Annotated in this window: 72 protein-coding genes (2 of these 72 cut by a window edge); 11 read left to right on the forward strand and 61 right to left on the reverse strand. The window is 57.5% G+C overall.

Annotated features, from left to right (window positions below; genetic code table 11):
* The 41 genes from zntR to fkpA form a co-directional block, all read right to left on the reverse strand.
* Positions 1-63, reverse strand: partial view of a Zn(2+)-responsive transcriptional regulator gene (zntR, locus tag C3F38_RS00240; protein ID WP_033636251.1) — the 5' end (the start) only. It extends 369 nt beyond the left edge of the window; only the first 63 of its 432 coding nucleotides appear in the window; the start codon lies at positions 61-63; its stop codon lies beyond the left edge, outside the window.
* Positions 63-437, reverse strand: coding sequence for a DUF1992 domain-containing protein (locus C3F38_RS00245; RefSeq protein ID WP_047729714.1), 375 nt, complete (start codon positions 435-437; stop codon positions 63-65). The genes zntR and C3F38_RS00245 overlap by 1 nt, the downstream gene beginning before the upstream one ends.
* Positions 438-585: 148 nt before the next feature.
* Positions 586-975, reverse strand: coding sequence for a 50S ribosomal protein L17 (gene rplQ / locus C3F38_RS00250; protein ID WP_004929726.1), 390 nt, complete (start codon positions 973-975; stop codon positions 586-588).
* Between the two features lie 40 nt (positions 976-1,015).
* Positions 1,016-2,005 (reverse strand): DNA-directed RNA polymerase subunit alpha, encoded by a 990-nt coding sequence (gene rpoA, locus C3F38_RS00255; RefSeq protein WP_055317432.1) that lies wholly within the window; start codon positions 2,003-2,005, stop codon positions 1,016-1,018.
* Between the two features lie 25 nt (positions 2,006-2,030).
* Positions 2,031-2,651 carry a 30S ribosomal protein S4 gene (gene rpsD, locus C3F38_RS00260; RefSeq protein ID WP_025304496.1) on the reverse strand — a complete coding sequence of 207 codons (621 nt, stop codon included), beginning with the start codon at positions 2,649-2,651 and terminating at the stop codon, positions 2,031-2,033.
* A 30-nt stretch (positions 2,652-2,681) separates the two neighbouring features.
* Positions 2,682-3,071, reverse strand: a complete 390-nt coding sequence (gene rpsK, locus C3F38_RS00265; RefSeq protein WP_004929731.1) for a 30S ribosomal protein S11 — start codon at positions 3,069-3,071, stop codon at positions 2,682-2,684.
* Positions 3,072-3,087: 16 nt separating this feature from the next.
* A complete protein-coding gene (rpsM, locus tag C3F38_RS00270) occupies positions 3,088-3,444 on the reverse strand; it encodes a 30S ribosomal protein S13 (RefSeq protein ID WP_004929734.1) in 357 nt (118 codons plus the stop codon).
* Positions 3,445-3,592: 148 nt separating this feature from the next.
* Entirely contained in the window at positions 3,593-3,709 is a 117-nt protein-coding gene (rpmJ, locus tag C3F38_RS00275) for a 50S ribosomal protein L36 (RefSeq protein ID WP_002227352.1), read from the reverse strand.
* Between the two features lie 33 nt (positions 3,710-3,742).
* Entirely contained in the window at positions 3,743-5,074 is a 1,332-nt protein-coding gene (gene secY / locus C3F38_RS00280) for a preprotein translocase subunit SecY (RefSeq protein ID WP_103767541.1), read from the reverse strand.
* 7 nt (positions 5,075-5,081) lie between these two features.
* Positions 5,082-5,516: a 50S ribosomal protein L15 gene (gene rplO / locus C3F38_RS00285; RefSeq protein ID WP_004929742.1), complete on the reverse strand. Its 435-nt coding sequence runs from the start codon at positions 5,514-5,516 to the stop codon at positions 5,082-5,084.
* Positions 5,517-5,519: 3 nt separating this feature from the next.
* Positions 5,520-5,699 carry a 50S ribosomal protein L30 gene (rpmD, locus tag C3F38_RS00290; protein ID WP_048232028.1) on the reverse strand — a complete coding sequence of 60 codons (180 nt, stop codon included), beginning with the start codon at positions 5,697-5,699 and terminating at the stop codon, positions 5,520-5,522.
* Positions 5,700-5,705: 6 nt separating this feature from the next.
* Complete coding sequence (gene rpsE, locus C3F38_RS00295) at positions 5,706-6,206, reverse strand: 30S ribosomal protein S5 (protein ID WP_004929747.1); 501 nt, start codon at positions 6,204-6,206, stop codon at positions 5,706-5,708.
* A 14-nt stretch (positions 6,207-6,220) separates the two neighbouring features.
* Complete coding sequence (gene rplR, locus C3F38_RS00300; protein WP_047729713.1) at positions 6,221-6,574, reverse strand: 50S ribosomal protein L18; 354 nt, start codon at positions 6,572-6,574, stop codon at positions 6,221-6,223.
* A gap of 9 nt (positions 6,575-6,583) precedes the next feature.
* Positions 6,584-7,117, reverse strand: a complete 534-nt coding sequence (gene rplF, locus C3F38_RS00305; protein ID WP_004929751.1) for a 50S ribosomal protein L6 — start codon at positions 7,115-7,117, stop codon at positions 6,584-6,586.
* Between the two features lie 14 nt (positions 7,118-7,131).
* Positions 7,132-7,524: a 30S ribosomal protein S8 gene (gene rpsH / locus C3F38_RS00310; protein WP_004929753.1), complete on the reverse strand. Its 393-nt coding sequence runs from the start codon at positions 7,522-7,524 to the stop codon at positions 7,132-7,134.
* 30 nt (positions 7,525-7,554) lie between these two features.
* The gene (gene rpsN / locus C3F38_RS00315) at positions 7,555-7,860 is read right to left on the reverse strand and encodes a 30S ribosomal protein S14 (protein ID WP_048232029.1); all 306 of its coding nucleotides are present in this window, start codon (positions 7,858-7,860) and stop codon (positions 7,555-7,557) included.
* A gap of 13 nt (positions 7,861-7,873) precedes the next feature.
* On the reverse strand, positions 7,874-8,413 hold the full coding sequence (gene rplE / locus C3F38_RS00320; RefSeq protein ID WP_004929756.1) for a 50S ribosomal protein L5: 540 nt from the start codon (positions 8,411-8,413) through the stop codon (positions 7,874-7,876).
* 14 nt (positions 8,414-8,427) lie between these two features.
* Entirely contained in the window at positions 8,428-8,742 is a 315-nt protein-coding gene (gene rplX, locus C3F38_RS00325) for a 50S ribosomal protein L24 (protein WP_004929758.1), read from the reverse strand.
* 9 nt (positions 8,743-8,751) lie between these two features.
* On the reverse strand, positions 8,752-9,123 hold the full coding sequence (rplN, locus tag C3F38_RS00330; protein ID WP_000613954.1) for a 50S ribosomal protein L14: 372 nt from the start codon (positions 9,121-9,123) through the stop codon (positions 8,752-8,754).
* A gap of 172 nt (positions 9,124-9,295) precedes the next feature.
* Positions 9,296-9,550 (reverse strand): 30S ribosomal protein S17, encoded by a 255-nt coding sequence (rpsQ, locus tag C3F38_RS00335; RefSeq protein ID WP_004929760.1) that lies wholly within the window; start codon positions 9,548-9,550, stop codon positions 9,296-9,298.
* Positions 9,551-9,742, reverse strand: coding sequence for a 50S ribosomal protein L29 (gene rpmC, locus C3F38_RS00340; protein ID WP_004929762.1), 192 nt, complete (start codon positions 9,740-9,742; stop codon positions 9,551-9,553). It lies immediately after the preceding gene.
* Positions 9,742-10,152, reverse strand: coding sequence for a 50S ribosomal protein L16 (gene rplP, locus C3F38_RS00345; RefSeq protein WP_004929764.1), 411 nt, complete (start codon positions 10,150-10,152; stop codon positions 9,742-9,744). Before rplP ends, rpmC begins: the two co-directional genes overlap by 1 nt.
* Positions 10,153-10,164: 12 nt before the next feature.
* Positions 10,165-10,863 (reverse strand): 30S ribosomal protein S3, encoded by a 699-nt coding sequence (gene rpsC / locus C3F38_RS00350; protein ID WP_004929766.1) that lies wholly within the window; start codon positions 10,861-10,863, stop codon positions 10,165-10,167.
* A gap of 17 nt (positions 10,864-10,880) precedes the next feature.
* Positions 10,881-11,213: a 50S ribosomal protein L22 gene (rplV, locus tag C3F38_RS00355; protein WP_002223844.1), complete on the reverse strand. Its 333-nt coding sequence runs from the start codon at positions 11,211-11,213 to the stop codon at positions 10,881-10,883.
* A 14-nt stretch (positions 11,214-11,227) separates the two neighbouring features.
* Positions 11,228-11,506, reverse strand: coding sequence for a 30S ribosomal protein S19 (gene rpsS, locus C3F38_RS00360; protein WP_004929772.1), 279 nt, complete (start codon positions 11,504-11,506; stop codon positions 11,228-11,230).
* Positions 11,507-11,520: 14 nt separating this feature from the next.
* Positions 11,521-12,345, reverse strand: coding sequence for a 50S ribosomal protein L2 (gene rplB, locus C3F38_RS00365; RefSeq protein WP_004929775.1), 825 nt, complete (start codon positions 12,343-12,345; stop codon positions 11,521-11,523).
* An 18-nt stretch (positions 12,346-12,363) separates the two neighbouring features.
* Complete coding sequence (rplW, locus tag C3F38_RS00370) at positions 12,364-12,666, reverse strand: 50S ribosomal protein L23 (RefSeq protein ID WP_004929776.1); 303 nt, start codon at positions 12,664-12,666, stop codon at positions 12,364-12,366.
* A complete protein-coding gene (rplD, locus tag C3F38_RS00375; protein WP_004929779.1) occupies positions 12,663-13,268 on the reverse strand; it encodes a 50S ribosomal protein L4 in 606 nt (201 codons plus the stop codon). Before rplD ends, rplW begins: the two co-directional genes overlap by 4 nt.
* A gap of 10 nt (positions 13,269-13,278) precedes the next feature.
* On the reverse strand, positions 13,279-13,908 hold the full coding sequence (gene rplC / locus C3F38_RS00380; RefSeq protein ID WP_015379265.1) for a 50S ribosomal protein L3: 630 nt from the start codon (positions 13,906-13,908) through the stop codon (positions 13,279-13,281).
* Positions 13,909-13,940: 32 nt separating this feature from the next.
* Positions 13,941-14,252, reverse strand: coding sequence for a 30S ribosomal protein S10 (gene rpsJ, locus C3F38_RS00385; RefSeq protein ID WP_001181005.1), 312 nt, complete (start codon positions 14,250-14,252; stop codon positions 13,941-13,943).
* Between the two features lie 378 nt (positions 14,253-14,630).
* Positions 14,631-15,110 carry a bacterioferritin gene (gene bfr / locus C3F38_RS00390; RefSeq protein WP_033636255.1) on the reverse strand — a complete coding sequence of 160 codons (480 nt, stop codon included), beginning with the start codon at positions 15,108-15,110 and terminating at the stop codon, positions 14,631-14,633.
* Positions 15,111-15,183: 73 nt separating this feature from the next.
* Positions 15,184-15,378 carry a bacterioferritin-associated ferredoxin gene (gene bfd, locus C3F38_RS00395; RefSeq protein WP_015379266.1) on the reverse strand — a complete coding sequence of 65 codons (195 nt, stop codon included), beginning with the start codon at positions 15,376-15,378 and terminating at the stop codon, positions 15,184-15,186.
* A gap of 131 nt (positions 15,379-15,509) precedes the next feature.
* Positions 15,510-16,694: an elongation factor Tu gene (gene tuf, locus C3F38_RS00400; RefSeq protein WP_055314187.1), complete on the reverse strand. Its 1,185-nt coding sequence runs from the start codon at positions 16,692-16,694 to the stop codon at positions 15,510-15,512.
* 70 nt (positions 16,695-16,764) lie between these two features.
* Positions 16,765-18,879 (reverse strand): elongation factor G, encoded by a 2,115-nt coding sequence (gene fusA, locus C3F38_RS00405; RefSeq protein WP_038878051.1) that lies wholly within the window; start codon positions 18,877-18,879, stop codon positions 16,765-16,767.
* Positions 18,880-18,972: 93 nt separating this feature from the next.
* Entirely contained in the window at positions 18,973-19,443 is a 471-nt protein-coding gene (gene rpsG / locus C3F38_RS00410; RefSeq protein ID WP_004956203.1) for a 30S ribosomal protein S7, read from the reverse strand.
* 96 nt (positions 19,444-19,539) lie between these two features.
* Complete coding sequence (gene rpsL, locus C3F38_RS00415; protein WP_004930426.1) at positions 19,540-19,914, reverse strand: 30S ribosomal protein S12; 375 nt, start codon at positions 19,912-19,914, stop codon at positions 19,540-19,542.
* A gap of 143 nt (positions 19,915-20,057) precedes the next feature.
* The gene (tusB, locus tag C3F38_RS00420) at positions 20,058-20,345 is read right to left on the reverse strand and encodes a sulfurtransferase complex subunit TusB (RefSeq protein ID WP_019456119.1); all 288 of its coding nucleotides are present in this window, start codon (positions 20,343-20,345) and stop codon (positions 20,058-20,060) included.
* 9 nt (positions 20,346-20,354) lie between these two features.
* Positions 20,355-20,714 (reverse strand): sulfurtransferase complex subunit TusC, encoded by a 360-nt coding sequence (gene tusC / locus C3F38_RS00425; RefSeq protein ID WP_033636258.1) that lies wholly within the window; start codon positions 20,712-20,714, stop codon positions 20,355-20,357.
* Positions 20,715-20,721: 7 nt separating this feature from the next.
* Positions 20,722-21,111 (reverse strand): sulfurtransferase complex subunit TusD, encoded by a 390-nt coding sequence (gene tusD, locus C3F38_RS00430; protein WP_033636259.1) that lies wholly within the window; start codon positions 21,109-21,111, stop codon positions 20,722-20,724.
* Positions 21,111-21,833: a transcriptional regulator gene (locus tag C3F38_RS00435; protein WP_048232032.1), complete on the reverse strand. Its 723-nt coding sequence runs from the start codon at positions 21,831-21,833 to the stop codon at positions 21,111-21,113. The genes tusD and C3F38_RS00435 overlap by 1 nt, the downstream gene beginning before the upstream one ends.
* 373 nt (positions 21,834-22,206) lie before the next feature.
* Positions 22,207-23,046 (reverse strand): FKBP-type peptidyl-prolyl cis-trans isomerase, encoded by an 840-nt coding sequence (gene fkpA / locus C3F38_RS00440; protein ID WP_038878056.1) that lies wholly within the window; start codon positions 23,044-23,046, stop codon positions 22,207-22,209.
* A 356-nt stretch (positions 23,047-23,402) separates the two neighbouring features.
* Here fkpA and C3F38_RS00445 point away from each other — a divergent pair, with 356 nt between their 5' ends.
* Complete coding sequence (locus tag C3F38_RS00445; RefSeq protein ID WP_033649297.1) at positions 23,403-23,630, forward strand: SlyX family protein; 228 nt, start codon at positions 23,403-23,405, stop codon at positions 23,628-23,630.
* A 15-nt stretch (positions 23,631-23,645) separates the two neighbouring features.
* Here C3F38_RS00445 and C3F38_RS00450 read toward each other — a convergent pair whose 3' ends face one another.
* From C3F38_RS00450 to kefG, 7 genes are all read right to left on the reverse strand, one after another.
* The gene (locus tag C3F38_RS00450; RefSeq protein WP_047729711.1) at positions 23,646-24,818 is read right to left on the reverse strand and encodes a MalY/PatB family protein; all 1,173 of its coding nucleotides are present in this window, start codon (positions 24,816-24,818) and stop codon (positions 23,646-23,648) included.
* A gap of 1 nt (position 24,819) precedes the next feature.
* Positions 24,820-26,259, reverse strand: a complete 1,440-nt coding sequence (gene nhaC, locus C3F38_RS00455; protein WP_047729710.1) for a Na+/H+ antiporter NhaC — start codon at positions 26,257-26,259, stop codon at positions 24,820-24,822.
* Positions 26,260-26,381: 122 nt separating this feature from the next.
* A complete protein-coding gene (locus C3F38_RS00460) occupies positions 26,382-27,410 on the reverse strand; it encodes a LacI family DNA-binding transcriptional regulator (RefSeq protein WP_038878062.1) in 1,029 nt (342 codons plus the stop codon).
* A 92-nt stretch (positions 27,411-27,502) separates the two neighbouring features.
* Positions 27,503-28,090, reverse strand: coding sequence for a peptidylprolyl isomerase (gene slyD / locus C3F38_RS00465; RefSeq protein ID WP_038878063.1), 588 nt, complete (start codon positions 28,088-28,090; stop codon positions 27,503-27,505).
* Between the two features lie 112 nt (positions 28,091-28,202).
* Positions 28,203-28,406, reverse strand: a complete 204-nt coding sequence (locus tag C3F38_RS00470; protein WP_038878065.1) for a YheV family putative zinc ribbon protein — start codon at positions 28,404-28,406, stop codon at positions 28,203-28,205.
* Positions 28,407-28,420: 14 nt separating this feature from the next.
* Complete coding sequence (gene kefB / locus C3F38_RS00475; RefSeq protein WP_104456904.1) at positions 28,421-30,229, reverse strand: glutathione-regulated potassium-efflux system protein KefB; 1,809 nt, start codon at positions 30,227-30,229, stop codon at positions 28,421-28,423.
* Between the two features lie 2 nt (positions 30,230-30,231).
* Positions 30,232-30,783 carry a glutathione-regulated potassium-efflux system ancillary protein KefG gene (gene kefG / locus C3F38_RS00480; RefSeq protein ID WP_033645385.1) on the reverse strand — a complete coding sequence of 184 codons (552 nt, stop codon included), beginning with the start codon at positions 30,781-30,783 and terminating at the stop codon, positions 30,232-30,234.
* 129 nt (positions 30,784-30,912) lie between these two features.
* Between kefG and C3F38_RS00485 the strand changes: the two genes are divergently transcribed.
* Positions 30,913-32,826, forward strand: a complete 1,914-nt coding sequence (locus tag C3F38_RS00485) for an ABC transporter ATP-binding protein (protein ID WP_055316970.1) — start codon at positions 30,913-30,915, stop codon at positions 32,824-32,826.
* A 3-nt stretch (positions 32,827-32,829) separates the two neighbouring features.
* Here the strand turns inward: C3F38_RS00485 and tauD are convergent, their stop codons facing one another.
* The 6 genes from tauD to C3F38_RS00515 form a co-directional block, all read right to left on the reverse strand.
* Positions 32,830-33,678 carry a taurine dioxygenase gene (gene tauD / locus C3F38_RS00490; RefSeq protein WP_033636267.1) on the reverse strand — a complete coding sequence of 283 codons (849 nt, stop codon included), beginning with the start codon at positions 33,676-33,678 and terminating at the stop codon, positions 32,830-32,832.
* Entirely contained in the window at positions 33,675-34,511 is an 837-nt protein-coding gene (tauC, locus tag C3F38_RS00495) for a taurine ABC transporter permease TauC (protein WP_033631937.1), read from the reverse strand. Before tauC ends, tauD begins: the two co-directional genes overlap by 4 nt.
* Positions 34,508-35,275, reverse strand: a complete 768-nt coding sequence (gene tauB, locus C3F38_RS00500; protein WP_038878069.1) for a taurine ABC transporter ATP-binding subunit — start codon at positions 35,273-35,275, stop codon at positions 34,508-34,510. The genes tauC and tauB overlap by 4 nt, the downstream gene beginning before the upstream one ends.
* A gap of 9 nt (positions 35,276-35,284) precedes the next feature.
* Positions 35,285-36,280 carry a taurine ABC transporter substrate-binding protein gene (gene tauA, locus C3F38_RS00505; RefSeq protein WP_047729708.1) on the reverse strand — a complete coding sequence of 332 codons (996 nt, stop codon included), beginning with the start codon at positions 36,278-36,280 and terminating at the stop codon, positions 35,285-35,287.
* 114 nt (positions 36,281-36,394) lie between these two features.
* Complete coding sequence (locus C3F38_RS00510; RefSeq protein ID WP_055316969.1) at positions 36,395-37,177, reverse strand: PhzF family phenazine biosynthesis protein; 783 nt, start codon at positions 37,175-37,177, stop codon at positions 36,395-36,397.
* A 10-nt stretch (positions 37,178-37,187) separates the two neighbouring features.
* Positions 37,188-37,790: a LysE family translocator gene (locus C3F38_RS00515; RefSeq protein WP_055316968.1), complete on the reverse strand. Its 603-nt coding sequence runs from the start codon at positions 37,788-37,790 to the stop codon at positions 37,188-37,190.
* Between the two features lie 119 nt (positions 37,791-37,909).
* Here C3F38_RS00515 and C3F38_RS00520 point away from each other — a divergent pair, with 119 nt between their 5' ends.
* The 3 genes from C3F38_RS00520 to C3F38_RS00530 all read left to right on the forward strand — a co-directional run bounded on the left by C3F38_RS00520 (position 37,910) and on the right by C3F38_RS00530 (position 40,140).
* On the forward strand, positions 37,910-38,890 hold the full coding sequence (locus C3F38_RS00520) for a hydrolase (RefSeq protein WP_055316967.1): 981 nt from the start codon (positions 37,910-37,912) through the stop codon (positions 38,888-38,890).
* Positions 38,887-39,120 (forward strand): YheU family protein, encoded by a 234-nt coding sequence (locus C3F38_RS00525; protein ID WP_047729704.1) that lies wholly within the window; start codon positions 38,887-38,889, stop codon positions 39,118-39,120. The genes C3F38_RS00520 and C3F38_RS00525 overlap by 4 nt, the downstream gene beginning before the upstream one ends.
* 150 nt (positions 39,121-39,270) lie before the next feature.
* Positions 39,271-40,140 (forward strand): phosphoribulokinase, encoded by an 870-nt coding sequence (locus C3F38_RS00530; RefSeq protein WP_047729703.1) that lies wholly within the window; start codon positions 39,271-39,273, stop codon positions 40,138-40,140.
* Positions 40,141-40,178: 38 nt separating this feature from the next.
* On the opposite strand, the gene C3F38_RS00535 is transcribed toward C3F38_RS00530, so the two are convergent.
* The gene (locus C3F38_RS00535; protein WP_004930372.1) at positions 40,179-40,586 is read right to left on the reverse strand and encodes an OsmC family protein; all 408 of its coding nucleotides are present in this window, start codon (positions 40,584-40,586) and stop codon (positions 40,179-40,181) included.
* 382 nt (positions 40,587-40,968) lie between these two features.
* Here C3F38_RS00535 and crp point away from each other — a divergent pair, with 382 nt between their 5' ends.
* Both crp and C3F38_RS00545 read left to right on the forward strand, forming a co-directional pair.
* Positions 40,969-41,601 carry a cAMP-activated global transcriptional regulator CRP gene (gene crp / locus C3F38_RS00540; protein ID WP_004090925.1) on the forward strand — a complete coding sequence of 211 codons (633 nt, stop codon included), beginning with the start codon at positions 40,969-40,971 and terminating at the stop codon, positions 41,599-41,601.
* Positions 41,602-41,651: 50 nt separating this feature from the next.
* Positions 41,652-43,730 (forward strand): YccS/YhfK family putative transporter, encoded by a 2,079-nt coding sequence (locus tag C3F38_RS00545; protein WP_055313005.1) that lies wholly within the window; start codon positions 41,652-41,654, stop codon positions 43,728-43,730.
* A 40-nt stretch (positions 43,731-43,770) separates the two neighbouring features.
* Here C3F38_RS00545 and C3F38_RS00550 read toward each other — a convergent pair whose 3' ends face one another.
* The 3 genes from C3F38_RS00550 to C3F38_RS00560 form a co-directional block, all read right to left on the reverse strand.
* Entirely contained in the window at positions 43,771-44,988 is a 1,218-nt protein-coding gene (locus tag C3F38_RS00550) for an aspartate aminotransferase family protein (protein ID WP_047729701.1), read from the reverse strand.
* A 131-nt stretch (positions 44,989-45,119) separates the two neighbouring features.
* On the reverse strand, positions 45,120-45,695 hold the full coding sequence (locus C3F38_RS00555; RefSeq protein ID WP_038878095.1) for an aminodeoxychorismate synthase component II: 576 nt from the start codon (positions 45,693-45,695) through the stop codon (positions 45,120-45,122).
* Positions 45,696-45,767: 72 nt separating this feature from the next.
* A complete protein-coding gene (locus C3F38_RS00560) occupies positions 45,768-47,294 on the reverse strand; it encodes a helicase HerA-like domain-containing protein (protein WP_048232048.1) in 1,527 nt (508 codons plus the stop codon).
* A gap of 210 nt (positions 47,295-47,504) precedes the next feature.
* On the opposite strand from C3F38_RS00560, the gene C3F38_RS00565 reads away from it, so the two are divergent.
* Positions 47,505-47,774 carry a hypothetical protein gene (locus C3F38_RS00565; RefSeq protein WP_055316966.1) on the forward strand — a complete coding sequence of 90 codons (270 nt, stop codon included), beginning with the start codon at positions 47,505-47,507 and terminating at the stop codon, positions 47,772-47,774.
* 8 nt (positions 47,775-47,782) lie between these two features.
* The gene (locus C3F38_RS00570) at positions 47,783-48,070 is read left to right on the forward strand and encodes a type II toxin-antitoxin system RelE/ParE family toxin (protein WP_217354312.1); all 288 of its coding nucleotides are present in this window, start codon (positions 47,783-47,785) and stop codon (positions 48,068-48,070) included.
* Here the strand turns inward: C3F38_RS00570 and btsR are convergent, their stop codons facing one another.
* From btsR to ppiA, 3 genes are all read right to left on the reverse strand, one after another.
* The gene (gene btsR, locus C3F38_RS00575; protein WP_047729698.1) at positions 48,071-48,796 is read right to left on the reverse strand and encodes a two-component system response regulator BtsR; all 726 of its coding nucleotides are present in this window, start codon (positions 48,794-48,796) and stop codon (positions 48,071-48,073) included.
* Complete coding sequence (locus C3F38_RS00580; protein ID WP_033636285.1) at positions 48,796-50,481, reverse strand: sensor histidine kinase; 1,686 nt, start codon at positions 50,479-50,481, stop codon at positions 48,796-48,798. Before C3F38_RS00580 ends, btsR begins: the two co-directional genes overlap by 1 nt.
* A gap of 156 nt (positions 50,482-50,637) precedes the next feature.
* A complete protein-coding gene (gene ppiA / locus C3F38_RS00585) occupies positions 50,638-51,207 on the reverse strand; it encodes a peptidylprolyl isomerase A (protein WP_047729697.1) in 570 nt (189 codons plus the stop codon).
* A gap of 353 nt (positions 51,208-51,560) precedes the next feature.
* Between ppiA and C3F38_RS00595 the strand changes: the two genes are divergently transcribed.
* Both C3F38_RS00595 and C3F38_RS00600 read left to right on the forward strand, forming a co-directional pair.
* The gene (locus C3F38_RS00595) at positions 51,561-51,899 is read left to right on the forward strand and encodes a PTS lactose/cellobiose transporter subunit IIA (protein WP_055316965.1); all 339 of its coding nucleotides are present in this window, start codon (positions 51,561-51,563) and stop codon (positions 51,897-51,899) included.
* Positions 51,896-53,135, forward strand: the 5' portion of a protein-coding gene (locus tag C3F38_RS00600) for a 6-phospho-beta-glucosidase (protein ID WP_055316964.1). The gene runs 68 nt beyond the window's last position; the window shows 1,240 of its 1,308 coding nt (coding positions 1-1,240); its start codon is at positions 51,896-51,898; its stop codon lies beyond the right edge, outside the window. Before C3F38_RS00595 ends, C3F38_RS00600 begins: the two co-directional genes overlap by 4 nt.

The following is a 53,135-nucleotide window of genomic DNA, read 5'->3' on the forward strand; positions in this document are numbered from 1 at the left end:
ATAGTAACGCACGGTATCCGGCGTTACTTCGGCAAGCTTGGCCAACTGACCTATCTTGAACATTACTTCTCCTCCCGGGTGAATTTGCCGTCCAATGCACGCTGATATTCGCCATGCAAGAAATCCGTACTCATCCCAGCCTGACGCAATCGATGCTCCAGCAGCGCCATGCGTTTGCTGAGTTCGACATAGTCCGGATGCTCACTGCTAATCCCTTGCAGCAAGCGAGCAACGGTCAACGCCTCTTTGCGATCTTCCAGCTCCGGTGGCAGGTAACCGGCATTTTTCAGCAGACGGTAACCGGCGCGGAGTTCAGCCGGCACCGCGCTGTCATCTTCCAGCGTCAACGGTTGGCCCTGGCCGGGCAGATTGTCGAACTCGCCTTTATCCTGGGCATCAAGGATATGACGTTCCGCCCATTGATCGAGCAACCCCATGATAGACAGCCTCGGTAAGCCTAATGATGAAGCCTTAGCATAGCGGATAGGGGCGGGGATCTTAAGCGCAGCGGGGAAATTACGCTCATTTGGCTGGATTTGGACGTAAAAAAACCGGGCAAGCCCGGTTTTTTTACGCGTCTACAGATTACTCTGCAGTTGCTACTTCTGCTTGAGACTCAGCACGATCAACCAGCTCGATGTATGCCATCGGCGCGTTGTCGCCTGCGCGGAAGCCACACTTCAGAATGCGAGTGTAACCACCGGCACGGCTCGCGAAACGCGGGCCCAGCTCGTTAAACAGTTTTGCCACGATCTCGTTATCACGAGTACGGGCGAATGCCAGACGACGATTAGCTACGCTGTCGGTCTTGGCAAGAGTAATCAGCGGCTCAACAACGCGACGCAGCTCTTTTGCTTTTGGCAGGGTCGTCTTGATGATCTCATGACGAACCAAAGAGCCGGCCATGTTACGGAACATAGCCTGGCGATGGCTGCTGTTACGGTTCAGTTGACGACCACTCTTACGATGGCGCATGACCTTATCCTTCTCAGTAAAACCTTAACCTGTGATCCGGTTACTCGTCAGCAATGCTTGCCGGCGGCCAGTTTTCCAGGCGCATGCCCAGAGACAGACCACGTGAGGCCAGCACGTCTTTAATCTCGGTAAGAGATTTTTTACCCAGGTTTGGCGTTTTCAGCAACTCAACCTCGGTACGCTGTACCAGATCACCGATGTAGTGGATAGCTTCTGCCTTGAGGCAGTTAGCAGAGCGGACAGTCAATTCCAGATCGTCAACAGGGCGCAGCAAGATCGGATCGAACTCTGGTTTCTCTTCTTTAACTTCCGGCTGACGTACATCACGCAGGTCAACGAAAGCTTCAAGTTGTTCAGCCAGAATGGTGGCCGCACGGCGGATCGCCTCTTCAGGATCGATCGTGCCATTGGTCTCCATCTCGATGACCAGCTTATCCAAGTCAGTACGCTGTTCTACACGCGCAGCTTCAACATTGTAGGCGATACGCTCTACAGGGCTGTAGCAGGCGTCAACCAACAGACGACCGATTGGGCGCTCATCTTCTTCCGAATGAATTCGGGCAGAAGCCGGCACATAACCGCGACCGCGCTGAACTTTGATACGCATGCTGATAGCCGCGTTCTCATCAGTCAGGTGGCAAATCACGTGCTGAGGCTTGACGATTTCGACATCACCATCATGGGTGATGTCGGCAGCGGTCACAGGGCCAATGCCAGATTTATTCAGGGTAAGAATAAATTCGTCTTTGCCTTGAACTCTCACCGCCAGCCCTTTCAGGTTGAGCAGGATCTCCAGGATATCTTCCTGTACGCCTTCTTTGGTGCTGTACTCATGCAGTACACCATCAATCTCAACCTCGGTCACCGCGCAACCCGGCATAGATGAAAGCAGAATACGGCGCAGTGCGTTGCCAAGAGTATGGCCAAAGCCACGCTCTAAAGGCTCAAGGGTCACCTTGGCGTGCGTCGAACTGACTTGCTCGATATCTACCAGGCGCGGTTTTAGAAACTCTGTCACAGAACCCTGCATTGTGTCCTCTCTTTGGTACTAAGCTTTACTTGGAGTAAAGCTCGACGATCAGGTGTTCGTTAATGTCCGCAGACAGATCGGTACGTTCAGGCATACGCTTGAACACGCCTTCCATCTTAGCAGCATCAACTTCCAGCCAAGTCGGCTTTTCACGCTGCTCAGCCAGCTCCAGAGAAGCTTTAACACGAGACTGCTTTTTAGCTTTCTCGCGGATGCTGACTACGTCATTCGGAGATACCTGATAAGAAGCGATGTTAACAACGTGACCGTTTACCATAACTGCTTTGTGGCTAACCAGCTGACGTGACTCTGCACGAGTAGCGCCGAAGCCCATACGGTAAACAACGTTGTCCAGACGACCTTCCAGCAGCTGCAACAGGTTTTCACCGGTGTTGCCCTTCAGGCGGGTTGCTTCTTTGTAATAGTTACGGAATTGACGCTCCAGAATGCCGTACATACGGCGAACTTTCTGCTTCTCACGCAACTGAACACCGTAATCAGACAGACGCGGTTTACGCGCACCGTGCTGACCAGGTGCTTGTTCAATTTTACACTTGGAATCGATCGCGCGAACGCCAGACTTAAGGAACAGGTCTGTGCCCTCACGACGGCTCAGCTTGAGCTTAGGACCCAAATATCTTGCCATTTTCTTTCTCCAACAATCCTAAAAGCTGCGTTACACGCGGCGCTTTTTCGGCGGACGACAACCGTTATGAGGGATCGGAGTCACATCAGTAATATTAGTGATGCGGAAACCAGCCGCGTTCAGAGCGCGGATAGTAGACTCACGACCAGGACCAGGTCCTTTAACCATAACTTCCAGGTTCTTGATACCGTATTCTTTTACTGCGTCAGCACAACGTTCTGCTGCAACCTGTGCTGCGAACGGAGTGGACTTACGAGAACCACGGAAACCGGAACCACCGGCTGTTGCCCAACCCAAAGCATTACCCTGACGATCAGTGATGGTAACGATGGTGTTGTTGAAAGAAGCATGGATATGAGCCACGCCGTCAGAGACTTGCTTTCTTACACGCTTACGTGTACGAACAGGTGCCTTTGCCATTATTCAATAACCCCGATTATTTCTTGATCGGCTTGCGCGGACCCTTACGGGTACGAGCGTTGGTCTTGGTGCGCTGACCGCGTACCGGCAGACCACGACGATGACGCAAACCACGATAGCAACCAAGGTCCATAAGACGCTTGATGCTCAGGGTAATTTCACGACGCAAATCACCCTCAACGGTGTATTTGGCAACTGCATCACGAAGCTTTTCGATTTGCTCTTCAGACAGCTCACTGATCTTAACATTTTCAGCAATACCCGTGGATGCACAGATAGCCTGTGAACGGGTTTTACCGATACCGAAGATCGACGTTAAGGCGATAACGGTATGTTTATGATCAGGAATGTTAATGCCTGCTATACGGGCCACTATGCACTCCTACTATTTTATACAGCAACACCATTCTGAAAAGCCCGTTTTCAGGATACTCAAATAGCGTTGCAGTGCGACATACAAAAGATTGGCTGGCTAATCTAGCCAGCTCAACCCAACTTTGCAAGAAAAATATGCGAGATAATCAGCCTTGACGCTGTTTATGCTTCGGCTCGGCGCTGCAAATCACACGAACGACACCGTTACGCTTAACGATTTTGCAGTTACGACATAATTTCTTGACGGAAGCACGAACTTTCATTTTTACTCTCCGTAACTTCTCAAACGAATCTGACTAGCGGCTATAGCCTTTCAGATTTGCTTTCTTCAATGCAGACTCGTACTGACTTGACATCATCAGAGTTTGCACTTGAGCCATAAAGTCCATGATGACGACAACCACGATCAGTAGCGAGGTACCACCAAAGTAGAATGGTACTTTCATTGCATCACGCATGAACTCCGGGATCAGGCAGATGAAAGTAATGTACATCGCGCCCACCAGGGTTAAACGCGTCATTACTTTATCGATATACTTCGCCGTTTGCTCTCCCGGACGAATTCCTGGTACGAAGGCACCGGACTTCTTCAGGTTATCTGCTGTCTCACGCGGGTTGAAGACCAACGCCGTGTAGAAGAAACAGAAGAAGATGATTGCAGACGCATAGAGTAACACATAAAGCGGTTGCCCTGGCTGCAAATACAGCGAAATCGTAGTCAGCCAGTTCCAACCGGTACCGCCCCCAAACCATGATGCAATCGTGGCCGGGAACAGAATAATGCTGGAAGCGAAAATCGCCGGGATAACACCCGCCATGTTCACTTTCAACGGTAAGTGTGTACTCTGTGCTGCATAAACACGACGACCTTGTTGACGCTTCGCATAGTTAACGACGATACGACGTTGACCACGTTCGATGAAAACAACGAAGAAGGTTACTGCAAACACCAATACTGCAACCAACAGCAGCAGGAGGAAGTGCAGGTCGCCTTGCCGCGCTTGCTCGATAGTATGGGCCACTGCCGGCGGGAGCCCCGCTACAATACCCGCGAAGATAATGATCGAGATACCGTTGCCGATACCGCGCTCAGTAATCTGCTCACCCAGCCACATCAGGAACATTGTCCCGGTTACCAGGCTCACAACCGCAGTAAAGTAGAATGCAAAGCCTGGGTTTAACACCAGGCCCTGCATACCAGGCATATTCGGCAGACCGGTAGCAATACCGATCGACTGGAATATGGCCAATACCAGCGTACCGTAACGGGTGTACTGGCTAATCTTGCGACGGCCAGCCTCCCCTTCTTTCTTGATTTCCGCCAACGCTGGATGAACCACCGTCAGCAGCTGGATAATGATCGACGCCGAGATATACGGCATGATCCCCAGAGCAAAGATAGAAGCACGGCTGAGGGCACCACCAGAGAACATGTTAAACATTTCAATGATAGTGCCTCTCTGCTGCTCAAGCAATTTGGCAAGCACAGTGGCATCGATACCAGGAATCGGAATGAAAGAGCCGATACGGAAGACAATCAGCGCGCCGATTACAAACAAAAGTCTGCGCTTCAGCTCGCCGAGCCCGCCTTTAGCACTTTGAAAATCTAATCCTGGTTGCTTAGCCATCTGCTACTTATTCCTCAATTTTACCGCCAGCAGCCTCGATAGCAGCACGAGCGCCTTTGGTGACACGCAGACCACGCAGGGTTACCGGACGAGCGACTTCGCCAGAAAGTACAACTTTCGCGAATTCGATCTGGACACCAACTACGTTAGCGGCTTTCAGCGCGTTCAGGTCGATAACATCGCCTTCAACCAGAGCCAGTTCAGACAGACGAACTTCTGCCGTGATCATCGCTTTGCGTGAAGTGAAGCCGAATTTCGGCAGACGACGGTACAGAGGCATCTGACCACCTTCGAAACCACGACGTACGCCACCGCCAGAACGAGACTTCTGACCTTTGTGACCACGGCCGCCGGTTTTACCCAGGCCAGAACCAATACCACGACCTACACGCTTAGGCGCATGCTTGGCACCTTCAGCCGGAGACAGAGTATTTAAACGCATCTGTTACTCCTCAACTTTAACCATGTAGGAAACCAGGTTGACCATACCGCGAACAGCAGGAGTATCCTCGCGCTCTACGGTGTGACCAATACGACGCAGACCCAGACCGAGCAGAGTAGCTTTATGCTTCGGCAAACGGCCAATTGAGCTGCGAGTTTGTGTAACTTTAATAGTCTTAGCCATGGTCAATTACCCCAGAATGTCGGCAACGGATTTACCACGCTTAGCAGCGACCATTTCAGGAGACTTCATATTCGCCAGAGCGTCGATAGTTGCACGAACCACGTTGATCGGGTTAGTGGAACCATAAGCTTTAGCCAATACGTTGTGCACCCCAGCAACTTCGAGAACGGCGCGCATTGCACCGCCCGCGATGATACCGGTACCTTCATGAGCAGGCTGCATGAACACGCGAGAACCCGTGTGAGCGCCCTTAACAGGGTGCTGCAGGGTGCCGCTGTTCAGCGCGACGTTCATCATGTTGCGACGGGCTTTTTCCATCGCTTTCTGGATCGCTGCTGGAACTTCGCGTGCTTTGCCGTAGCCAAAACCAACGCGACCGTTACCATCACCAACTACAGTCAGTGCGGTAAAGCTGAAAATACGGCCACCTTTTACGGTTTTAGATACGCGGTTTACCGCGATCAGCTTTTCCTGCAGTTCGCCAGCTTGTTTTTCGATGTGAGCCATCTTAAACCTCTTCCTTAGAACTGAAGGCCAGCTTCACGGGCAGCATCTGCCAGTGCCTGGACTCGACCATGATATTGGAAACCGGAACGGTCAAAGGATACTTTCGCAATCCCTTTTTCCAACGCGCGCTCAGCCAGAGCTTTACCTACGGCTGCTGCTGCGTCTTTGTTACCGGAATACTTCAGTTGCTCCACGATAGCTTTTTCTAAAGTAGAAGCGGCTACCAGTACTTCAGAACCGTTTGGAGCAATCACCTGTGCGTAAATGTGACGCGGGGTACGATGTACCACCAGGCGGGTTGCACCCAGCTCTTGGAGCTTGCGGCGTGCGCGGGTCGCACGACGGATACGAGCAGATTTCTTATCCATAGTGTTACCTTACTTCTTCTTAGCCTCTTTGGTACGCACGACTTCGTCGGCGTAACGAACACCTTTGCCTTTGTAAGGCTCAGGACGACGGTAAGCGCGCAGATCTGCTGCTACCTGGCCAATGACCTGCTTATCAGCGCCTTTCAGCACGATTTCAGTTTGGCTTGGGCATTCAGCAGTGATACCTGCCGGCAGCTGGTGATCGATAGGGTGAGAGAAGCCCAGGGCCAAATTCACCACGTTGCCTTTAACGGCAGCACGATAACCAACACCTACCAGTTGAAGCTTTTTGGTGAAGCCTTCGGTAACACCAACAACCATTGCGTTCAGCAGAGCGCGCGTGGTACCCGCTTGAGCCCATGCGTTAGCAAAACCTTCGCGCGGAGCGAAAGTCAGTGCGTTAGCTTCTTGCTTCACTTCAACGGCGTCGTGGATAGTACGAGTCAACTCGCCGTTTTTACCCTTAATCGAAATAACCTGACCGTTGAGTTTTACCTCTACGCCGGCAGGAATGACGACGGGTGCTTTTGCAACACGAGACATTCTTTCCTCCCGAATTAAGCTACGTAGCAGATAATCTCGCCACCAAGACCAGCCTGGCGAGCTGCACGATCGGTCATAACACCTTTAGAGGTAGAAACAACAGCGATACCCAAACCGGCCATAACTTTTGGCAGCTCATCTTTTTTCTTGTAGATGCGCAGACCTGGACGGCTGATACGTTGAATGCTTTCTACCACAGCTTTGCCCTGGAAGTACTTCAGTACCAGTTCCAGAACAGGCTTGGCGTCGCCTTCGATTTTGAAATCTTCAATAAAACCTTCTTCCTTCAGCACGTTGGCAATTGCCACTTTCAGCTTGGAGGAAGGCATGGTGACCGCAACTTTGTTCGCGGCTTGACCGTTACGGATACGGGTCAGCATATCCGCGATCGGATCTTGCATGCTCATCTGTCTTTACTCCCGTGATTCAATTGGTAATTACCAGCTAGCCTTTTTCAAGCCTGGTACTTCACCGCGCATAGCGGCTTCACGAAGCTTAATACGGCTCAACCCGAATTTGCCCACATAACCATGTGGACGGCCAGTTTGGCGGCAGCGTTTACGCTGACGAGACGGGCTGGAATCACGCGGCAGAGTTTGCAGCTTGAGAACGGCATTCCAACGATCTTCATCGGATGCGTTCACATCAGAGATAATAGCTTTCAGTTCAACGCGTTTTGCAAAGAACTTGTCAGCTAATTTCACGCGCTTGACTTCGCGTGCTTTCATTGATTGCTTAGCCATCAGTAACCCTGCCTTACTTGCGGAACGGGAAGTTAAAAGCAGCCAGCAGCGCGCGGCCTTCATCATCAGATTTCGCAGTAGTGGTAATGGTAATATCCAAACCACGAACGCGATCGACTTTGTCGTAGTCGATTTCTGGGAAGATGATTTGCTCACGCACGCCCATGCTGTAGTTGCCACGGCCATCGAATGACTTGGCGGACAGGCCACGGAAGTCACGGATACGTGGAACAGCAATGGAGATCAGACGCTCAAAGAACTCCCACATGCGTTCGCCACGCAGAGTTACTTTACAGCCGATCGGATAGCCCTGACGGATTTTGAAGCCTGCAACAGATTTGCGGGCTTTGGTGATCAACGGTTTTTGACCGGAGATGGCTGCCAGGTCCGCTGCGGCGTTATCCAGCAGTTTCTTGTCAGCAATCGCTTCACCAACACCCATGTTCAGGGTGATCTTCTCGACCCGAGGGACTTGCATGACAGAGTTGTAATCAAACTGAGACATCAGTTGTTTGACTACCTCGTCTTTGTAGTAATCATGCAGTTTCGCCATCGTATTACTCCAAATTACTTGATAGTTTCGCTGTTAGACTTGAAGAAACGGACTTTTTTGCCGTCTTCGAATCTAAAGCCTACACGGTCAGCCTTGCCGGTAGCCGCGTTGAAGATAGCAATGTTAGAAACCTGAATTGCAGCTTCTTTTTCAACAATGCCGCCTGGTTGGTTCAGAGCCGGAACCGGCTTCTGGTGTTTCTTAACCAGGTTGATGCCTTCAACAATGACCTTGCCAGCAGACAGGACATTTTTTACTTTACCGCGCTTACCTTTGTCTTTCCCGGTAATCACGATAACTTCGTCATCACGACGGATCTTCGCTGCCATGTTCGCTCCTTAGAGTACTTCTGGTGCCAGAGAGATAATTTTCATGAACTTCTCATTACGCAGTTCACGAGTTACCGGCCCAAAAATACGCGTACCGATTGGCTGCTCGCTGTTATTGTTCAAAATAACGCATGCATTGCCATCGAAGCGAATGACAGAACCGTCCGGGCGACGTACACCCTTCTTGGTGCGCACCACTACCGCCTTCAGAACATCGCCTTTCTTCACCTTACCGCGAGGAATTGCTTCCTTGATGGTAATTTTGATGATGTCGCCGACGCCTGCGTAGCGACGGTGCGAGCCACCTAGAACCTTGATACACATTACGCGACGTGCACCGGAGTTGTCGGCGACGTTCAGCATAGTCTGTTCTTGGATCATTTTAGTGCTCCGCTAATGTCAACTACTACTTTAAAGACCCAAGTAAAAATTAGGCCGTTGAAAAGCCCCATAACCGAGGGCGCAGCATTATAACACCGCTTACTAGGTATGGGTAGAAAAAATAAACGGCTCATTTTCTGAGCCGTTTATTAAGTGAGAGCCAGCTACTCTATTACAGAATCGCTTTCTCTACAACGCGAACCAACGTCCAGGACTTAGTCTTGGACAGTGGGCGGCATTCGCGGATTTCCACCACGTCGCCGGTACCACATTCGTTGTTCTCGTCATGTACGTGCAGCTTGGTCGTACGTTTGATGAATTTCCCGTAGATCGGGTGCTTCACAGTACGCTCGATAGCAACAACGATGGATTTCTCCATTTTATCGCTAACAACACGACCCTGCAGGGTACGGATAACTTCAGTCATTTACACACCCGCCTTTTGAGTCAGTAAAGTCTTAACGCGTGCGACGTCACGACGCACTTGTTTCAACAGGTGAGTTTGTTGCAGCTGGCCACTGGCCGCCTGCATGCGCAAGTTGAATTGCTCACGCAGCAGGTTGAGCAGCTCGGCATTCAGCTCTTCAACGCTTTTTTCACGCAGCTCTTGTGCTTTCATTACATCACCGTCTTAGTTACAAAGGTGGTTTTGATCGGCAGTTTCGCTGCTGCCAGTTTGAATGCCTCGCGGGCAACCTCTTCTGGCACGCCGTCCATTTCGTACAGGACCTTACCAGGCTGGATCAGGGCAACCCAATACTCCACGTTACCCTTACCTTTACCCATACGCACTTCCAGCGGCTTCTCGGTGATCGGTTTGTCCGGGAATACACGGATCCAGATCTTGCCTTGACGCTTAACTGCACGAGTCATTGCACGACGAGCTGCTTCGATTTGACGAGCAGTCAGACGGCCACGGCCAACAGCTTTCAGACCGAAAGTGCCGAAGCTAACATCCGTACCTTGCGCCAGACCACGGTTGCGGCCCTTGTGCACCTTACGGAATTTTGTACGCTTTGGTTGTAACATCAGCGACTCTCCTTACTTGCGGCCTTTACGCTGCTGCTTTTTAGGTTGAGCAGCCGGTTCCGGTTGTTCAACTGCAGCCATACCACCCAGGATCTCACCTTTGAAGATCCATACCTTAACGCCGATTACACCATAAGTGGTGTGCGCTTCAGATGTGTTGTAGTCGATGTCCGCACGCAGAGTGTGCAATGGAACACGACCTTCGCGGTACCATTCGGTACGTGCGATTTCAGCGCCGCCAAGACGGCCGCTTACTTCAACTTTGATACCTTTAGCGCCAAGACGCATTGCGTTCTGTACTGCACGCTTCATAGCACGACGGAACATAACGCGACGTTCCAGCTGAGAAGTGATGCTGTCAGCAACCAATTTAGCGTCGAGTTCCGGTTTACGGACTTCGGCGATGTTGATCTGTGCAGGAACGCCAGCGATGTCCGCTACGACCTTGCGCAGTTTTTCGACGTCTTCACCTTTCTTGCCGATAACGATGCCTGGGCGAGCAGTGTGAATGGTCACACGGATGCTCTTCGCAGGACGCTCGATAACGATGCGAGAAACGGAAGCTTTCGACAGTTCCTTAGTCAGGAATTGACGAACTTTAAAGTCGCTGTCCAGGTTGTCAGCGAATTCTTTGGTATTCGCATACCAAGTAGAGTTCCAAGGTTTGACAATACCCAGGCGAATACCATTAGGATGTACTTTCTGACCCATTGCTAGTCTCCAGAGTCTCAGCGATCGGACACAACCACAGTAATGTGGCTGGTGCGCTTCAGGATGCGATCTGCACGACCTTTTGCACGCGGCATAATGCGCTTCATGCTTGGGCCTTCGTCTACGAAGATTTTCGTAACTTTCAGATCATCGATGTCAGCGCCATCGTTGTGTTCTGCGTTAGCAATGGCAGACTCCAGCACTTTCTTAACCAGACCAGCAGCTTTCTTGTTGGTGTAGGTCAGAGTTTCCAGAGCTTGCGACACTTTCTTACCGCGAATCAGGTCAGCAACAAGGCGAACCTTCTGAGCAGAAGAACGAGCGTGGCGATGTTTAGCGATAGTTTCCATCTCTTCCTCCTACCTTAGCGCTTTTTAGCTTTTTTATCAGCCGCATGGCCGCGATAAGTACGAGTCGGCGCGAATTCACCCAGTTTGTGACCGACCATTTCATCGGAAACGAACACTGGTACGTGCTGACGACCATTATGGACAGCGATGGTCAAACCGATCATGTTAGGAAAGATCGTTGAACGACGGGACCAAGTGCGCAAAGGCTTCTTGTCACCGCTTTCCACCGCTTTCTCTACCTTCTTCAGCAAGTGCAGGTCAATAAAAGGACCTTTCTTGAGAGAACGTGGCATGGCTTATCCTCTAATTATTTTTTGCTACGGCGACGTACGATGAACTTATCAGTACGCTTGTTGCTACGGGTCTTCTTACCTTTGGTCTGAACGCCCCACGGAGTTACCGGGTGCTTACCAAAGTTACGACCTTCACCACCACCGTGCGGGTGATCTACCGGGTTCATCGCCGTACCGCGAACGGTAGGACGAACACCACGCCAACGTGCAGCACCTGCTTTACCCAGAACGCGAAGCATGTGTTCAGCGTTACCGACTTCACCCAGGGTGGCACGGCAATCAGCTGGAACTTTACGCATTTCGCCGGAGCGCAGACGCAGAGTTACGTAGGAACCATCACGAGCAACGATCTGAACGTAGGCACCAGCGGAGCGAGCCATCTGGCCGCCTTTACCTGGTTTCATTTCTACGTTGTGAACCGTTGAACCAACTGGAATGTTGCGCATCGGCAGGGTGTTACCCGCTTTGATTGCAGCATCAACGCCAGATTGAATCTGGTCACCAGCTTTCAGGCCTTTCGGCGCCAGGATGTAACGGCGTTCGCCGTCTTTGTACAGAACCAGCGCGATGTTCGCGGAACGGTTCGGATCGTACTCCAGACGCTCAACCACAGCAGGGATACCGTCTTTGTTGCGCTTGAAGTCAACCAGACGATAATGTTGCTTGTGGCCACCACCGATATGACGGGTGGTGATACGGCCATTGTTGTTACGACCACCGCTTTTGCTCAGTTTTTCCAGCAGCGGGGCATAAGGTTTACCCTTGTGCAGCTCAGGGTTAACCACTTTAACAACGTGGCGACGACCCGGAGATGTAGGTTTACATTTAACAATTGCCATTGTTCTTACTCCTCCGACTTACTCTGCGCCGCCGATGAAGTCCAGATTCTGGCCTTCTTTCAGGGTGACGTAAGCTTTTTTCCAGTCGCTACGACGACCAACACGCTGACCGTGACGCTTCACTTTCCCTTTAACTACCAGGGTGTTCACGTCTTTGACTTCGACTTCAAACAGTTTCTGCACTGCAGCTTTGATTTCTGCTTTGGTCGCGTCTTTGGCAACTTTGAGAACGATGGTGTTGCTTTTTTCCATCGCAGCGGATGCTTTTTCAGATACGTGCGGTGCACGCAGCACTTTCAGCAAACGTTCTTCACGGATCATGCCAGCATCTCCTCAACTTGCTTCACAGCATCAGCAGTCATAACCACTTTGTCGAAGGCGATCAGGCTAACCGGATCGATACCTGCTACATCGCGCACGTCAACCTTGTACAGGTTGCGAGCTGCCAGGAACAGATTCTCATCCAGTTCACCGGTCACGATCAGCACGTCTTCCAGAGCCATATCTTTCAGTTTCTGTGCCAGCAGCTTAGTTTTAGGCGCTTCTACAGAGAACTTCTCGACAACGATCAGACGATCTTGACGTACCAGCTCGGACAGGATGCTTTTCAGCGCGCCGCGGTACATCTTTTTGTTTACTTTCTGACTGTGGTCCTGTGGCTTAGCAGCAAAGGTCACGCCGCCTGAACGCCAGATCGGGCTCTTTACAGAACCTGAACGCGCACGGCCGGTGCCTTTCTGACGCCATGGCTTTTTGCCGGAACCAGTTACTTCAGCACGGGTCTTCTGAGCACGGGTACCTTGACGGGCACCTGCTGCATAAGCAACAACAACCTGGTGTACCAGCGCTTCGTTGAAATCACGACCGAAGGTAGTTTCGGAAACAGTCAGCGCGCTTTGCGCGTCTTTCAATACTAATTCCATTGCTATCCCCTTACGCCTTCACAGCTGGTTTAACGATCAGGTTGCCACCGGTTGCGCCCGGTACAGCACCCTTAACCAGCAGCAGGTTGCGCTCAGCGTCAACACGTACTACGTCCAGGCTCTGAACGGTTACGCGCTCATCACCCAGGTGGCCAGCCATTTTCTTGCCTTTGAACACTTTGCCCGGAGTCTGGTTCTGACCGATAGAACCCGGAACGCGGTGAGACAAGGAGTTACCGTGGGTAGCGTCTTGGGTACGGAAGTTCCAGCGCTTAACAGTGCCAGCAAAACCTTTACCTTTAGAAGTACCGGTAACATCGACTTTTTTAACGTCAGCGAAGATTTCTACGCTAATTTCCTGACCTGCAGCGAACTCTTGACCTTCTTCAAGGCGGAATTCCCACAGACCACGGCCAGCTTCAACGCCAGCTTTAGCGAAATGGCCCGCTTCCGGCTTGGTTACACGGTTAGCTTTTTTGCTACCAGTGGTAACCTGAACGGCACGGTAACCGTCGGTGTCCAGGCTTTTAACCTGAGTCACGCGGTTCGCTTCAATTTCAATTACGGTTACTGGGATAGAAACGCCATCTTCAGTGAAGATACGGGTCATACCCACTTTTTTACCGACTAAACCAATCATTGTTTCAACCTCTCAATCGCTCAATGACCTGATTAACCCAGGCTGATCTGCACGTCTACACCGGCAGCCAGATCCAGACGCATCAGAGCATCAACGGTTTTCTCGGTTGGCTCAACGATGTCAACCAGACGCTTGTGAGTGCGAATCTCGTACTGATCGCGCGCGTCTTTGTTGACGTGCGGAGAGATCAGAACGGTAAAGCGCTCTTTGCGAGTTGGCAGCGGGATCGGACCACGGACTTGCGCACCAGTGCGCTTTGCAGTCTCGACGATTTCCGCGGTTGATTGATCGATCAGACGATGATCAAACGCTTTCAGGCGGATACGGATTCTTTGGTTCTGCATGAGACCAGAGCTCCAATTATTTATAAACGTAAATAATTACTCCTCACACCCATTTCGATTGATGGGGGAGTGTAATCGTCAACATATAACCCCCATATCGGGAGTATTGTTCGAAGGGCAAAAAAACCTGCCAATCGACTGATTCGCTAAAATCAGGCTTACCAAGATTAGGTAAGCCCGCGCATTATACGCAAAATGGCTGAGGAAGCAAGCCGCAGTTGGAAATATGCTCAGGAAATCGTCATTTTTGCGCGTTCAGCGGCAGTCGCGAGATGAGGGTGGCTAACAGGGTATGAATTATGCTTGGCTGGAAAGCTCCCCTGCCCCACCGTAAAAACGGTCGCCGGCAGGAGAGACGATGACGAACGGAAGACAGGCTTACTCTTTGCGCTCTAGAACCTGGGCCTGGGCATAGTTTTGAATACCGAGACGGGCGATCAGATCCAACTCGGTTTCCAGCCAGTCGATATGCTCTTCTTCATCAGCCAGGATATCGATCATCAAATCGCGGCTGACGTAATCATGAATCGAGTCGGCATAGGCGATACCTTCGCGCAGGTTTTTGGCGCCCGCTAGCTCCAGCGCCAGGTCGGAACGCAGCATCTCTTCAATGTCTTCGCCGATATTCAGCTTGCCGAGGTCTTGCAGGTTCGGGATCCCTTCCAGGAACAGGATACGCTCGATGTAGCGATCGGCATGTTTCATTTCGTCGATCGACTCGTGATATTCCTTGTCGTTGAGGCGCATTAAGCCCCAATTCTTGAACATGCGGGCGTGCAGGAAATATTGATTGATGGCAACCAGCTCGTTGCCGAGCAGTTTGTTGAGGTGAGCAATGATCTTTTTATCGCCTTTCATAGGTAACTCCTCCTGGCCAGTTCTAAAAGTGTAGAACCTGTAAGCCAAGAGTCAAAAATAACCTTACCCTTTGTTAGGCAACTTCATGCATTGGGATGATAGTTCCGCGTTCCTCCACCATAATCTGCCTTGCCTGACGAATGCACTTTCCACAATCGGTACCAATCGGCACAAGTTCACGCAGCTGCTTCATGGTATGGGGATTGTGCTGACGCACCGCATTACGGATCGCTTTGTCAGTCACCGCATTACACAGACATACATACATAGAGAGACTCACTTCTTAACCAATGCATTGAGTCTAAATAGGAATGGTTTTTATTTCAATTAAGATTTGAACAAATTGCATAAAAAAAGGGCACCGAAGTGCCCTTTTTTGTGTCGAAAAATTATTCGCGATTAAGCGATAACTTTAGCAACAACACCAGCGCCAACGGTACGGCCGCCTTCACGGATTGCGAAACGCAGACCGTCATCCATCGCGATTGGGTGGATCAGGGTGACAATCATGTTCACGTTGTCGCCTGGCATTACCATCTCTACGCCTTCTGGCAGTTCGATGGTACCGGTCACGTCAGTGGTACGGAAGTAGAACTGTGGACGGTAGCCTTTGAAGAATGGAGTGTGACGACCACCTTCATCTTTGCTCAGGATGTACACTTCAGATTCGAACTGGGTGTGTGGCTTGATAGAGCCTGGCTTAGCCAGTACCTGACCACGTTCGATGTCTTCACGTTTGATACCACGCAGCAGAACACCTACGTTCTCACCAGCACGGCCTTCGTCCAGCAGTTTGCGGAACATTTCAACGCCAGTACAGGTAGACTTAACGGTGTCTTTGATACCAACGATTTCAACTTCTTCGCCAACTTTGATGATACCGCGCTCAACACGACCGGTAACAACGGTACCACGACCGGAGATGGAGAATACGTCTTCGATTGGCAGCAGGAACGGCTTGTCGATAGCACGCTCTGGCTCTGGAATGTAGCTGTCCAGGGCTTCGGCCAGTTCGATGATTTTCGCTTCCCACTCAGCTTCGCCTTCCAGCGCTTTCAGCGCGGAACCGCGGATTACCGGCAGGTCGTCGCCTGGGAAGTCGTAAGCGGACAGCAGTTCGCGAACTTCCATTTCTACCAGTTCCAGCAGCTCTTCATCATCAACCATGTCGCATTTGTTCATGAATACGATGATGAAAGGAACGCCAACCTGACGACCCAGCAGGATGTGCTCACGGGTCTGAGGCATTGGGCCGTCAGTCGCAGCTACTACCAGGATCGCGCCGTCCATCTGAGCAGCACCGGTGATCATGTTTTTCACGTAGTCGGCGTGCCCTGGGCAGTCAACGTGCGCGTAGTGACGAGTCGGGGTGTCATACTCAACGTGAGAGGTGTTGATGGTGATACCACGAGCTTTTTCTTCTGGCGCGTTATCGATCTGGTCGAAAGCACGTGCAGAACCGCCGTAGGTTTTAGCCAGTACGGTGGTGATCGCTGCAGTCAGGGTAGTTTTACCGTGGTCAACGTGGCCGATAGTACCAACGTTAACGTGCGGTTTTGTACGTTCAAATTTTTCTTTAGACACGGCTATATTCCTTACTATAGCGCTCTCCCCTTCTGGAGAGAGCACGGGACTTTGGTTTTAACCCTGCGGCTTATTTGCCACGGGCTTCGATTACGGCCTGAGCGACGTTGTTCGGTGCATCATCATACTTCAGGAATTCCATGGTGTATGATGCGCGACCTTTAGTCAGAGAACGCAGCTGAGTTGCGTAGCCGAACATTTCGGACAACGGTACTTCAGCGTGGATCTTAACGCCAGTCACTTCAGATTCCTGACCGCGCAGCATGCCGCGACGACGGCTCAAGTCACCGATAACGTCACCGGTGTTCTCTTCTGGAGTCTCAACTTCAACCTTCATGATAGGCTCAAGCAGAACTGGTTTCGCTTTCTTAAAGCCTTCTTTAAAGGCGATAGACGCGGCCAGTTTAAACGCCAGTTCAGAGGAGTCAACGTCGTGGTAAGAACCGAAGTGCAGACGAATACCCATGTCTACTACCGGGTAACCAGCCAACGGACCAGACTTCAGCTGCTCCTGGATGCCTTTATCAACGGCAGGGATGTATTCGCCAGGAATTACGCCGCCTTTGATGTCGTTGATGAACTCGTAACCTTTCGGGTTAGAGCCCGGCTCCAGTGGGTACATGTCGATCACAACGTGACCGTACTGACCGCGACCACCAGACTGCTTGGCGTGCTTACCTTCAACATCGGTAATCTTCGCGCGAATCGCTTCGCGGTAAGCTACCTGAGGTTTGCCCACGTTAGCTTCAACGTTGAATTCACGCTTCATGCGGTCAACGATGATGTCGAGGTGCAGTTCACCCATACCGGCGATGATGGTCTGGTTAGACTCTTCGTCAGTCCATACGCGGAATGACGGGTCTTCTTTAGCCAGACGGCCCAGAGCCAGACCCATTTTTTCCTGGTCAGCTTTGGTTTTCGGTTCAACGGCGATAGAGATTACCGGCTCAGGGAATTCCATACGCTCCAGGATGATTGGAGAGTCTGGATCACACAGGGTGTCCCCGGTGGTCACGTCTTTCAGACCGATCGCAGCGGCGATGTCGCCTGCGCGAACTTCTTTGATCTCTTCACGCTTGTTGGCGTGCATCTGAACGATACGGCCGAAACGCTCGCGCGCAGACTTAACGGAGTTCAGCACGGTGTCGCCGGAGTTAACAACGCCGGAGTACACGCGGAAGAAGGTCAAGTTACCTACGAACGGGTCGGTAGCGATTTTGAACGCCAGAGCAGAGAACGGCTCTTCATCACTTGCGTGACGCTCAGCCGGAGTGTCTTTACCGTCGTCCAGGATACCGTTGATCGCAGGAACGTCAGTTGGTGCCGGCAGGTATTCGATTACCGCATCCAGCATCGCCTGCACGCCCTTGTTCTTGAACGCAGAACCACAGGTAACCAGGATGATTTCGTTGTTCAGCACGCGCTGACGCAGAGCGGATTTGATTTCTTCCTCGGTCAGCTCTTCGCCACCCAAGTATTTTTCCATCAGCTCTTCGGAAGCTTCCGCAGCGGACTCGATCAGGTTCTGGCGCCATTCTTCAGCCAGATCCATCATGTCAGCCGGCACGTCTTCGTATTCGAAGGTTACGCCTGCGTCTTCTTCGTTCCAGTTGATCGCCTTCATCTTCACCAGGTCGATAACGCCGGTGAATTTGTCTTCTGCGCCGATAGCCAGCTGCAGAGGAACAGGGTTAGCGCCCAGACGAGATTTGATCTGGCCAACAACTTTCAGGAAGTTAGCACCCATACGGTCCATTTTGTTAACGAACGCGATACGTGGCACTTTGTATTTGTTAGCCTGACGCCATACGGTTTCAGACTGTGGCTGAACACCACCAACAGCACAGTAAACCATTACCGCGCCATCCAGCACACGCATGGAACGTTCTACTTCGATGGTGAAGTCAACGTGCCCTGGGGTGTCGATGATGTTTACGCGATGCGGTTCGAACTGCTTGGCCATACCAGACCAGAAAGCAGTAGTCGCTGCAGAAGTGATGGTAATACCACGCTCCTGCTCCTGTTCCATCCAGTCCATGGTGGCAGCGCCGTCATGAACTTCACCGATTTTGTGGTTTACACCGGTGTAGAACAGAATACGTTCGGTAGTGGTGGTTTTACCGGCGTCGATGTGAGCACTGATACCGATGTTGCGGTAGCGTGCAATGGGTGTTGTACGAGCCATTTGATTCCTCTATTCCTAGGGCGTTCAAGTTCAGTTAACCCAAGCGGGCCGATTTGACGCGCCCGCTTGGTTAGCATGACTACAGCCGGGTGATTACCAGCGGTAGTGGGCGAACGCCTTGTTGGCTTCGGCCATACGGTGAACGTCTTCACGCTTCTTAACAGCAGAACCTTTGTTCTCTGCTGCGTCAGACAGCTCGTTCGCCAGGCGCAGAGCCATGGATTTATCACCGCGTTTACGTGCAGCATCAACGATCCAACGCATTGCCAGAGCATTACGACGAACCGGGCGGACTTCAACTGGTACCTGATAAGTAGAACCGCCAACGCGACGCGACTTAACTTCTACAGTCGGGCGAACGTTGTCGAGAGCGACTTCGAAAGCTTCCAGGTGATCTTTACCAGAACGCTGAGCCAGGGTCTCCAGCGCGGTATAGACGATTGCTTCTGCAGTAGATTTTTTACCGTCTACCATCAGGATATTTACAAATTTGGCCAGCAGCTCAGATCCGAACTTAGGATCTGGCAGGATTTTACGTTGGCCGATTACGCGACGACGTGGCATGGAAATACTCCGTTGTTAATTCAGGATTGTCCAAAACTCTACGAGTTTATTTTGACATTAAAGTTAAAACGTTTGGCCTTACTTAACGGAGAACCATTAAGCCTTTGGCTTCTTCACGCCGTACTTGGAACGAGCTTGCTTACGGTCTTTAACACCGGAGCAGTCAAGTGCACCACGGACGGTGTGGTAACGCACACCTGGCAGGTCTTTTACACGACCGCCACGGATCAGGATTACGGAGTGTTCCTGCAGGTTGTGGCCTTCGCCACCGATGTAGGAGGTCACTTCGAAACCGTTGGTCAAACGCACACGGCAAACTTTACGCAGTGCGGAGTTTGGTTTTTTCGGGGTAGTGGTATATACGCGGGTGCATACGCCACGTTTCTGCGGGCAGGCTTCCAGCGCTGGAACGTTGCTTTTAGCAGCCTTCACAGAGCGTGGTTTGCGAACCAGCTGGTTAATTGTTGCCATTAAAAAAGCTCCTGGTTTTTGCTTCGTACTAGCTTCGTAAACATGTGATAAATCCCCTCGTATGCACTACTGGCAAAGTACGAGGACGCAGAATTTTAGGGCTGACCAGTATGGGTGTCAAGAAATATACAACATCACTCTCATTACCAGGCCATTTGGCTGCGGTGTTGTTCGGTTAATTCAACGAAGTGATTATAGCCGACGACAGTGATTTTGTGCGAAAAATGACCAACCAATCCCCGGGCTTCCAGGTCGTCCTGCAGCGCGTAAAGGGATATGGGGGCGGCGAGCAGCAATTCAAGATGGGCGCTGCCGGCAAGGCCGGCAAGCACGCCGTCCTGCAGCAGCAGCAGCGCGTCGCCCTCTGCCGTCAGGCGCAGCAGCGCAGGTAAGTCACATTGGTTTGGCGAATGGCTCAGGGTATACAGCATCAGAGGATCCTAAAACGTCATCACGGCGTCGTAGCCGGCCAGTTCGCGGCGCAGTTCGTCCGGCGCCAGCACTTCCGCATCCAGCACCCAATCGGTCACCTGGCTCAGCCCACGCTCCTGCAGCGAAGCCTGGCACAGATAGCAGCGCTCCACGTCATACAGCGGCAGCACGCCGAAGGTGGCAATGTAATTGCGCGCCAAAATCTTTTCCGGTTGCTGGCCCGGCAACAGCTGCAATACGCCATCGCCGACAAAAAACACCCCCAAGTCTTCGCTGAGCGCCGACGTGGCGAGCAGCGCATCCAGCCCTTCCCTGCCGCCGGCGCCGCCGTGCGGCCCGTGGGTGAAAACAAAAGCGACTCGTTTCATCATATCCTCAGAACTGCACCAGACGGTCGCAACTCAGCGACGCTTCGGCCAGGGAACCCAACCCGCTCAGGGTAAAGCCAGGCTGCAGGTTGGCGCTTGCCAGCCCCTGTTGCGCCGCCTCCTGCTCGTCGGTGACGCCACGGCGCAGCGCAGCAGCAACGCAGACGTTGAGCGCCACGCCATGTTGCTGCGCCAGCTGCGTCCAGCCGCGCACCAGGTCGAACTCGTCGCTGGCCGGCGCGGTCAGCTGGTTGGCGTTCAACACCCCTTCACGGTAGAAAAAAACGCTGGAAAGCCGGTGCCCTTTCGCCAGCAAAGCCTGAGCGAACTGATAGGCGCTGCTGGCCTGCTGCGTGCCGTAAGCCGGGCCGGTGACCAACAGACAATAATCAAGCATCAACGGTCGCTTCCCAACAGATCGCCGCTCTTGAACTGGCGGATATACAGATACACGGTGTGTTTGGAGATATTCAGGCGATCCGCCACCTGGTTGATCGCATCCTTAATGTCGAAGATGCCTTTCTCATAGAGATTGAGCACCACCTGGCGATTCTTGGCGTTATTGGACACCGAGCGGTCGGCGTTCACCTCTTCAATGGTGAACTCCAGCGTCTGCGCCACCAGATCGTCGACGGAAGAAGCAAAATTCACCGACGACGGCACATCCTGCGCTGTCGGCGGCATAAAGGTTTGCATGATCTGCGAGAACGGCACGTCGAGGTTCATGTTGATGCACAACAAGCCGATCACCCGCTGCTCGCGATTGCGAATGGCGATGGTCACCGATTTCATCAATACCCCGCTCTTGGCGCGGGTAAAGTAGGCTTTCGACACGCTGCTGTCGTCGCCGGCCATGTCGTGCAGCATACGCAGCGCCAGGTCGGTGATCGGCGAGCCGATTTTGCGCCCGGTGTGTTCCCCGTTGGCGATGCGCACCGCCGAACTGTTCAGGTCTTCCAGCGCGTGCAGTACGATCTCGCAGTGGCCGCCGATCAACATCGCCAGCCCGTCGACCACCGCTTCATAGGATTTCAGGATTTCATGATCCGTTTGAGTAAACGGACGTTCATTCAGCAAATCAAGTTCGCTGGCTTCGCTGGATAAAAGCGAATTCGACATCGAAGATACCACCCTCATAGATCGCCTGTGCCAGGGGGCGCAGCTAAAACCGCTCGGACCGGATCGCTGCCGTCGTCGGCACGCCGCAGCGCGGCCGGCTGAGAGCGGCATCAAACGGCACGATGACATCCGCGGGCGAGGCGGCCGGGAACAATTTTAGGTACACGCCCTAAGGGGCAGACGCATGACTGATAAATCAGAATTATTAGTCTAGCAAAGCGGCCGGAGCAAAGTCCTTGCGTTTGCGCGTGGTATTGACGTTAAGCCCGATGCCCGGCAGGCGTCAAGCGTTCAATGGAGAGAGAGACGGCGGCTGCCGAAATGAAAACCGCCGCGGAGGGCATCCGCGGCGGTGGCAAACAGAACGACGATGTTATTTCGCTTTGGTAGCGGCTTTCGCGTCAGCCGGTTTTTCGGCTTTAGCGTCGGCTTTCGGCGCCGCTTTCACGTCCAGCAGCTCAACGTCAAAGACCAGCGTGGAGTTAGCCGGGATGCCCGGAACGCCGGTTTTACCGTAGGCCAGCGCCGGTGGGATCACCAGCTTGATTTTGCCGCCTTTCTTGATGTGCTTCAGGCCTTCGGTCCAGCCTGGGATCACGCCGTCCAGACGGAACGACAGCGGCTCGCCGCGGGTGTAGGAGTTATCGAACTCGGTACCGTCGGTCAGGGTGCCTTTGTAGTTAACTACCACGGTGTCGCTGTCTTTCGGTGCTTCACCCGCGCCCGGTTTCTCTACCTGGTACAGCAGGCCGGATTCGGTTTTCTTCACGCCTTTTTCTTTAGCGAAGCTGTCGCGGTACTTGGCGCCTTTGGTTTCGTTGTCCTTGGCGTCCTGTTCCATCTTCGCCTGAGCGGAAGCCTTCACGCGCGCTTCGAAGCCCTGCAGGGTCTTCTCGATGTCGGCATCGTTCAACTTGCTCTTGTTGGCGAACGCGTCCTGAACGCCAGCGATCAGCTGATCTTTGTCCAGCTTGATGCCCAGCTTCTCTTGCTCTTTCAGAGAGTTGTCCATGTAACGGCCGAGAGAGGCGCCCAGTGCGTAAGCCGCTTGCTCGTCGTCGTTTTTGAACTTGCCGGTGCTCGGTGCTGCTGCCGCGTCCGCTGGTTTAGCGGCTTCTGCCGGTTTGGCGGCATCGGCTGCCATGACCTGGGTCGCATTCAGAGCAAAAGCCATGGTGGTTGCCAGAAGCGTGACTTTAAACAAAGATTTCATCCATTTCTCCAGTGTCTGAAGCAATGCCCCAAACAATCATTAGGTAAGATAACCGGGCTACTATAGCTGCCTGAAACAAAACAAAACAGTCGCACAGGTAACCAATCGAGTCAAAGTGTGACTCCCGCTTTGCCAAGAAGTTTCCCTCCGCGTGCTACTCGCATGATAAATCAGATTTTTCTTGCAGAATATTCGGCGAGGTTAGCAAAAAACGGCGTATCGAGCGCGCAACTTTTCAGCACTTTACACTGCCGATCGCAACGTTGCGCGCCGTCTGGAGAAATAGCGCGAGCAAACCCGGCGCCAGCTGTTACCATAGCGCCGAATCAGGATTTTATCGCGTCAGAGGTAGCCTCATGCACAACGCCGACACTCAACGCCTGCTACAGCGGCTTGAAGAACTGGAGAGCCGTCAGGCCTTCCAAGAGCTCACCATCGAAGAGCTCAACCAGACCGTCATCCAGCATCAAATGGAAATGCTGAAGATGCGCGAACATCTGCGCATGTTGACCGACAAGCTGCGCTCGACCCAAACCTCAATGATCGCCTCGCAATCGGAAGAAACGCCTCCGCCGCACTATTGAGGGCCTGCCATGCGGTTATTTCAGGCGTGCCAGCCCTGCGACGGCACGCTCGAGATACCGGCGCGGGCACCCCAGGTTGATACGGATAAAACCGCTCCCCTGAGGGCCGAAACCGCTGCCCATCGACGGCGCCAGCTTCGCCACCGCCACCAGCGCCTGCTGCAAGTCAGCATCGTTCAAACCCAGCGAGCGGCAATCCAGCCAGGCGAGATAGGTTCCTTCAGCCTGGGTCATCGTGCACCAGGGTGCGGCGTCCGCCAGCGCCTGCTTAAACCAACACCGGTTCTCCGCCAGGTAGTCGAGCAGCTCATCAAGCCAGGCAGCGCCCCGTTGATAGGCCACGGTCGCCGCCGTCATCGACAGCGCGTTGAACACATCCAGCCCGTGGGCGTTCAGCCGATCGACAAACGCCTGCCGAAGCCGGGCGTTGGGGATCAGGAAATTCGAAATGCGCAGCGAGGAGAGGCCGAACGTTTTGCTGGCGGACGTCGCCGCAATTACCCGCTCGCGATATTCCTCACCCAGATGCAACACCGACGTAAACGTCTCGCCGGGCAGCAGCAGGTCGGCCCAAATTTCATCGGAGATCACCGTGACGTCGTGGGCGTGGCAGAGCGCCATGAGCCGCTCCAGTTCCTCGCGGCGCCAGCAACGGCCGGTCGGGTTGTGCGGATTGCACAGCAACAACAGCGGCGGTTTACGCTGCGCCAGGCAGGCGGCCAGCTGGTCGAAATCGATCCGGTATCCCTGCGGGGTTTCCAGCAGCGGGTTTTCAATCACCTCTCTGCCGTTCATGGTGACTATCTTGGCGAACGAGCCATAGTACGGCCCCTGCACCACCACGCCATCCCCCGGCTTGCTGAGCAGTTGGATCAGCATCGCCAACCCCGGCACTACCCCTTCAATCGACGTGAACCATTCGCGCCGCAGCGGCAAGCCGTGCCGCTTGGCAAACCAGTCGATCGCCGCCTCATAGTAAGCGTCGTCGCGTTCGCTGTAGCCAAAGACGCCGTGGTCCACCCGCTGATGCAGTGCCTGCTGCACCTCCGGCGGGCACGGAAAGTCGAAATCGGACACCCACATCGGCAACAGTTCACTGCCGTCCAGTTGCAGATAGCGGTCGATGAAGTCCCACTTCACGGAGCCGGTGTTGTGGCGATCGATGATGGCGTTGAAATGACTCGTCATGTCAGGCTTCCTTACGCTGCAAGTCGTTCTGAGGTTGGAGTTTGGCGATACCGAAGCCGGTGAACCCATAAATCAGGGCGAACACCACCGCGGCATAACATTGGATCGCCCACGGCAGCAGATCGAGGGTGCTGACCCCCAGCGTGGTGGCCATGTAAATGCCGGCGGCCGTCCACGGGATCAGCGGTTCGATGACGGTGCCCGCATCTTCGACGGTGCGCGACAGATTTTTGTTGTCCAGCCCCATGCGTCGATAGGCCCCTTTGAACAGCTCCGCCGGGATCAGCAGCGCCAGCTTGCCGTCGCTGGTCGCGCCGGTCACCAGGATAGTGGTGGCAACGGTGGCGGCGATCAGCTGGCCGGTGGTGTGCACCACTTTCAGCAGCCGGCTGATGATCACCGTCAGCGCGCCGGTCAGCGTCAGGGCGCCGGCGAAGGAAAAGGCGCAGAACACCAGCAGGATCGTACTCATCATCGAGAACATGCCGCCGCGGTTCAGCAGGCGCGGCACATCGGCGACGATCCCTTCGACGTTATGGCCCTGAGTGGCGAACATCGACAGATTGAAGCCGTCCATCAACGCATTCAGCCCCTGCTGCAGGCTAAAGCCCTGCAGCGCGACGCCGATGGCGATCGCCAGCGCGCAGGCGGCCAGCATGACGGGGATCACCGGCCGTTTGGTCACCGCGCCCCACAGCACCAGCACCGGCGGCAGGATCAGCAGCAGATTGAAGTGGTACAGCCCCTCCAGCGCACCGACAATTTCGGTCACTTTTTCGGGCGTTGCCACACTGCCCACCGCACCGGTGTGGCCGGCGATCAGGTACACCACGGCGGCCAGGATAAAACTCGGCAGCGTCGTGTACATCAGATGCTGGATATGGCTGTAGAGATCGGTATCCGCAACGATAGCCGCGAAGTTCGTCGAATCGGACAACGGCGAAATTTTGTCGCCGAAGTAAGCGCCGGACACCACCGCCCCGGCCGCGGCGGCCAGCGGCACGTCCAGACCGGCGGCCACGCCCATCAGCGCCACGCCCACGGTGCCGGCCGCCCCCCACGAGGTGCCGGTGCACACCGAGATCACGCTGGTGATGAAGAACGCGGCGATCAGAATGTATTGCGGGCTGATCAGCTTCAGCCCCCAATACACCATGTAAGGAATTGTGCCGCTGATCATCCAAGTGCCGATCAGGCCGCCCACGCAGATCAGGATCATGATCACCGGCATCGCCTTCGCCAGCTTGGCCACGATGGCCTCGATGATGTCGTCCCAGCGGTAGCCTTGCCACCAGGCTAACGCCGCGGCGATGGCGGCGGAAACCAGCAGCAGCGGTTCAATGCGCAGACCAAACTGGCCATAGCCGATGATGAGCAGCAACAGCATGGCCACAATCGGCAGCGTCGCCAGCCCAAGGTTGAGCGTTTTCTTATTATCCATATACGGCTCCTGTTGAAGATGGGGTACTGCAACAGCGTAATGGCTTCGGTAATTGGAGGATGTGAGCGCAGGCAACCGGCCATGTAATCGGTTTCATGAGATGGCGTTGTGTGAGCCGTCTCTCATTCGCCGCGCTTGCTTTGCTCATGCGGTTCGCCGTCGGCGACTGAGTCTCGCAGGATAAGTTCGGCCGAAAAGCGGTTGTTTCGTGGCGCGACGTCGCTGCCGCTGTGAATCTGTAGCGCCAGGCGCGCGGCACGCCGAGCCATTTTCTCGATGGGATAATGCACGGTGGTCAACGCGGGGTGGAGATACTTCGCCAGGGCAATGTCGTCAAAACCGACGATCGACAGCGCCTCAGGCAGCTGAATGTGCCGTTGGTGGCAGGTGCGCATCATGCCGGCGGCCATCACGTCGTTGAAGGTCACTGCGGCAGTGAAGCGTGGGTCGCTGGCCAGCACGCGCTCGGCCGCCAGTTCGCCCCCTCGCTCGTTGAAGGGCACGCTGATGATCCAGCTGCCGGGTACCTCAATGCCGGCGGCGGCCATGGCCTTACGGTAACCCGCTAACCGCTGCGCGCGGTCGTCTATCGGCAGATCCGCCGTCACGCAGGCAATTCTCCGATGCCCCTGGCGTATGAGCAACTCGGTCGCCGTCTGCGCCGCATTGGCGTTGTCGAGCCAGATGCAACGGTTGGCGATGGCGGGCAGATAACGATTGATCAGCACCAGCGCAGGCGTGTGGGCGGCGTAGCGCAGCAGCTCCTCCTCCCCCATGCGCGTGACGTGCGCCACGATGGCTTCGCATCCCTGGTTGATGAGAAAATCGAGGCCGCTTTTTTCCAGCTCGGCCTGATGCCCGCCGCTGCACAACATCAACCGCACGCCGGCCTGCCGCGTGATGTCTTCCACGCCCCGCGCCAGGCGTGAAAAAAATGGATCGTCGAGGTTGCCGGTCAGCAATCCCAGCATATTGCCGCTTCTTTTCGCCAGCGCCAGCGCGGCAGCGTTGCGATGGTAGTTAAACTCGCGCATCGCTTTCTCGACGCGTTCGCGGGTCACCGGTTCAACGTAGGCGGTATTATTGATCACCCGGCTGACGGTAGCCGTGGAAACGCCGGCGCGGCGCGCAACGTCTTTCATGGTGGCCATGGCATGTCCTGTTGTACCGTTCGGCGCCCGGTGCGCCGCGCATAAAAAAGGGCAGCCGATGGCCGCCCTCTTGTCTCGTCACTGCGCTCTGCTTAGTGGCAGCCGCAGCCGCCGTTACCGCAACCACCTTTACCGTGGTCGTGACCATGGTCGTGATCGTGGCTGTGGCCGTGACCGCCGCAGCAGCCTTCACCGTGTTCGTGGTGATGGTCGTGCTCGCCGTGTACGTGGCCGTGCGCCAGTTCTTCTTCGGTCGCTTCGCGGATCGCGACAACTTCCACGTTGAAGTTCAGGTTTTGGCCGGCCAGCATGTGGTTGCCGTCAACCACCACGTGGTCGCCGTCAACTTCGGTGATTTCAACCGGTACCGGGCCCTGATCGGTGTCAGCCAAGAAACGCATGCCGACCTGCAGTTCGTCAACGCCCATGAAGACGTCTTTCGGTACGCGCTGCACCAGGTTTTCGTCGTAGTTGCCGTACGCGTCGTTCGCGCCGACGTGAACGTCAAAACGATCGCCAACGTCGTGGCCTTCGAGTGCTTTTTCCAGACCTGCGATCAGAGAACCATGCCCGTGCAGATAGTCCAGCGGTGCGCTCACCGGAGACTCATCAACCAAAACACCGTCTTCTGTACGTACTTGGTAAGCCAGGCTGACCACCAAGTCTTTTGCTACTTTCATGATATCTCCTACCGTTGGCTACTAGGACGCACACCGTTATCGGGATGCGCGCCTTTTCCGGACAGATTGTAACGGAAATCTGCCTCGCTGTACCCTCCGGGATAAAAAAACGCTACTTCGGCTGGAAAATGCCGATCACCTGCTCTTGCGGGCGAACGTGTTTTTCCACCTGTTGGTCGGTCTGGCGCTGATGGTGGCCGCACTTGACGCACTCCACCACCTCCACCTGATCCTCCCGCCATACCGCCAGCGTATCCATGGCGCTACAGCTCGGGCACACCGCCCCGGCGATAAATCTTTTACGTGTTGCAGACATCGTTATGCTCCCGCTTATTCGTATTCGTCCCAGCCGTCGAACTGGCGGCTTTCTTTTTGCATTTCGCGATGGAACAGCTCTTCCAGCTCGCGCCGCGCCTCTTTCACGCGGGAAATTTGCGCCACATCGCCCTGATGCGGCGGCATCAGTTCACGCAGCATGCGCATATCCAGGCGGCGGAAATGCTGCTGGGCGCGGAAGGCCTGATGCGGGTGCATCCCCAACTCCATCAGCGCCTTGCGCCCCAGTTCCAGCGCGCTGGAGAAGGTTTCGCGGCTGAACTGTTTTACCCCCGCCTGCAGCAACTCATGCGCCTCCACGCGGCCGCGCGCCCGCGCCAGAATGCTCAGGTTCGGAAAGTGTTGCTGGCACAGCCGCACGATCTCCATGGTGTCTTCCAGCTCGTTGCAGGTGATCACGATCGACTTGGCCTTCTCGGCGCCCGCCGCGCGCAGCAGCTCCAGCTCGGTGGCATCGCCGTAATAAACCTTGTAGCCGTAGCGCCGCAGTACGCCAACGGCGCTGACGTCGCGCTCCAGAACGGTAATGCGCATTTTGTTGGCCATCAACAGGCGGCCGATCACCTGGCCGAAACGCCCGAAGCCGACGATAATCACCTGCGGATCGTCATCTTCCACGTACGGCGTCTCCTCGTCTTCGTCTTTGGCGTTATAGCGGCGCGCCAAAATGCGGTCGATGGCCTGCATCAGCAGCGGCGTGGTCATCATCGACAGCGTCACCACCACCAGCAGCAAAGAAAGTTGATCCGGCTGCAGCACCTTTTGGGCGCCCGCCGCCGAAAACAGCACGAAGGCGAACTCACCGCCCTGGCTGAGCACCCCGGCGAACTGCAGGCGCACCGAACTGCGCAGGCCGAACAGGCGCGACACGCCGTAGAGCACGCCGGATTTGACCGTCACCAGCACCAGCACGCCGATCAACACCTCGGCCAGATGGGTGTAGAGTACGCCGATATTCAACACCATGCCCACCGAGATAAAGAACAACCCCAGCAGCAGCCCTTTAAACGGCTCGATGGAGATTTCCAGCTCGTGGCGGTATTCGCTCTCCGCCAGCAGCACCCCGGCAATGAAGGTGCCGAGCGCCATCGACAGGCCGAGCGCTTCCATAAACAGCGCCGAGCCGAGCACCAGCAACAGCGCCGCGGCGGTGAAGATCTCGCGCACGCCGGAAGCGGCGATATAGCGGAACAGCGGCCGCAGCAGGAAACGACCGCCGATCAGCATGCCGCCGAACGCCGCCACCTTGAGCGCGATCTTCGCCCAGTCGTCGCTGGTGCCGCCGGCGCCGGCCAGAATCGGGATCAGCGCCAGCGCCGGGATCACCGCCATATCCTGGAACAGCAGCACCGAGAAGCCGAGCTGCCCCCCTTCGTTGCGGTTCATGCCCTTCTCGCGCATCAGCTGCAGCGCCATGGCGGTGGAAGACATCGCCAGGCCGACGCCGCCGATCACCGCCGCCTGCCAGGCGAAGTGCGTCAGGTACAGTAACGCGCCCAGCACCGCCGCGGTGATCAACACCTGGCCGGCGCCGGCGCCGAAGATCGAACGCCGCAGCTCCCACAGCTTGCTGGGGTTCAGCTCCAGACCGATGATGAACATCAGGAACACCACGCCCAGCTCGGAGAAGTGCAGGATCTCGTCGACGTCGCGAATGAAGCCCAATCCCCAGGGGCCGATGGCGATGCCGGCGATCAGATAGCCCAGCACCGCGCCGATCCCCAGGCGACGGGCGATCGGCACCGTCACCACCGCGGCGAACAGGAACAGTAAAATGGCGGTCAGTAAGGTCGATCCTTCCATGCTCACCGCCCTCCGCGTGGCAGCGGGTGGCTCAGCCACTCGCCGTAGGCGTCCGCATGGCTACGCAGCACCTCCGGCTTTTGCCGCCGCGCCCAATACACCACGAACGGCGTCAGCCAATGCATATGGCACATCCCGGCGGTCAGCTCGAATGGCCGCAGAATATCTTCCATCGGGTAGTGGTTATAACCGCCGGTGCGGTAGGCGCCTTCCGGTTCGCCGGTGGTGATCACCGAACGCCAGTATTTGCCCGCCAGCGCATTGCCGCCCACGCCGCTGGCAAAGCCGCGCGACAGCACGCGATCCAGCCACTCCTTCAGCAGCGCCGGGCAGCTGTAGGTATACAGGGGGTGTTGAAACACGATGACCTGATGCTCACGCAGCAGCTGTTGTTCGTGATGGATATCGATAAAAAAATCGGGGTAGTGCGCGTAGAGATCGTGCACGGTGACATGTTCCAACTGCTGCGCCGGTCGAAGCAAAACCCGGTTCGCCACCGAGTCATGGGATTCCGGATGGGCATACAGCAGCAAGACCTTGGGCGGCTGCGACATCATTCCCCTCCAAAGCGTCGTCAGGGTAGCGGTTTTCCGTTACCATGCATCGCAAAGACAAAAACAGCGCGCGGTGCGCGTTCTGTTACCTTAATGATAATTTAACATACTCTGAACATACGGCGCTTTATGATTGTATTCTCCTCGCTACAAATCCGACGCGGCATCCGCGTCCTGCTGGACAACGCCACGGCGACGGTTAATCCAGGTCAGAAGGTCGGCCTGGTGGGTAAAAACGGCTGCGGCAAATCCACGCTGCTGTCGCTGCTGAAGGGCGAGATCGCGGCGGACGGCGGCAGCTTCACCTTCCCCGGCAACTGGGCGCTGGCCTGGGTCAACCAGGAGACACCGGCGCTGGACGTGCCGGCAATCGAGTATGTTATCGACGGCGACCGCGAGTTTCGCCAACTCGAAGCCGAATTGCAGGCGGCCAACGATCGCAACGACGGCCACGCCATCGCCACCCTGCACGGCAAGCTGGACGCCATCGACGCCTGGACCATCCGCTCCCGCGCCGCCAGCCTGCTGCACGGGCTCGGCTTCTCCAACGAACAGCTGCAAAGCCCGGTGCGCGACTTCTCCGGCGGCTGGCGCATGCGCCTCAACCTGGCGCAGGCGCTGGTGTGCCGTTCCGACCTGCTGCTGCTCGACGAACCGACCAACCACCTGGATCTCGATGCGGTGATCTGGCTGGAGCGCTGGCTGAAAAGCTATCCCGGCACGCTGGTGCTGATCTCGCACGATCGCGACTTCCTCGATCCGATTGTCGACAAGATCCTGCATATCGAACAGCAGACCCTGAACGAATACACCGGCAACTACTCGTCGTTCGAACGCCAGCGCGCCACCAAATTGGCGCAGCAACAGTCGCTTTATCAGCATCAGCAAGAAAAAGTGGCGCACCTGCAAAGTTATATCGACCGTTTTCGGGCAAAGGCCTCCAAGGCCAAGCAGGCGCAGAGCCGCATCAAGATGCTGGAGCGCATGGAGCTGATCGCCCCGGCGCACGTCGACAACCCGTTCACCTTCAGCTTCCGTCCGCCGGAAAGCCTGCCGAACCCGCTGCTGCGCATGGACAAAGTCAACGCCGGGTATGGCGACAAGGTTATCCTGAAGTCAATCAAGCTGAACCTAGTGCCCGGCTCGCGCATTGGCCTGCTCGGCCGCAACGGCGCCGGTAAATCGACGCTGATCAAACTGCTGGCCGGCACCCTGGCACCGCTGAGCGGCGAGATAGGCCTGGCGAAAGGCATCAAGCTGGGTTACTTCGCCCAGCACCAGCTGGAATTCCTGCGTGCCGACGAATCGCCGCTGCAGCACCTGAGCCGCATCGCACCACGGGTGCTGGAGCAGCAGCTGCGCGACTATCTGGGCGGTTTCGGCTTCCAGGGCGACAAGGTCAGCGAAGTGACCGAACGTTTCTCCGGCGGCGAGAAGGCGCGGCTGGTGCTGGCGCTGATCGTCTGGCAGCGCCCTAACCTGCTGCTGCTCGATGAACCGACCAACCACCTGGATCTCGACATGCGTCAGGCGCTGACCGAGGCGCTGATCGATTTCGAAGGCGCGTTGGTGGTGGTCTCGCACGACCGTCACCTGCTGCGCTCCACCACCGACGATCTGTACCTGGTGCACGACGGCCAGGTCGAGCCTTTCGAGGGCGATCTCGACGACTACCAGCAGTGGCTTGTCGACCTGCAGCGCCAGGAAAGCCAGCAGGACGCACCGGAAAAAGAGAGCGGCGGCAACAGCGCGCAAGCGCGCAAGGATCAAAAACGCCGCGAGGCGGAGTTCCGTACGCAGACCCAACCGCTGCGCAAGCAGATCGCCAAGCTGGAACAGCAGATGGAAAAACTGGGCGCCGAACTGGCGGCGGTGGAGGAACAGTTGGCGGATTCCGCACTGTACGACATCAGCCGCAAGGCCGAGTTGACCGACTGCCTGCAAAAGCAAAGCCAGGCCAAATCCGCGCTGGAAGAGACGGAAATGACCTGGCTGGATGCACAGGAACAGCTGGAACAGTTAACGCAGGCTTTCGAAGCCTAAGCCTCAGGCCTTGTAAAAAGGCCTATCCCCCAGAATGGTCGCGCGGTGCATGATGCGCCGCTGCGGCAGATAATCCGCGTTGGCGTAGTGCTGCGTCACGCGGTTATCCCAGATCGCCACGTCATTTTCCTGCCAGCGCCAGCGCACCTGAAACTCCGGTTTGGTGATGTGAGCAAACAGGAAGTTCAGCAAAGCGTCGCTCTCTTTCGGCGCCAGGTCGACGATCCGCGTGGTGAAGCCTTCATTGACGAACAGCGCCTGCCGGCCGCTGACCGGGTGGGTGCGCACCACCGGATGCAGCAGCGGCGGGTTTTTCTGCACCGCCAGCTGCCAGCGCTGATGCTCCTCTTCACTGCCGCGATGTTTGTGTTCCGGGAACGACTTGGTGAAGTCATGCTCCGCACGCAGCCCTGCGAGCAGCGTTCTGAACGGCGCCGACAGCGCCTCGTAGGCCGCGATGCCGCTGGCCCACAGCGTATCGCCGCCGGTGGAAGGCAAGGTCTTGGCCGCCAGGATCGCCCCCAGCGGCGGGTTCTCGATAAAGGTCACGTCGGTGTGCCAGTTATCGTTGTCCGGCGGGTTGTCGTCGTGGGTATCGAGCACGATGATCTCTTCCACGTCGGTGGCGTGCGGATAGACCGGATGGATATGCAGATCGCCGAAGCGGCCGGCCAGATCGCGCTGCTGCAGCGGCGTGATCGGCTGATTGCGGAAGAACAGCACCTGATGCTTCAGCAAGGCGTGATAAAGCTGTTCAAACTGGCCGTCGCCCAGCGGCCGGGCCAACTCGACGTTTTCCACCAGCGCCCCGATGTAAGGCCCCAGCGGGGTGATATTCAGACGTTCGTTCATTGCTGTACTCCATGCCACGGGGTCAATCGGCGCTGCAGGGCACGCAGCCCCAGCTCCAGCCCAAATGCAATCACCGCAATCACGCCGATGCCGGCCAACACCACGTCGGTCGCCAGAAACTCACCGGCGGATTGCACCATAAATCCCAGGCCGCGCGTGGCGGCGATCAGTTCGGCGGCCACCAGCGTCGACCAGCCGACGCCCAGCCCGATGCGAATGCCGGTCAGGATCTCCGGCAGCGCGCTCGGCAGCACCACGAAACGCAGCACCTGCCAACGCGTGGCGCCCAGCGCGCGGGCGGCACGCACCCTCACCTGCGCCACGCTGCGCACGCCGGCCACGGCAGACAGCGTCACCGGCGCGAAGATCGCCAGATAAATCAGCAAGATCTTTGAGGTTTCGCCGATGCCGAACCAAATCACCATCAGCGGCAGATAGGCCAGCGGCGGCACCGGGCGATAGATTTCAATCAGCGGATCGAGGATGCCGCGTACCGTGTCGTTCAGCCCCATGGCGATGCCCACCGGAATGCCGACGATCACCGCCGCCAACAGCGCTACCAGAATGCGCCCCAGGCTGGCCGCCAGATGTTGCCACAGCGTGGCGTCCATAAAGCCTTGCGGGCTGGCGATGGTGATCAACTGGTGCAGCACCTGCTGCGGCGCCGGCAAAAACAGCGGGCTGATCAGCTGCAACGCCGTTACGCCCCACCAGACGATCAACACCGTCAACAGCGTGGCGCCGCTCAGCCAAACGTTGCGCGGCACGCTGAAACGGCGCGCCGCTTTACCCTGCGGCTGCGCCGCGGCCTTCAGAGTGGAATGCAGGCTCATAGCAAGGCCTCGCGCTGTTGGAAAACTTTGCCCAGCACGTATTCGCGCTGCGCGATAAATTCAGGATCTGACTTGATGGCGCGGCAGGCTTCACCGTCGGCATAGCGTTGGCCAAAGTTCAGCGACAGCCGCTCCACCACCTGCCCTGGCCCCGGCGACAGCAGCAGCAGTTCGCTGGCGAGGAACACCGCCTCTTCGATATCGTGGGTAATCAGCAGCACCTGCTTGCCGGTATCTCGCCAAATGGTCAGCAACAGCTCCTGCATCTGCTCGCGGGTGAACGCGTCCAGGGCGCCGAACGGCTCGTCCAACAACAACAGCCGCGGATCGGCGGCCAGAGCGCGGGCGATGCCCACGCGTTGGCGCATGCCGCCGGAAAGCTGCCAGATAAAGTGCTGTTCATAGCCCGCCAGCCCCACGCGCTGCAGCATCTGCTCCGCCACCTGGCGGCGCTGCGCCTTGCCGACGCCGGCCAGCTGCAGGCCGAACTCGACGTTGTCCACCACGTTGCGCCACGGCAGTAAGCCCTCATGCTGGAACACCACGCCCCGTTCGGCGCTCGGGCCGTGAACGGGCGTTCCATCCAGCGTGATGCTGCCAGCTGAAGGCTCGATAAACCCGGCGATCAAATTCAGCAGCGTGGTCTTGCCGCAGCCCGACGGGCCGAGTACCACCACCAGTTGCCCGGCGGCGATCTGGAACGACACGTCACGCAGCGCGGGCCGCCCCTGATACTCTGCTGAAAGATGATTGACGTTTAGCATCCTGCTTCCTTACGACTGCGGCGCAGCCTGCACCTGTTTCACAAAACGGTCGGTCACGTAAGCGCTGTAGTCGCTGTCGACCTGCGGGATCTTGCCCTGCTGCTTGAGGAATTCGGCGGTATCGCGGATCGCCTTGTCCACCGGCTGGCCTAGTTGGGCAACCTGATCCGCCACCGGCAGATAACGGTTTCCCTTCACCAGCTCCGGCACCTGCGCTTCCGGCACGCCGCTCAGGCGCGCCAGCGTGCTGAGATGGCTCGGATCTTTCAGCCACTGCTCCGGCGCCGCCAGGTAGGCCTTTTGCGCCTGCAGGGCGCTGGCGGCAAAGGCGGTCACTACGTCGGGATGTTTCTCGGCAAAGTCTTTGCGCACCACCCACACGTCCAGCGTCGGCGAGCCCCATTCGCCCACCTGCGCGGAGTCGGTCAACACCTTGCCCTGTTTGGCCAGTTCGTTGACCACCGGCGCCCAGACGTAGGCGCCGTCGATGTCGCCGCGCTGCCAGGCAGCGGCGATGGCCGGCGGCTGCAGATTGAGGATCTTCACCTGCTCAGGCTTGATGCCCCAATGCTTGAGCGAGGCCAGCAGGCTGTAATGGGTGGTGGAGATAAACGGCACCGCAATGCGCTTGCCGATCAGATCCTGCGGGCTTTTGATGTCATTCTTCACCACCAGCGCTTCGGAGCTGCCGAGCTGCGAGGCGATGAGGAACACTTCGATGGGGAGTTTCTGGCTGGCGGCCACCGCCAGCGGGCTGGAGCCGATATTGCCGATCTGCACGTCGCCGGAGGCCAACGCACGCAGCACGCTGGAGCCGCTGTCGAACTTACGCCAGTCGACGGTCGCGCCGGACCGTTTGGCGAAGCTGTTTTCCGCCTGCGCCACCTTGGCCGGTTCTGCCGACGTCTGGTACGCCACGGTCACGTCCACCGCGTAGGCGCTGGCTGCGCTGAGCGACAGCGCCAACAGCGCCACGTTGCGTAAGGAAAAGAGTTTGCCCGCCATATTCCGCTCCGTTGATAAAAATCTGTTCAGTTGCTGACAGTTTTATCTGAGCGATGACGGGCTATAAAAGAATAAAAAAGTCTTCTTTATTACCGTGAGTAATATAAACGCGGGTTACAGCGCGATACTTCCGCGCAGGAACACATGAGCATAGCCGCCGAGAAGCGTACGATCCCCTTGCAGCTCGCAGAACAGTTCGCCGCCGCGTGCCGAGACCTGCTGCGCCTGCAGCCGATGGCGGCCGAGACGCGCCGTCCAGTATGGCATCAGCGTGCAGTGCGCAGAGCCGGTAACCGGATCTTCACCGCCGTCGAGCGTGAAATAACGCGACACAAAGTCCACGGTGTCACCCGGAGCGGTTACGATTACCGCACACCCGGCCAGCGCGATCAGCGCCGGGATGTCCGGCCGCAGCGCGCGTATCTGCGCTTCATTTTCCAGCACCACCATCAGCGTTTTCGCCTGCCACACCTCCAGCGGCTGCACGCCCAGCAGCGCCGCGAGGCCCGCCGGTTCAGCCACCTTCTGCGGCGGCCGCGCGGGGAAGTCGAGCACCAGCCGTTCCCCGTCCTGCGCATTGCGCTTGACGAACAGCTCGCCGCCGGCCGAACGGAAGCGGATATCCTGCCGCGCCGGATTGATCGCGCTGAACATCACATGCGCCGCCGCCAGGGTGCCGTGGCCGCAAAGATCGACCTCGCGTTCCGGGGTAAACCAGCGGATAGCGGTCATGTCGCCGTCATCCCAGACAAAGCTGGTTTCCGGCAGGCCGATCTCGTTGGCGATCGCCTGCAGCCGCGCCGCCGGCAGCGGCTGCGTCAGCAGGCAAACCCCGGCCGGGTTGCCGCGCAGCCCTTTGCCGGTAAAGGCAACCACGTGATAATAATTTTCCGCCATCGTTCGCTCCTTAATGCCAGATCAGTAACACACAGGCTGCGGTCAACAACCCCATGGAAACGTTGAAGATAATCCAGGCTTTTTTGCTGCGCAGCAGGCGGCCGATCACGGTGCCGAACGCCAGCCAGATAATGCCGGCGACGATGTTGACCACCAAAATGCCCAGCGCGATCGCCGCAATGGACCCGTTGTACTTATCGCCCGCCAGGCTGAAGCTGGCCACCGCCCCCAGCGCCATCAGCCAGGCTTTCGGGTTGAGGAACTGCAACAGCCAGCCCTGATACAGCCGCACCGGCTGCGGCGGCGCCACGTCGGTTTCCAGTTTTTCATAGGCGGCGGTGGCAACTTTCCACGCCAGCCACAGCAGGTACAGACTGCCGAGGATTTTCAGGATCAGGTGCAGCGACGGGTAGACCAGGATCAGGCTGCCGACGCCGAAGGCCACCAGCAGCAAAATGCTTTGCATGCCAAGCATGATACCGACCATCAGCCACAGCGATCGCATAAAGCCGAAGTTAGCGCCGGAGGTGGTCAACAGCAGGTTATTGGGGCCAGGCGTGATGGCGGCGACCCACAGGAAGCCCAGCATCGAAAGGAATAAACTCGGTTCCATGGCACGGGTGCTCCTCACCCAAGGCGCTTTTTTGCAGTATCATTGTTAGTTCTTGGTATTGAAGCTAACAGTGCGCTAGGGATCTCACAATAGCCGCCCACAACATTTTTACTCAGCCTATGCCTAACACCTTTCGCCCTCTGACCGGGGCCAGTAACCCGCACCTGCAAACGCTGTTGCCGCGGTTGGTGCGCCGCCGCGTGTTATTGAAACCGCATTGGCAACGGCTGGAATTGCCCGACGGCGATTTCGTCGATCTCGCCTGGAGCGAAGCTCCGGCGCAGGCGCGCGACAAACCGCGCGCGGTGCTGTTCCACGGCCTGGAAGGCAGCTTCTACAGCCCCTACGCGCATGGCCTGCTCAACGCCTGGCGTGAGCGTGGCTGGCTCGGCGTGGTGATGCACTTTCGCGGCTGCAGCGGCGTGCCCAACCGCAAGCAGCGCATCTACCACTCCGGTGAAACCGAAGATGCACGCTTCTTCCTGCGCTGGCTGCGCGACCGCTACGGCGAGGTGCCAACCGCGGCAGTAGGCGTTTCGCTCGGCGGCAACATGCTGGCCTGCTATCTGGCACAGCAAGGCGCCGACAGCCTGCTGCAGGCGGCGGTGGTGGTCTCGGCGCCGCTGATGCTGGAGCCCTGCGCCTATCGCATGGAGCAAGGCTTCTCCCGCGTTTATCAGCGCTACCTGCTGGGGCAGCTGAAACAAAACGCCACCCGCAAGCTGTTGCACTACCCGGACACTCTGCCGCTCAAGCTGTCACAGCTGAACGGGTTGCGGCGCATCCGCGAATTCGACGACGCCATCACCTCGCGCATTCACGGCTTTAGCGACGCTATCGACTATTATCGCCGCTGCAGCGCCCTGCCGCTGTTGCCGGCGATCCAAACGCCGCTGCTGATCATCCATGCGAAGGACGATCCCTTCATGACCCATGAAGTGATCCCCGACGTCGCCGGCCTGCCGCGCAATATCGAATATCAACTGACCGAGTACGGCGGCCACGTCGGCTTCGTCGGCGGCACGCTGAAAAAACCGCACATGTGGCTGGAACATCGCATTCCGGCCTGGCTTTCCCCTTATCTGGACATCCCGACGTGATCATTCCCTGGCAAGAACTGGCAACCGACACCCTGAACAGCCTAATCGAATCCTTTGTACTGCGCGAAGGCACCGATTACGGCGAACAAGAACGCTCGCTGGAACAGAAGGTGGAGGACGTGCGCCGCCAGCTGAAAAACGGCGAAGTGGTGCTGGTGTGGTCGGAACTGCACGAGAGCGTCAACATCATGCCACGCGGCCAGTTCCGCGCCGGGCAGGAAGAAATTTAGTGGCGCTCGGTTCTATGACTGACGGAAAAAATCAGGTAACAATGGGGCATTGCAAACCAGCGCGCGCCATTTTTCCTGAGATAAAGAGCGTCAACAAGAGCCACAATAATCCCCTGACGCCGGCGCATTCAACACGGAGTGACAACCATCATGTCTGCCAAACATCCCGTTATCGCGGTGACCGGTTCCAGCGGCGCCGGCACCACCACCACCAGCGTGGCGTTCCGTAAGATCTTCCAACAGCTCAACATCCGCGCCGCCGAGCTGGAGGGCGACAGCTTCCATCGCTACACCAGGCCGGAAATGGACGCGGCGATCCGCAAGGCGCGCGATCTGGGCAGACACATCAGCTATTTCGGCCCCGAGGCCAACGACTTCGGCCTGCTGCAGCAAAGCTTTATCGACTACGGCAAGAACGGTACCGGGCGCTCGCGCAAGTATCTGCACACCTACGACGAAGCGGTGCCCTACAATCAGGTGCCGGGTACCTTCACCCCGTGGGAACCGCTGCCGGCACCGACCGACGTGCTGTTCTACGAGGGGCTGCACGGCGGCGTGGTCACCGATCACCACGACGTGGCCAACCACGTCGATCTGCTGGTCGGCGTGGTGCCGATCGTCAACCTGGAGTGGATTCAGAAACTGATCCGCGATACCGGCGAGCGTGGCCACTCTCGCGAAGCGGTGATGGATTCGGTGGTGCGTTCGATGGAAGATTACATCAACTACATCACGCCGCAGTTCTCGCGCACCCACATCAACTTCCAGCGCGTGCCGACGGTGGACACCTCCAACCCGTTCGCCGCCAAGGCGATTCCCTCACTGGACGAAAGCTTCGTGGTGATCCACTTCCGCGGGTTGGATCAAATTGACTTCCCCTATTTGCTGGCGATGCTGCAGGGCTCGTTTATCTCACACATCAATACGTTAGTGGTGCCTGGCGGCAAGATGGGGCTGGCGATGGAGCTGATCATGGCGCCGCTGGTGCAGCGGTTGCTGGAAGGCAAGAAGATCGAATAAATGCGTTGAGCGCGGCGCCGGGCCGCGCTCCGTCTCGATTACGCCGGTTGGCGGATCTCGAAGCTGTGGGTCACCGTGGCGGCCTTGTTGAGCATCAGCGCCACCGAGCAGTATTTCTCCGCCGACAGGTTCACCGCACGCTCGACGATCTTGTCGGTCAGGTCCTGGCCGGTAACGATGAAGTGCAGGTTGATATGGGTGAACAACCGCGGGGCTTCTTCGCGGCGCTCGGAGGTCAGCTTCACCTCGCAGTCGCGCACGTCGTTGCGCCCTTTTTGCAGGATGGACACCACGTCGATTGCGCTGCAGCCGCCCACCGACATCAGCACCATCTCCATCGGGCTGGGCGCTTTATCACCGGCGTTACCGTCCATCAGCACCTGGTGGCCGGAGGCCGATTCACCCAAAAACGTTAACCCTTCCACCCATTTAACTCTTGCCTGCATTCTGGTCACTCCGGTTGATTTCTTAAAATCAGAGTACGCTTTCGCATAGAAACAGGCAACGTAACCTGATGCTAATCATGCTGAAGCGAGACAACACGAGACACCCGCCTTACTCTGTGCTACAAACAGAGCCGCAATAAATCTTTCCGGGACACTGAATTTCAGGGAAACGCCCAGAGAAAGGCTCCTTTACCGGTATGTTAACAGAATGTAGCTTGCAGCGCTTACGGCAAGTTAATATGCTAGAGCGACAGCGTATTTTTATGACACGCCTCAAAACTTGCCGGTAGCCCTCGCTCATGACTGCGGCTACAGGCGGGTTTTACAGGGAACTCTGACCCCTGTGACACAAGGCAGCGATAACAACAGAGGATAACAGCGAATGGTTCTCGGCAAACCGCAAACAGACCCTACTCTCGAATGGTTCCTGTCTCATTGCCATATCCACAAATATCCATCGAAGAGTACGCTGATTCACCAAGGTGAAAAGGCCGAAACGCTTTACTACATCGTGAAAGGCTCCGTCGCGGTGCTGATCAAGGATGAAGAAGGTAAAGAGATGATCCTGTCCTACCTCAACCAGGGGGATTTCATCGGCGAGCTCGGATTGTTCGAAGAAGGCCAGGAGCGCAGCGCCTGGGTTCGCGCGAAAACCGCCTGTGAAGTGGCCGAAATTTCCTACAAGAAATTCCGTCAGCTGATCCAGGTGAACCCGGACATCCTGATGCGTCTGTCCGCCCAAATGGCGAGCCGCCTGCAGGTCACCTCCGAAAAAGTGGGCAACCTCGCCTTCCTGGACGTTACCGGCCGCATCGCGCAAACCCTGCTGAATCTGGCGAAGCAACCCGACGCCATGACTCACCCGGACGGCATGCAGATCAAGATCACCCGTCAGGAGATCGGCCAGATCGTCGGCTGCTCGCGTGAAACCGTTGGCCGTATTCTGAAAATGCTGGAAGATCAAAACCTGATTTCCGCCCACGGCAAAACCATTGTCGTCTACGGCACCCGTTAATCCCTGAAGAAACGGCGCAGTCTGCGCCGTTTTTTTGTCTGCTCTCTGCCATGTGGCGCCGCCTGATCTACCACCCGGAAATCAACTACGCACTGCGACAAACGCTGGTGTTGTGCCTGCCGGTGCTGTTCGGCTTGCTGATAGGCCAGCTGCAGCTCGGCCTGATGTTCTCCCTCGTGCCCGCCTGCTGCAATATCGCCGGGCTGGATACGCCGCATAAGCGCTTCTTTAAACGACTGATCGTCGGCGGTTCGCTGTTCGCCTTCAGCGGCGTGCTGCTGCAACAGGCCCTGCTGTGGCACGTGCCGCTGCCGGCGCTGATGTTGGGCCTGGCGCTGCTGCTCGGCGTCACCGGCGAAATCAGCCCGCTGCACGCCCGGCTGTTGCCGGCGGCGCTGGTAGCCGCCATCTTCGCCCTCAGCACGGCCGGCACGGTGCCTATCTGGCAGGCGCCGCTGCTGTACGCGATCGGCACCGCCTGGTACGGCTTATTCACCTGGTTCTGGTTCAAGCTGTGGAAAGAGCAGCCGATGCGCGAGACGCTGAGCCAACTCTACCTGGAACTGGCGGACTATTTCGAAGCCAAATACTCACTGCTGACCCAGCACACCGATCCGCAGACCGCGCTGCCGCCGCTGCTGGTGCGCCAGCAAAAGGTGATGGATCTGATCAGCCTGTTGTACCAACAGCTTAATTTCCTGCCGCACACCAACAACCTCGAGCAAAAGCGCCTGCAGCGCGCCTTTCAGGTGGCGATGGACCTGCAGGAGCACATCACCGTCAGCCTGCATCTGCCGGAAGAGGTGCAAAAACTGGTGGAGCAGAGCCAGGCCGAAGCGATCATTCGCCGCAATGCTCAGGTGATCGCCGGCCGGCTGCGCGTGGTGGCGCACGATATTCTCTACCATCAACATTCGAAGCGCTTCTCCATGACCCACGAGCTGGCGGCGCTGGAAAAAATGGCGGCGCAGCATCCCGATAATCCGGTCGGCCAGTTTTGTTATTACCACTTCAGCCGCATCGCCCGCCTGCTGCGCACCCAGCATCCGCTGTACCGCCGCGACCTGATGCCCGGCCAGCACCGCCTGCCGTTTTGGCCGGCGCTGCTCAGCTATCTGTCGTTCAAATCCACCGCCCTGCGCAACGCCGCGCGGCTGGGCGTGACGCTGGCGGTCGGCAGCAGCCTGGGTGCGGTATTCAACCTGCCGAAGCCTTACTGGATCCTGCTCACCATCATGCTGGTGAGCCAAAACGGGTATAACGCCACCCGGGTGCGTATTCAGCACCGTGCGCTGGGCACGATTGCCGGGCTATTGCTGGCGGCCGGGCTGCTGCAGCTGCAGTTGCCGGAGGGAGAAACGCTGAGCATCATGCTGGTGATCACCCTGCTGGCCTACCTGGTTTCGCGCAAGAACTACGGGCTGTCGGTGATTGGCTTTACGGTCACGGCGGTTTACACCCTGCAGCTGCTGGCGCTGAACGGCTCGCATTTTCTGGTACCGCGCCTGATCGATACGCTGATCGGCTGCGTGCTGGCGTTCGGCGGCACCATTTGGCTGTGGCCGCAGTGGCAAAGCGGGCTGCTGCGCAAGAATGCCCATCAGGCGCTGGAGAACGATCAAGCCGCGCTGCGGCTGATGCTGAAGCAACCGGAACCGGACGCCACCGCGTTGGCCTATACCCGCATGCAGGTCAACCAGGCGCACAACGCGCTGTTCACCTCGCTCAATCAGGCGATGCAGGAGCCGGGGTTCGCGTCAAACTATCTGGCGGACATGCGGCTGTGGGTCACTCACAGCCAGTTCATCGTCGAACACCTGAACGCCATGACCATTCTGGCGCGCGAGCACTACATGCTGACGCCGAAACTGGCGCAAGAGTATCTGCAGACCTGTGAAATCGCGCTGCAAAGCTGCCAGCAGCGGTTGGAATACGACGGCCCGAGCAGCGGCAACAGCGGCATCATGCAGCCGCCGGATCTGCATCCGGACATGCCCGTTACCGAGATGGAGCGCCATCTGCGGCGCATTTTGTCGCACCTGAGCGTGATGCACACCATTTCGTCGCTGGCCTGGCGCCAGCGCCCGCACCACGGCATCTGGCTCAAGCGCAAACTGCGCGATCAATAAGGGCGCGGCATGCCGCGCCCCGTTATATGCCGCGCGGGCTTCAGGCGTTGATCACATCCTGCACCGCCAGCTCGAACAGCGCCATGCCGGCCTCAATATCCTGCAGCTCCACCACCAACGACGGCGCGAAACGGATCACGTTCGGCCCGGCGTTGAGGATCATCAACCCACGCGCAGCGGCGGCGGTGAGGAAGTCGCGCGCCCTGCCGTGATAATGCGGCGTCAGCTCGGCGCCAATCAGCAGCCCCATGCCACGAATCGCGGTGAAAATACCGTATTTATCACCGATATGCTGTAAAGCCTGCACATACCGCGTGTGGCGCTGCTCGATGCCGCTCAGTACCTCCGGCGTATTGATCACGTCCAGGGCCGCCTCCGCCACCGCGCAGGCCAGCGGGTTGCCGCCGTAGGTGGTGCCGTGGGTGCCCACCTGCATCACCGACGCAATGTCTTCGGTGGTCAGCATGGCGCTGACCGGGAAACCGCCGCCCAGCGCCTTGGCGGTGGTGAGAATGTCCGGCGTCACGCCATAATGCATATAGGCGAACAGTTTGCCGCTGCGCCCCATGCCGCTTTGCACTTCGTCGAACACCAGCAGCGCCTGATGTTGGTCGCACAGCTCGCGCACACCTTTGAGGAAGCCGGCGTCGACCGGCGTAATACCGCCCTCGCCCTGAATCGGCTCCATCACCACCGCGCAGGTGTGGTCGTCCATCACCGCCTTCACCGCCGCCAGATCGTTGAACGGCACGTGCACGATGTCGGCCGGCTTCGGCCCGAACCCGTCGGAGTATTTGGCCTGCCCGCCCACCGACACGGTGAACAGCGTGCGGCCGTGAAACGCGTTATAGAAAGCGATGATTTTGGTTTTGTACGGGCTGTGGCGGGTGATGGCGTAATGGCGCGCCAGTTTGAACGCCGCCTCGTTGGCCTCAGCGCCGGAGTTGGCGAAGAACACCCGATCGGCGAAGGTAGCGTCGATCAGTTTGCTTGCCAGGCGCAGCGCGGGCTCATTAGTGAAGACGTTGCTGGTATGCCACAGGGTTTCGCCCTGGCGTTTGAGCGCCTCGACCAGCGCCGGATGGCAGTGCCCCAGCGCCGTCACCGCGATGCCGCCGGAAAAATCGATGTACTCTTTTCCCTGCTGATCCCAGACCCGGCTGCCTTGGCCGCGCACCGGCACAAACTGGGCAGGCGCATAAACAGGCAGGATCACCTGGTCAAAGGTACTGCGGCTCACTGCGGATTTTTCAGTCATTTTCGGCTCCACCCTGAAAGTTTTTCAGCGCTATCGTAATGTCAGATTGAAAACATAATCACGAAATATGCATAAAAAACCAATCAAGCGCAAACGCAAAACGCCTGACGGGCGAAAAAAACGCAGCGGAATTAACGCTTGAGGAAATTATCCAGCAGCTGGTGGCCCTGCTCGCTGAGCACGCTTTCCGGATGGAACTGCACACCTTCCAGCGCCAAAGTGCGGTGGCGGATGCCCATGATCTCGTCGCGCACGCCGTCGCGCTCGCTCCAGGCGGTCACTTCAAAACAGTCCGGCAGCGTATCGGCTTTCAGCACCAGCGAGTGATAGCGGGTCACGGTCAGCGGATCGCTCAGGCCATGAAACACGCCGACGCCCAGGTGACGAATCGCCGAGGTTTTGCCGTGCATCACCGCGCGGGCGCGCACCACCTCGGCGCCGAACGCCTGCCCCAGCGCCTGGTGCCCCAGGCACACGCCGAGGATCGGCAGCTTGCCGGCGAAATGACGAATGGCGGCCAGCGAGATACCCGCTTCGTTCGGGGTACAGGGGCCAGGGGAAATCACCAGATGCTGCGGCGCCAGCCGCTCGATATCGGCCAGCTGCAGCTCATCGTTGCGCTTCACCAGCACCTCGGCGCCCAATTCGCAGAAGTACTGGTAAAGGTTATAGGTAAAGGAGTCGTAGTTATCGATCAGCAGCAGCATGTTAGGTCCGGCAGAGAAAAATGCCGCCACAGTGTACTGATTTAACCTGCCGCTGCCGACGATAATTTCCGCTTACTTTTTACGGCCGCCGGTGATCGACCCCAGCACGCCGCGCAGGATCTGGCGGCCGAGATCGCGCGCCATACTCTTGGCTGCGGTCTGGACGATGCCGTCGCGCTTGCCGCCGCGCGGGCCGGTGGAACCGAACAGCAGCTCGTTCAGGCCGTCCATCAGGCCGCCGCCCGCCTGCTGTTGTTGCTGTTGCGCCTGCGGTTGCTGCCCCTGCTGCGGGGTGCCGACGGTGGCGAAGCCACCCGACGACAGCTTCTCGTAGGCGGATTCGCGGTCGATCATATCCTCATAGCGGCCATACAGCGGCGACTTGTTGATCGCGCTGTTCAGCCCTTCCGTGCCGAGCATGCCCATTTTGGATTCCGGCGCAATGACCATCGCCCGCTCCACCACGTTCGGTCGGCCCTTCTCATCGAGGAATGACACCAGCGCTTCGCCCACGCCCAGCTCGGTGATCGCCGTTTCGGCATCGAAGGCCGGATTGGCGCGCAGGGTTTGCGCCGCCGTCTTCACCGCCTTCTGATCGCGCGGGGTAAAGGCGCGCAGCGCATGCTGTACGCGGTTGCCCAGCTGACCCAGCACGCTGTCCGGAATGTCCAGCGGGTTCTGGGTGACGAAGTAAATGCCGACGCCTTTGGAGCGGATCAAACGCACCACCTGTTCGATCTTGGTCAACAGCGCCGCCGGCGCATCGTTGAACAGCAGGTGCGCCTCATCGAAGAAGAACACCAGCTTCGGTTGTTCAGGGTCGCCCACTTCCGGCAGGTGCTCAAACAGCTCGGCCAGCAGCCACAGCAGGAACACCGAATACAGCTTCGGCTGATTGATCAGCTTATCCGCCGCCAGCAGGTTGATCACGCCGTGACCGTTGGCGTCGGTTTTCATCAGATCGTTGATGTCCAGCATCGGCTCGCCGAAGAACTGGTTGGCGCCCTGCTCTTCCAACGTCAGCAACCCGCGCTGGATGGCGCCGATCGACGCGGCAGAGATATTGCCGTACTGAGTCTGGAATTGTTTGGCGTTGTCGCCGACGAACTGCACCATGGCGCGCAGGTCCTTCATGTCCAGCAACAGCAGCGCATTGTCATCGGCGATCTTGAACACCAGCTGCAGCACGCCGCTTTGCACCTCGTTCAGATCCAACAGGCGCCCCAGCAACAGCGGCCCGAGATCGGAAATCGTGGCGCGGATCGGGTGGCCCTTTTCGCCGTAAATATCCCACGGGATAATGGTGCAGGCCTGCGGCTGCCAGTCGGTGACGCCAATCGCCGCCAGACGCGCCTGCAGTTTCTCGGAAGGCACGCCCTCGGCGCCGATGCCGGACAGATCGCCCTTCACGTCGGACAGGAACACCGGCACGCCGATGCGCGAGAACTGTTCGGCCATTTTCTGCAGCGTCACCGTCTTACCGGTGCCGGTTGCCCCGGTGATCAGCCCGTGGCGGTTGGCCAACGCCGGCAAAATCACCAGATCCTGCTCCGGTTTTCCGTCTTTCATCGCTTTGGCGATAATCCGTGGTTCACTCATTTTCTGTTCCTTTGACGCTGACGCGGCGCGAAACGCGCCTGTTGATGCAATAAAGCTATAAGCGCCGCGTAACCCCGTCAAGGACAAACAAAATGGGTACCGTCGGAGCCTGATGAATTCAGATTGCGCTTAGCGTCAGAGCGTCTTTGTTTGAACAATAAAGCACCAGTGCTATAGCGACCATTACGCTGTATATACGAGGTAAATACCATGTCTGAATCTACCGTGGTAATTCGCGTGGATGAAGAGTTAAAAACTGCTTTCGCCAGCGCGGCAAAGGCCGCCGATCGCACGGCTTCGCAACTGCTGCGAGATTTCATGCGCGAGTTTGTCAGCCGCCAGGCGCAGCAGGAAAAGTACGACCAGTGGTTGAAGGAAAAGGTCGAGGTGAGCCGCAAGGCGTTGCGTGAAGGCAAGTTCGCCGACGATGAAGAGGTGGCCGCTTATTTCGCCGAACGCAGAGCGAAATCAACGCAATAAAACACAAAATGACTTTTGTGAAACTGACATGGACGGAACCCGCCATCGCCGATCGTCTGGCAATTTATGAATGGTTGGAACTTAAAAACCCGGCCGCCGCCGCAGAAAATGATGCAAAAATCGCTGACGCGGCGGCACGCCTCGTGCATCATCCCGCCAGCGGGAAAACGGGTCGGATAGCCGGCACGCGCGAGCGGCTCATCTCACCGTCCTGTTTGCTGGTCTATGAATGGGCGGCTCAGCGCGTCATCGTATTGGCCATCGTGCATACTCGCCGCCGGTGGCCGCCGGCATAGTCACCCCCGCAGCCCCAGTTGTTCCTTCAGCGCCTTCAAATAGCGCCGGCTGACCGGCACCGGATCGCCGGCCGACATGATCATCTCCGCTGCGCCGCCCTCTTCGAAGCGGATTTCACGCACCTGCTCCAGGTTGACCAAATACTGCCGATGGCAGCGCACCAGCGGCGTACGGCTTTCCAGCGTGCGCAGCGTCAGCTCGGTGAAACACTCCATGCCGTCGCTGCGCACCACGAAGACCCCGCTCAGCTTGGAACGGATCGCCAACACTTCGTCGAACCGCAGCAGATAGATGCGGCTGTGGCCGGTGCAGGGAATGTATTTCAGGTAACCGGCGCTCTCTTCCAGCGCCGCCACGTCCTGCGGTGCACTGCGCTGCCGCAGGCGTTGCAGCGTCTTGCTCAGCCGCTTCGGCTCCGCCGGCTTCAGCAGATAGTCGAAGGCATGCTCCTCGAACGCCTGCACCGCGTATTCGTCGTAGGCGGTCAGAAACACGATGTGCGGCATGCGGTTGGGATCCAGCATGCCGACCATTTCCAGCCCGCTGATGCGCGGCATCTGGATATCGAGAAACACCACGTCCGGCTGCAGTCGGTGGATCTGGCTGATGGCTTCGATGGCGTTGGCGCATTCGCCGATAATCGCGATCTCCGCCTCGGCCTCCAGCAGATGGCGCAGGTTGTCGCGCGCGGAAGGTTCATCGTCAACAATCAGTGCGTTTAACATCAGGCGGCCCTCTCCATGGGGACATTGAGCGTAATGCGGGTGTAGGCGTCCGGCCGGCAATCCACCTGCACGCCATAGCCTTCGCCGTAGCGCACGCGAATGCGTTTATCCACCAGATTCATCCCCAGCCCGCTGCAGTTCGGTTTCGGCTGGAACAGCCCGGCGTTGTCCGTCACCTGCAGCAGCAGATGCTCGCCCTCGCAGCAGGCGCCGATTTCGATGCGGCCCACGCCCAACAGATGCGAGGTGCCATGCTTGATGGCGTTTTCGACGATCGGCTGCAGCGAGAACGCCGGCAGCCGCACCGCCAACAACGCCTCCGGCAGCGATACCGCGATCTCCAGCCGATCGGCGAAGCGCGCTTTCTCGATCTGCAGGTAGGCGTTCACGTGTTCAATCTCGTCCGCCAGGCTGACTTCGTCATCCGAGCGTTTGAGGTTTTTACGAAAGAAGGTCGAGAGGGACTGCACCAGATCGCAGGCGCGCTCGCCATCGCGGCGGATCACCGCCACCAGGGTATTCAGGGCATTGAACAGGAAATGCGGATTGACCTGCGCATGCAGCAGCTTGATCTCCGACTGTGCCAGCAGCTGCTTGTGGCGCTCGTACTGTCCGGCCATGATCTGCGCCGACAGCAGGCTGGCGATGCCTTCGCCCAGCGTACGATTGATGGTGCTGAACAGCTGGCTTTTCGGTTCGTACAGTTTGATGGTGCCGATCACCCGCTGGTTTTCGCCGCGCAGCGGGATCACCAGCGTCGATCCCAGCTTGCAGGCCGGATTGATCGAGCAGCAGTAAGAGAGCTGATTGCCGTCGGCGTACACCACCTCGTTGTTGTCGATGGCGCGATGCGAATGCACCGAGGCGATCGGCGTGCCCGGCAGGTGGTGATCGTCGCCGATGCCGATAAACGCCAGCAGCTTGTCGCGATCGGTGATCGCCACCGCGCCGATGCCCAGCTCCTGATAGATCACCCGGGCGACCTTCATGCTGTTCTCCTGATCGAACCCCTGCCGCAGGATGCCCTCGGTGCGCTCGGCGATCTTCAGCGCCTTGGAAGAGAAGGCGCTGGTGTATTTTTCGAACATCGCGCGCCTATCCAGCAGGATTTGCATGAACATCGCCGCGCCGACGGTATTGGCGATCATCATCGGCAGCGCGATGTGCTCCACCAGCTGCAACGCTTCGTCGTAGGGGCGCGCCACTGCCAGGATGATCGCCATCTGCAGCACTTCCGCCACCAGCGCCACGCCGCCGACGAACAGCGGATTGAACAGCAGCTCGATGCGCCCCCGGCGCATGGCGATGCTGTGTACGATGCCGCCGACCAGGCCTTCCGACACCGTGGAGATCGCGCAGGCCACGTCGGTCATGCCGCCGAGCGTATACCGGTGCAGGCCGCCGGTCAGCCCGACCAGAAAGCCCACCGACGGCCCGCCCAGCAGCCCGCCCAGGACCGCGCCTATCGCGCGGGTGTTGGCGATCGAATCCTGAATGTGCAGCCCGAAATAGGTGCCCATGATGCAGAACACCGAGAAGATCACGTAGCACAGCAGCTTGTGCGGCAGGCGGATGGTCACCTGCATCAGCGGGATGAACAGCGGGGTTTTGCTCAGCAGATAGGCGATAACGAGATAGACGCACATCTGCTGCAACAGCAACAGCACCTGGTTAAATTCATACATGGCAGCAACTCATCCAGAGACAACAAAGGGCGAACGCCGGATTTCCGGTCTGATTATTGTCTGCCGATTAGAGCATGGGGCGCGGGAGAAAACAGTGATGAAGGCAAGGCTTCGGGAGGAAGGAGCGGCCGACCCCGGCGGGATCGGCCAAAAAACTTACGGCAGCACCTTAGCCGACAGAATCACCACCGGTTTGGTCGGCACATTCTGGTAAGGGCCGACGTTGCCGGTCGGCACCTGGGCAATTTTGTCCACCACGTCCATGCCTTTCACCACTTTGCCAAACACCGCGTAGCCGAAGTCACGCTGGCCGTGATCCAGGAAGGCGTTATCCGCCACGTTCAGGAAGAACTGGCTGGTGGCGCTATCCTTGTCGGCGGTGCGCGCCATCGAGATGGTGCCGCGCAGGTTGCGCAAGCCGTTGTCGGCTTCGTTCTTGATCGGCGCCTTGGTGGATTTTTGCTGCATGTCAGCGGTGAAACCGCCGCCCTGCACCATAAAACCCGGGATCACGCGGTGGAAGATGGTGTTGTTGTAGTACCCGCTGTTGACGTAGTCGACGAAGTTCTGGCTGGAAACCGGTGCCTTCTGGCTGTCGAGCGCCAACTCGATATTCCCCGCCGAGGTCGTCAGCATGACGTGGGTCTCACCGGCGGCGAGTGCGGCTGGCGCCACTGCGGTCAGGGAACACAGCGCGACGAAGGTCACTAAAGTACGTTTGAACATTAACGGGTCCTTTCTCTGAGAGACAAACAACGGAAAAGCGCTTTGATTCTAAAGAGCTGTATCGGCAAGTGCCAGCCATTTACCTATATTTACCCAATTACGGGACATATCCTAGGCGGCCCTGAATTTTGCTGCGGAAAGTATGGGCGCAGAAGGCTTTTTTGCCAACCGCATCACGCATTTTTTGCCCCGCACCACTCTGGGTCGGTTTTTGCGATCTGCCTCCCAGTTTGCACACGCATTGTCGTTACTCTATTTAAATGAGAGCGCTCTCATTATAAAAAGAACGGATACTGAAGCATCCCACGGCGGCATCGCCGCGCAACCCCTGGAGAAATGACGTGAGTGAATTGATGACTGAAGTCAGCCCCGAGTTTGAAAGCACCATCATGGAACTGCTGGTGTTCTCCGGCAGCGCGCGCAGCAATGCGTTGATGGCGCTGCGGCAAGCGCGCGCCGGCGACTTCGCCGCTGCGGCCAAACACATGGCCGAGTCCAAAGAGTGGGTGAAGAAGGCGCACCTGATCCAGACCGAGCTGATCGGCCTGGACGAAGGCTGCGGCAAGCTGGCGATCAACCTGATCACCGTGCATGCGCAGGACCATCTGATGAACGCCATGGTGATCCAGGATCTGGCCGACGACATGATCGAGCTCTATCGCCGTCAGTCGCCGACGGAGGGCCGCCCATGAGCACGCTCAAAATCGCCGTGATCGGCGGCGGCAGCAGCTACACTCCCGAACTGGTCGACGGGCTGATCCAGCGCATCGAGGAGCTGCCGGTCACCGAACTGGCACTGGTGGACGTCGAACCGGGCCGGCAAAAAGTGGAAACCATCGCCGCTCTGACCCGCCGCATGCTGGCGCGCCACGGGCTGGAACAGGTGAAGGTCAGCGTGCACTTCGCGCTGGACGACGCCATTCGCGGCGCCGCTTTCGTGCTGACCCAGTTCCGCGTTGGGCAACTGCCGGCGCGCGCCGCGGATGAACGGCTGGGCCTGAAATACCAACTGCTCGGCCAGGAAACCACCGGCGTCGGCGGCTTCGCCAAAGCGCTGCGCACCATACCGGTGATGCTGGATATCGCTCGCCGGGTGGAAAAATTGGCGCCGGACGCCTGGATCATCAACTTCACCAACCCGGCCGGTATCGTCACCGAGGCGGTGTCTCGCTTTACCAAAGCGAAGATCATCGGCCTGTGCAACGTACCGATCAGCATGCATCACATGATCGCCAACATGCTGCAGGCGCCTTACGCCGACGTACAGCTGCAGTTCGCCGGCCTAAACCACATGGTCTGGGTGCATCGGGTCACGCACCTGGGACGCGACGTCACCGCCAAGGTGATCGACATGCTGTGCGACGGTGCGGCGCTGACCATGAACAACATCAAGGAAGAGCCCTGGCAGCCGGACTTCCTGCGCGCGCTCGGCGCGATCCCCTGCCCGTACCACCGCTATTTTTACCAGACCCGCGAGATGCTGGCGGAAGAGATGGCCGCCGCCGGCGAGCGCGGCACCCGCGCCGAGCAGGTGATGCAGGTAGAAAAAGAGCTGTTCGAGCTGTATGCCGATCCGCAGTTAAACACGAAACCGGAACAGCTCAGCTTCCGCGGCGGTTCTTTCTATTCCGAAGTTGCGCTGGAGCTGATTCGTGCTATCCATAATAATCTCGGCACGCAATTAGTGGTCAACACCGCAAACCGCGGCGCAATCCATGGCCTGCCGGACGATGCTGTGATAGAAATCAACTGTATCGTCGATGCTCAGGGCGCACACCCGCTGACCTTCGGCCCGCTGCCGGAGCCGATGCAGGCCCTGACGCAGCAGGTGAAAGCCTACGAACGTCTAACCATCGAAGCCGCGGTGCACGGCGATCGTCGCAGCGGGTTGCTGGCGCTGATCGCCAACCCGTTAGTGGGCAACGCCA

It is taken from the genome of Serratia sp. SSNIH1 (genome assembly GCF_002935055.1).
In the GTDB taxonomy this organism is placed as follows: domain Bacteria; phylum Pseudomonadota; class Gammaproteobacteria; order Enterobacterales; family Enterobacteriaceae; genus Serratia; species Serratia nevei.

Excerpts from the sequence above, each read along its gene's own strand:
- C3F38_RS00245 (WP_047729714.1), bottom strand. The coding sequence starts at position 437 with ATGGGGTTGCTCGATCAATGGGCGGAACGTCATATCCTTGATGCCCAG.
- rplQ (WP_004929726.1), bottom strand. The coding sequence starts at position 975 with ATGCGCCATCGTAAGAGTGGTCGTCAACTGAACCGTAACAGCAGCCAT.
- rpoA (WP_055317432.1), bottom strand. The coding sequence starts at position 2,005 with ATGCAGGGTTCTGTGACAGAGTTTCTAAAACCGCGCCTGGTAGATATC.
- rpsD (WP_025304496.1), bottom strand. The coding sequence starts at position 2,651 with ATGGCAAGATATTTGGGTCCTAAGCTCAAGCTGAGCCGTCGTGAGGGC.
- rpsK (WP_004929731.1), bottom strand. The coding sequence starts at position 3,071 with ATGGCAAAGGCACCTGTTCGTACACGTAAGCGTGTAAGAAAGCAAGTC.
- rpmJ (WP_002227352.1), bottom strand. The coding sequence starts at position 3,709 with ATGAAAGTTCGTGCTTCCGTCAAGAAATTATGTCGTAACTGCAAAATC.
- secY (WP_103767541.1), bottom strand. The coding sequence starts at position 5,074 with ATGGCTAAGCAACCAGGATTAGATTTTCAAAGTGCTAAAGGCGGGCTC.
- rplO (WP_004929742.1), bottom strand. The coding sequence starts at position 5,516 with ATGCGTTTAAATACTCTGTCTCCGGCTGAAGGTGCCAAGCATGCGCCT.
- rpmD (WP_048232028.1), bottom strand. The coding sequence starts at position 5,699 with ATGGCTAAGACTATTAAAGTTACACAAACTCGCAGCTCAATTGGCCGT.
- rpsE (WP_004929747.1), bottom strand. The coding sequence starts at position 6,206 with ATGGCTCACATCGAAAAACAAGCTGGCGAACTGCAGGAAAAGCTGATC.
- rplR (WP_047729713.1), bottom strand. The coding sequence starts at position 6,574 with ATGGATAAGAAATCTGCTCGTATCCGTCGTGCGACCCGCGCACGCCGC.
- rplF (WP_004929751.1), bottom strand. The coding sequence starts at position 7,117 with ATGTCTCGTGTTGCAAAAGCACCCGTCGTCATTCCTGCCGGCGTAGAG.
- rpsH (WP_004929753.1), bottom strand. The coding sequence starts at position 7,524 with ATGAGCATGCAAGATCCGATCGCGGATATGCTGACCCGTATCCGTAAC.
- rpsN (WP_048232029.1), bottom strand. The coding sequence starts at position 7,860 with ATGGCTAAGCAATCAATGAAAGCACGCGAAGTCAAGCGCGTGAAATTA.
- rplE (WP_004929756.1), bottom strand. The coding sequence starts at position 8,413 with ATGGCGAAACTGCATGATTACTACAAAGACGAGGTAGTCAAACAACTG.
- rplX (WP_004929758.1), bottom strand. The coding sequence starts at position 8,742 with ATGGCAGCGAAGATCCGTCGTGATGACGAAGTTATCGTGATTACCGGG.
- rplN (WP_000613954.1), bottom strand. The coding sequence starts at position 9,123 with ATGATCCAAGAACAGACTATGCTGAACGTCGCCGACAACTCCGGTGCA.
- rpsQ (WP_004929760.1), bottom strand. The coding sequence starts at position 9,550 with ATGACTGAAGTTATCCGTACCCTGCAGGGTCGTGTTGTTAGCGATAAA.
- rpmC (WP_004929762.1), bottom strand. The coding sequence starts at position 9,742 with ATGAAAGCACAAGAGCTGCGTGAAAAAAGCGTTGAAGAGCTGAATGCC.
- rplP (WP_004929764.1), bottom strand. The coding sequence starts at position 10,152 with ATGTTACAACCAAAGCGTACAAAATTCCGTAAGGTGCACAAGGGCCGC.
- rpsC (WP_004929766.1), bottom strand. The coding sequence starts at position 10,863 with ATGGGTCAGAAAGTACATCCTAATGGTATTCGCCTGGGTATTGTCAAA.
- rplV (WP_002223844.1), bottom strand. The coding sequence starts at position 11,213 with ATGGAAACTATCGCTAAACATCGCCACGCTCGTTCTTCTGCTCAGAAG.
- rpsS (WP_004929772.1), bottom strand. The coding sequence starts at position 11,506 with ATGCCACGTTCTCTCAAGAAAGGTCCTTTTATTGACCTGCACTTGCTG.
- rplB (WP_004929775.1), bottom strand. The coding sequence starts at position 12,345 with ATGGCAATTGTTAAATGTAAACCTACATCTCCGGGTCGTCGCCACGTT.
- rplW (WP_004929776.1), bottom strand. The coding sequence starts at position 12,666 with ATGATCCGTGAAGAACGTTTGCTGAAAGTGCTGCGTGCACCGCACGTA.
- rplD (WP_004929779.1), bottom strand. The coding sequence starts at position 13,268 with ATGGAATTAGTATTGAAAGACGCGCAAAGCGCGCTGACTGTTTCCGAA.
- rplC (WP_015379265.1), bottom strand. The coding sequence starts at position 13,908 with ATGATTGGTTTAGTCGGTAAAAAAGTGGGTATGACCCGTATCTTCACT.
- rpsJ (WP_001181005.1), bottom strand. The coding sequence starts at position 14,252 with ATGCAGAACCAAAGAATCCGTATCCGCCTGAAAGCGTTTGATCATCGT.
- bfr (WP_033636255.1), bottom strand. The coding sequence starts at position 15,110 with ATGAAAGGCGATAAAAAGATCATTGCTCACCTCAACAAACTGCTCGGC.
- bfd (WP_015379266.1), bottom strand. The coding sequence starts at position 15,378 with ATGTATGTATGTCTGTGTAATGCGGTGACTGACAAAGCGATCCGTAAT.
- fusA (WP_038878051.1), bottom strand. The coding sequence starts at position 18,879 with ATGGCTCGTACAACACCCATTGCACGCTACCGCAACATCGGTATCAGT.
- rpsG (WP_004956203.1), bottom strand. The coding sequence starts at position 19,443 with ATGCCACGTCGTCGCGTAATCGGCCAACGTAAAATCCTGCCAGATCCT.
- rpsL (WP_004930426.1), bottom strand. The coding sequence starts at position 19,914 with ATGGCAACAATTAACCAGCTGGTTCGCAAACCACGCTCTGTGAAGGCT.
- tusB (WP_019456119.1), bottom strand. The coding sequence starts at position 20,345 with ATGCTGTATACCCTGAGCCATTCGCCAAACCAATGTGACTTACCTGCG.
- tusC (WP_033636258.1), bottom strand. The coding sequence starts at position 20,714 with ATGAAACGAGTCGCTTTTGTTTTCACCCACGGGCCGCACGGCGGCGCC.
- tusD (WP_033636259.1), bottom strand. The coding sequence starts at position 21,111 with ATGCTTGATTATTGTCTGTTGGTCACCGGCCCGGCTTACGGCACGCAG.
- C3F38_RS00435 (WP_048232032.1), bottom strand. The coding sequence starts at position 21,833 with ATGTCGAATTCGCTTTTATCCAGCGAAGCCAGCGAACTTGATTTGCTG.
- fkpA (WP_038878056.1), bottom strand. The coding sequence starts at position 23,046 with ATGAAATCTTTGTTTAAAGTCACGCTTCTGGCAACCACCATGGCTTTT.
- C3F38_RS00445 (WP_033649297.1), top strand. The coding sequence starts at position 23,403 with ATGCACAACGCCGACACTCAACGCCTGCTACAGCGGCTTGAAGAACTG.
- C3F38_RS00450 (WP_047729711.1), bottom strand. The coding sequence starts at position 24,818 with ATGACGAGTCATTTCAACGCCATCATCGATCGCCACAACACCGGCTCC.
- nhaC (WP_047729710.1), bottom strand. The coding sequence starts at position 26,259 with ATGGATAATAAGAAAACGCTCAACCTTGGGCTGGCGACGCTGCCGATT.
- C3F38_RS00460 (WP_038878062.1), bottom strand. The coding sequence starts at position 27,410 with ATGGCCACCATGAAAGACGTTGCGCGCCGCGCCGGCGTTTCCACGGCT.
- slyD (WP_038878063.1), bottom strand. The coding sequence starts at position 28,090 with ATGAAAGTAGCAAAAGACTTGGTGGTCAGCCTGGCTTACCAAGTACGT.
- C3F38_RS00470 (WP_038878065.1), bottom strand. The coding sequence starts at position 28,406 with ATGTCTGCAACACGTAAAAGATTTATCGCCGGGGCGGTGTGCCCGAGC.
- kefB (WP_104456904.1), bottom strand. The coding sequence starts at position 30,229 with ATGGAAGGATCGACCTTACTGACCGCCATTTTACTGTTCCTGTTCGCC.
- kefG (WP_033645385.1), bottom strand. The coding sequence starts at position 30,783 with ATGTCGCAGCCGCCCAAGGTCTTGCTGCTGTATGCCCATCCGGAATCC.
- C3F38_RS00485 (WP_055316970.1), top strand. The coding sequence starts at position 30,913 with ATGATTGTATTCTCCTCGCTACAAATCCGACGCGGCATCCGCGTCCTG.
- tauD (WP_033636267.1), bottom strand. The coding sequence starts at position 33,678 with ATGAACGAACGTCTGAATATCACCCCGCTGGGGCCTTACATCGGGGCG.
- tauC (WP_033631937.1), bottom strand. The coding sequence starts at position 34,511 with ATGAGCCTGCATTCCACTCTGAAGGCCGCGGCGCAGCCGCAGGGTAAA.
- tauB (WP_038878069.1), bottom strand. The coding sequence starts at position 35,275 with ATGCTAAACGTCAATCATCTTTCAGCAGAGTATCAGGGGCGGCCCGCG.
- tauA (WP_047729708.1), bottom strand. The coding sequence starts at position 36,280 with ATGGCGGGCAAACTCTTTTCCTTACGCAACGTGGCGCTGTTGGCGCTG.
- C3F38_RS00510 (WP_055316969.1), bottom strand. The coding sequence starts at position 37,177 with ATGGCGGAAAATTATTATCACGTGGTTGCCTTTACCGGCAAAGGGCTG.
- C3F38_RS00515 (WP_055316968.1), bottom strand. The coding sequence starts at position 37,790 with ATGGAACCGAGTTTATTCCTTTCGATGCTGGGCTTCCTGTGGGTCGCC.
- C3F38_RS00520 (WP_055316967.1), top strand. The coding sequence starts at position 37,910 with ATGCCTAACACCTTTCGCCCTCTGACCGGGGCCAGTAACCCGCACCTG.
- C3F38_RS00530 (WP_047729703.1), top strand. The coding sequence starts at position 39,271 with ATGTCTGCCAAACATCCCGTTATCGCGGTGACCGGTTCCAGCGGCGCC.
- C3F38_RS00535 (WP_004930372.1), bottom strand. The coding sequence starts at position 40,586 with ATGCAGGCAAGAGTTAAATGGGTGGAAGGGTTAACGTTTTTGGGTGAA.
- crp (WP_004090925.1), top strand. The coding sequence starts at position 40,969 with ATGGTTCTCGGCAAACCGCAAACAGACCCTACTCTCGAATGGTTCCTG.
- C3F38_RS00545 (WP_055313005.1), top strand. The coding sequence starts at position 41,652 with ATGTGGCGCCGCCTGATCTACCACCCGGAAATCAACTACGCACTGCGA.
- C3F38_RS00550 (WP_047729701.1), bottom strand. The coding sequence starts at position 44,988 with ATGACTGAAAAATCCGCAGTGAGCCGCAGTACCTTTGACCAGGTGATC.
- C3F38_RS00555 (WP_038878095.1), bottom strand. The coding sequence starts at position 45,695 with ATGCTGCTGCTGATCGATAACTACGACTCCTTTACCTATAACCTTTAC.
- C3F38_RS00560 (WP_048232048.1), bottom strand. The coding sequence starts at position 47,294 with ATGAGTGAACCACGGATTATCGCCAAAGCGATGAAAGACGGAAAACCG.
- C3F38_RS00565 (WP_055316966.1), top strand. The coding sequence starts at position 47,505 with ATGTCTGAATCTACCGTGGTAATTCGCGTGGATGAAGAGTTAAAAACT.
- C3F38_RS00570 (WP_217354312.1), top strand. The coding sequence starts at position 47,783 with ATGACTTTTGTGAAACTGACATGGACGGAACCCGCCATCGCCGATCGT.
- btsR (WP_047729698.1), bottom strand. The coding sequence starts at position 48,796 with ATGTTAAACGCACTGATTGTTGACGATGAACCTTCCGCGCGCGACAAC.
- C3F38_RS00580 (WP_033636285.1), bottom strand. The coding sequence starts at position 50,481 with ATGTATGAATTTAACCAGGTGCTGTTGCTGTTGCAGCAGATGTGCGTC.
- ppiA (WP_047729697.1), bottom strand. The coding sequence starts at position 51,207 with ATGTTCAAACGTACTTTAGTGACCTTCGTCGCGCTGTGTTCCCTGACC.
- C3F38_RS00595 (WP_055316965.1), top strand. The coding sequence starts at position 51,561 with ATGACTGAAGTCAGCCCCGAGTTTGAAAGCACCATCATGGAACTGCTG.